This is a genomic window from Brevundimonas sp. 374 (assembly GCF_900102995.1).
GTDB lineage: Bacteria > Pseudomonadota > Alphaproteobacteria > Caulobacterales > Caulobacteraceae > Brevundimonas > Brevundimonas vesicularis_C.
In genome coordinates this window covers 1,455,920-1,512,332 of record NZ_FNKT01000001.1, presented here as the reverse complement: position 1 = coordinate 1,512,332, position 56,413 = coordinate 1,455,920, and the positions used below count along the sequence as shown (strand labels likewise).

At 66.7% G+C, this 56,413-nt stretch carries 53 protein-coding genes and 2 tRNA genes (2 of these 55 cut by a window edge); 37 read left to right on the top strand and 18 right to left on the bottom strand.

Annotated features, from left to right (window positions below; translation table 11 throughout):
• The 5 genes from infC to rplT all read left to right on the top strand — a co-directional run.
• Positions 1-518: the 3' portion of a translation initiation factor IF-3 gene (gene infC, locus BLR19_RS07420; RefSeq protein ID WP_055752751.1), read on the top strand. The gene continues 4 nt to the left of window position 1, outside the view; 518 of the gene's 522 nt are visible here — the last part of the coding sequence; its start codon lies off the left edge, out of view; it ends in the stop codon at positions 516-518.
• A 123-nt stretch (positions 519-641) separates the two neighbouring features.
• A complete protein-coding gene (locus tag BLR19_RS07415) occupies positions 642-2,624 on the top strand; it encodes an alpha/beta hydrolase family protein (protein WP_176758286.1) in 1,983 nt (660 codons plus the stop codon).
• Positions 2,625-2,651: 27 nt separating this feature from the next.
• Positions 2,652-3,938 (top strand): MFS transporter, encoded by a 1,287-nt coding sequence (locus BLR19_RS07410; protein WP_091748941.1) that lies wholly within the window; start codon positions 2,652-2,654, stop codon positions 3,936-3,938.
• A gap of 162 nt (positions 3,939-4,100) precedes the next feature.
• Complete coding sequence (gene rpmI / locus BLR19_RS07405) at positions 4,101-4,298, top strand: 50S ribosomal protein L35 (RefSeq protein WP_003166435.1); 198 nt, start codon at positions 4,101-4,103, stop codon at positions 4,296-4,298.
• Positions 4,299-4,352: 54 nt separating this feature from the next.
• Positions 4,353-4,706, top strand: a complete 354-nt coding sequence (rplT, locus tag BLR19_RS07400; RefSeq protein WP_017506327.1) for a 50S ribosomal protein L20 — start codon at positions 4,353-4,355, stop codon at positions 4,704-4,706.
• Between the two features lie 91 nt (positions 4,707-4,797).
• Here the strand turns inward: rplT and BLR19_RS07395 are convergent, their stop codons facing one another.
• Positions 4,798-6,393, bottom strand: a complete 1,596-nt coding sequence (locus tag BLR19_RS07395) for an ATP-binding protein (protein ID WP_091748939.1) — start codon at positions 6,391-6,393, stop codon at positions 4,798-4,800.
• A 168-nt stretch (positions 6,394-6,561) separates the two neighbouring features.
• On the opposite strand from BLR19_RS07395, the gene BLR19_RS07390 reads away from it, so the two are divergent.
• The 7 genes from BLR19_RS07390 (at position 6,562) to BLR19_RS07360 (ending at position 14,012) form a co-directional block, all read left to right on the top strand.
• Positions 6,562-7,536: a polysaccharide deacetylase family protein gene (locus BLR19_RS07390; protein ID WP_091748936.1), complete on the top strand. Its 975-nt coding sequence runs from the start codon at positions 6,562-6,564 to the stop codon at positions 7,534-7,536.
• 41 nt (positions 7,537-7,577) lie between these two features.
• The gene (pheS, locus tag BLR19_RS07385) at positions 7,578-8,654 is read left to right on the top strand and encodes a phenylalanine--tRNA ligase subunit alpha (RefSeq protein WP_091748933.1); all 1,077 of its coding nucleotides are present in this window, start codon (positions 7,578-7,580) and stop codon (positions 8,652-8,654) included.
• A 12-nt stretch (positions 8,655-8,666) separates the two neighbouring features.
• The gene (locus BLR19_RS07380; protein ID WP_066552620.1) at positions 8,667-9,080 is read left to right on the top strand and encodes a hypothetical protein; all 414 of its coding nucleotides are present in this window, start codon (positions 8,667-8,669) and stop codon (positions 9,078-9,080) included.
• A complete protein-coding gene (locus BLR19_RS07375; RefSeq protein ID WP_091748930.1) occupies positions 9,077-9,472 on the top strand; it encodes a hypothetical protein in 396 nt (131 codons plus the stop codon). Before BLR19_RS07380 ends, BLR19_RS07375 begins: the two co-directional genes overlap by 4 nt.
• Positions 9,469-11,892, top strand: a complete 2,424-nt coding sequence (gene pheT / locus BLR19_RS07370) for a phenylalanine--tRNA ligase subunit beta (protein WP_091748928.1) — start codon at positions 9,469-9,471, stop codon at positions 11,890-11,892. The genes BLR19_RS07375 and pheT overlap by 4 nt, the downstream gene beginning before the upstream one ends.
• A 43-nt stretch (positions 11,893-11,935) precedes the next feature.
• Positions 11,936-13,276 (top strand): APC family permease, encoded by a 1,341-nt coding sequence (locus tag BLR19_RS07365; RefSeq protein ID WP_091748925.1) that lies wholly within the window; start codon positions 11,936-11,938, stop codon positions 13,274-13,276.
• A 124-nt stretch (positions 13,277-13,400) separates the two neighbouring features.
• Positions 13,401-14,012: a DUF1134 domain-containing protein gene (locus BLR19_RS07360; protein WP_017506335.1), complete on the top strand. Its 612-nt coding sequence runs from the start codon at positions 13,401-13,403 to the stop codon at positions 14,010-14,012.
• A gap of 52 nt (positions 14,013-14,064) precedes the next feature.
• On the opposite strand, the gene BLR19_RS07355 is transcribed toward BLR19_RS07360, so the two are convergent.
• Complete coding sequence (locus BLR19_RS07355; protein WP_091748922.1) at positions 14,065-14,958, bottom strand: SDR family oxidoreductase; 894 nt, start codon at positions 14,956-14,958, stop codon at positions 14,065-14,067.
• 8 nt (positions 14,959-14,966) lie between these two features.
• A complete protein-coding gene (locus BLR19_RS07350; protein ID WP_091748919.1) occupies positions 14,967-16,196 on the bottom strand; it encodes an NAD-dependent epimerase/dehydratase family protein in 1,230 nt (409 codons plus the stop codon).
• Positions 16,197-16,549: 353 nt separating this feature from the next.
• Between BLR19_RS07350 and BLR19_RS07345 the strand changes: the two genes are divergently transcribed.
• From BLR19_RS07345 to BLR19_RS07330, 4 genes are all read left to right on the top strand, one after another.
• Positions 16,550-17,581: a DUF4167 domain-containing protein gene (locus BLR19_RS07345; RefSeq protein WP_091748916.1), complete on the top strand. Its 1,032-nt coding sequence runs from the start codon at positions 16,550-16,552 to the stop codon at positions 17,579-17,581.
• 71 nt (positions 17,582-17,652) lie between these two features.
• Positions 17,653-18,951 (top strand): hybrid sensor histidine kinase/response regulator, encoded by a 1,299-nt coding sequence (locus BLR19_RS07340; protein ID WP_176758285.1) that lies wholly within the window; start codon positions 17,653-17,655, stop codon positions 18,949-18,951.
• Positions 18,952-18,990: 39 nt separating this feature from the next.
• Entirely contained in the window at positions 18,991-19,665 is a 675-nt protein-coding gene (locus tag BLR19_RS07335) for a DUF4893 domain-containing protein (RefSeq protein ID WP_091748911.1), read from the top strand.
• Between the two features lie 60 nt (positions 19,666-19,725).
• Positions 19,726-20,469 (top strand): DUF4893 domain-containing protein, encoded by a 744-nt coding sequence (locus BLR19_RS07330; protein ID WP_218119333.1) that lies wholly within the window; start codon positions 19,726-19,728, stop codon positions 20,467-20,469.
• On the opposite strand, the gene BLR19_RS07325 is transcribed toward BLR19_RS07330, so the two are convergent.
• The 3 genes from BLR19_RS07325 to BLR19_RS07315 form a co-directional block, all read right to left on the bottom strand.
• Positions 20,466-20,930 carry a hypothetical protein gene (locus tag BLR19_RS07325; RefSeq protein WP_091748905.1) on the bottom strand — a complete coding sequence of 155 codons (465 nt, stop codon included), beginning with the start codon at positions 20,928-20,930 and terminating at the stop codon, positions 20,466-20,468. The genes BLR19_RS07330 and BLR19_RS07325 overlap by 4 nt on opposite strands.
• 88 nt (positions 20,931-21,018) lie before the next feature.
• Complete coding sequence (locus BLR19_RS07320; protein ID WP_091748902.1) at positions 21,019-22,659, bottom strand: serine hydrolase; 1,641 nt, start codon at positions 22,657-22,659, stop codon at positions 21,019-21,021.
• A gap of 46 nt (positions 22,660-22,705) precedes the next feature.
• Positions 22,706-24,607 (bottom strand): BCCT family transporter, encoded by a 1,902-nt coding sequence (locus BLR19_RS07315; protein WP_091748898.1) that lies wholly within the window; start codon positions 24,605-24,607, stop codon positions 22,706-22,708.
• Positions 24,608-24,767: 160 nt separating this feature from the next.
• Between BLR19_RS07315 and BLR19_RS07310 the strand changes: the two genes are divergently transcribed.
• The gene (locus BLR19_RS07310) at positions 24,768-27,071 is read left to right on the top strand and encodes a TonB-dependent receptor domain-containing protein (RefSeq protein ID WP_218119332.1); all 2,304 of its coding nucleotides are present in this window, start codon (positions 24,768-24,770) and stop codon (positions 27,069-27,071) included.
• Between the two features lie 22 nt (positions 27,072-27,093).
• Here BLR19_RS07310 and BLR19_RS07305 read toward each other — a convergent pair whose 3' ends face one another.
• Positions 27,094-27,735: a LysE family translocator gene (locus BLR19_RS07305; RefSeq protein WP_255366492.1), complete on the bottom strand. Its 642-nt coding sequence runs from the start codon at positions 27,733-27,735 to the stop codon at positions 27,094-27,096.
• A 173-nt stretch (positions 27,736-27,908) separates the two neighbouring features.
• On the opposite strand from BLR19_RS07305, the gene clpB reads away from it, so the two are divergent.
• The 3 genes from clpB to BLR19_RS07290 all read left to right on the top strand — a co-directional run bounded on the left by clpB (position 27,909) and on the right by BLR19_RS07290 (position 31,762).
• Complete coding sequence (gene clpB, locus BLR19_RS07300) at positions 27,909-30,497, top strand: ATP-dependent chaperone ClpB (RefSeq protein ID WP_091748892.1); 2,589 nt, start codon at positions 27,909-27,911, stop codon at positions 30,495-30,497.
• Positions 30,498-30,503: 6 nt separating this feature from the next.
• The gene (locus BLR19_RS07295; RefSeq protein WP_091748889.1) at positions 30,504-31,175 is read left to right on the top strand and encodes a hypothetical protein; all 672 of its coding nucleotides are present in this window, start codon (positions 30,504-30,506) and stop codon (positions 31,173-31,175) included.
• A 248-nt stretch (positions 31,176-31,423) separates the two neighbouring features.
• Entirely contained in the window at positions 31,424-31,762 is a 339-nt protein-coding gene (locus BLR19_RS07290) for a GIY-YIG nuclease family protein (RefSeq protein ID WP_091748886.1), read from the top strand.
• A gap of 395 nt (positions 31,763-32,157) precedes the next feature.
• On the opposite strand, the gene prmC is transcribed toward BLR19_RS07290, so the two are convergent.
• Positions 32,158-33,069: a peptide chain release factor N(5)-glutamine methyltransferase gene (gene prmC / locus BLR19_RS07285; RefSeq protein WP_091748883.1), complete on the bottom strand. Its 912-nt coding sequence runs from the start codon at positions 33,067-33,069 to the stop codon at positions 32,158-32,160.
• Positions 33,070-33,131: 62 nt separating this feature from the next.
• Here prmC and BLR19_RS07280 point away from each other — a divergent pair, with 62 nt between their 5' ends.
• Positions 33,132-34,448: a YihY/virulence factor BrkB family protein gene (locus tag BLR19_RS07280; protein ID WP_255366489.1), complete on the top strand. Its 1,317-nt coding sequence runs from the start codon at positions 33,132-33,134 to the stop codon at positions 34,446-34,448.
• On the opposite strand, the gene hslU is transcribed toward BLR19_RS07280, so the two are convergent.
• Positions 34,438-35,739 (bottom strand): ATP-dependent protease ATPase subunit HslU, encoded by a 1,302-nt coding sequence (gene hslU, locus BLR19_RS07275; RefSeq protein ID WP_091748880.1) that lies wholly within the window; start codon positions 35,737-35,739, stop codon positions 34,438-34,440. The two genes, BLR19_RS07280 and hslU, sit on opposite strands and share 11 nt — an antisense overlap.
• Positions 35,740-35,874: 135 nt before the next feature.
• Here hslU and BLR19_RS07270 point away from each other — a divergent pair, with 135 nt between their 5' ends.
• On the top strand, positions 35,875-36,405 hold the full coding sequence (locus BLR19_RS07270) for a GNAT family N-acetyltransferase (protein ID WP_091748877.1): 531 nt from the start codon (positions 35,875-35,877) through the stop codon (positions 36,403-36,405).
• A gap of 64 nt (positions 36,406-36,469) precedes the next feature.
• Here the strand turns inward: BLR19_RS07270 and ppa are convergent, their stop codons facing one another.
• The gene (ppa, locus tag BLR19_RS07265) at positions 36,470-37,030 is read right to left on the bottom strand and encodes an inorganic diphosphatase (RefSeq protein WP_066552596.1); all 561 of its coding nucleotides are present in this window, start codon (positions 37,028-37,030) and stop codon (positions 36,470-36,472) included.
• A 139-nt stretch (positions 37,031-37,169) separates the two neighbouring features.
• On the opposite strand from ppa, the gene BLR19_RS07260 reads away from it, so the two are divergent.
• Positions 37,170-37,853: a DUF599 domain-containing protein gene (locus BLR19_RS07260; protein WP_055803258.1), complete on the top strand. Its 684-nt coding sequence runs from the start codon at positions 37,170-37,172 to the stop codon at positions 37,851-37,853.
• A gap of 259 nt (positions 37,854-38,112) precedes the next feature.
• On the opposite strand, the gene BLR19_RS07255 is transcribed toward BLR19_RS07260, so the two are convergent.
• The gene (locus tag BLR19_RS07255; RefSeq protein WP_091748874.1) at positions 38,113-38,937 is read right to left on the bottom strand and encodes an N-formylglutamate amidohydrolase; all 825 of its coding nucleotides are present in this window, start codon (positions 38,935-38,937) and stop codon (positions 38,113-38,115) included.
• Between the two features lie 112 nt (positions 38,938-39,049).
• Between BLR19_RS07255 and cpdR the strand changes: the two genes are divergently transcribed.
• Positions 39,050-39,406 (top strand): cell cycle two-component system response regulator CpdR, encoded by a 357-nt coding sequence (gene cpdR, locus BLR19_RS07250; protein WP_017506825.1) that lies wholly within the window; start codon positions 39,050-39,052, stop codon positions 39,404-39,406.
• Between the two features lie 136 nt (positions 39,407-39,542).
• Positions 39,543-39,617 (top strand) — tRNA-Val (locus BLR19_RS07245).
• A gap of 52 nt (positions 39,618-39,669) precedes the next feature.
• On the opposite strand, the gene BLR19_RS07240 is transcribed toward BLR19_RS07245, so the two are convergent.
• Positions 39,670-40,359: a DNA polymerase III subunit epsilon gene (locus BLR19_RS07240; protein ID WP_255366488.1), complete on the bottom strand. Its 690-nt coding sequence runs from the start codon at positions 40,357-40,359 to the stop codon at positions 39,670-39,672.
• Positions 40,360-40,521: 162 nt separating this feature from the next.
• On the bottom strand, positions 40,522-40,665 hold the full coding sequence (locus BLR19_RS14810; protein ID WP_176758284.1) for a hypothetical protein: 144 nt from the start codon (positions 40,663-40,665) through the stop codon (positions 40,522-40,524).
• A 129-nt stretch (positions 40,666-40,794) separates the two neighbouring features.
• Here BLR19_RS14810 and BLR19_RS07230 point away from each other — a divergent pair, with 129 nt between their 5' ends.
• Positions 40,795-41,466, top strand: coding sequence for a DUF1345 domain-containing protein (locus tag BLR19_RS07230; RefSeq protein WP_255366487.1), 672 nt, complete (start codon positions 40,795-40,797; stop codon positions 41,464-41,466).
• Between the two features lie 18 nt (positions 41,467-41,484).
• Here the strand turns inward: BLR19_RS07230 and BLR19_RS07225 are convergent, their stop codons facing one another.
• Entirely contained in the window at positions 41,485-41,736 is a 252-nt protein-coding gene (locus BLR19_RS07225; RefSeq protein ID WP_055805252.1) for a DUF2171 domain-containing protein, read from the bottom strand.
• Positions 41,737-41,913: 177 nt separating this feature from the next.
• On the opposite strand from BLR19_RS07225, the gene rsgA reads away from it, so the two are divergent.
• Entirely contained in the window at positions 41,914-42,990 is a 1,077-nt protein-coding gene (gene rsgA, locus BLR19_RS07220) for a ribosome small subunit-dependent GTPase A (protein WP_091748864.1), read from the top strand.
• A gap of 80 nt (positions 42,991-43,070) precedes the next feature.
• Positions 43,071-43,394: a hypothetical protein gene (locus BLR19_RS07215; RefSeq protein ID WP_055803275.1), complete on the top strand. Its 324-nt coding sequence runs from the start codon at positions 43,071-43,073 to the stop codon at positions 43,392-43,394.
• 166 nt (positions 43,395-43,560) lie between these two features.
• Here the strand turns inward: BLR19_RS07215 and BLR19_RS07210 are convergent.
• Together BLR19_RS07210 and BLR19_RS07205 are read right to left on the bottom strand one after the other, a co-directional pair.
• A tRNA-Ala gene (locus BLR19_RS07210) sits at positions 43,561-43,636 on the bottom strand.
• Between the two features lie 290 nt (positions 43,637-43,926).
• A complete protein-coding gene (locus BLR19_RS07205) occupies positions 43,927-44,388 on the bottom strand; it encodes a TIGR02300 family protein (RefSeq protein ID WP_055752793.1) in 462 nt (153 codons plus the stop codon).
• 122 nt (positions 44,389-44,510) lie between these two features.
• Between BLR19_RS07205 and aroA the strand changes: the two genes are divergently transcribed.
• The 7 genes from aroA (at position 44,511) to mscL (ending at position 50,004) form a co-directional block, all read left to right on the top strand.
• Complete coding sequence (gene aroA / locus BLR19_RS07200) at positions 44,511-45,833, top strand: 3-phosphoshikimate 1-carboxyvinyltransferase (RefSeq protein ID WP_369818845.1); 1,323 nt, start codon at positions 44,511-44,513, stop codon at positions 45,831-45,833.
• Positions 45,830-46,099 carry a hypothetical protein gene (locus tag BLR19_RS07195; protein ID WP_091748861.1) on the top strand — a complete coding sequence of 90 codons (270 nt, stop codon included), beginning with the start codon at positions 45,830-45,832 and terminating at the stop codon, positions 46,097-46,099. The genes aroA and BLR19_RS07195 overlap by 4 nt, the downstream gene beginning before the upstream one ends.
• A complete protein-coding gene (locus BLR19_RS07190; RefSeq protein WP_143007343.1) occupies positions 46,096-46,377 on the top strand; it encodes a hypothetical protein in 282 nt (93 codons plus the stop codon). Before BLR19_RS07195 ends, BLR19_RS07190 begins: the two co-directional genes overlap by 4 nt.
• Positions 46,378-46,477: 100 nt before the next feature.
• Positions 46,478-47,122, top strand: coding sequence for a (d)CMP kinase (cmk, locus tag BLR19_RS07185; protein WP_091748855.1), 645 nt, complete (start codon positions 46,478-46,480; stop codon positions 47,120-47,122).
• A gap of 198 nt (positions 47,123-47,320) precedes the next feature.
• The gene (rpsA, locus tag BLR19_RS07180) at positions 47,321-49,024 is read left to right on the top strand and encodes a 30S ribosomal protein S1 (protein WP_066552585.1); all 1,704 of its coding nucleotides are present in this window, start codon (positions 47,321-47,323) and stop codon (positions 49,022-49,024) included.
• 243 nt (positions 49,025-49,267) lie between these two features.
• Positions 49,268-49,558, top strand: coding sequence for an integration host factor subunit beta (locus tag BLR19_RS07175; RefSeq protein WP_091748853.1), 291 nt, complete (start codon positions 49,268-49,270; stop codon positions 49,556-49,558).
• Between the two features lie 23 nt (positions 49,559-49,581).
• Positions 49,582-50,004 (top strand): large-conductance mechanosensitive channel protein MscL, encoded by a 423-nt coding sequence (gene mscL, locus BLR19_RS07170; protein WP_091748850.1) that lies wholly within the window; start codon positions 49,582-49,584, stop codon positions 50,002-50,004.
• Here mscL and BLR19_RS07165 read toward each other — a convergent pair whose 3' ends face one another.
• On the bottom strand, positions 50,005-51,156 hold the full coding sequence (locus BLR19_RS07165; RefSeq protein ID WP_091748848.1) for a hypothetical protein: 1,152 nt from the start codon (positions 51,154-51,156) through the stop codon (positions 50,005-50,007).
• 281 nt (positions 51,157-51,437) lie between these two features.
• Here BLR19_RS07165 and BLR19_RS07160 point away from each other — a divergent pair, with 281 nt between their 5' ends.
• Positions 51,438-53,372 (top strand): peptide MFS transporter, encoded by a 1,935-nt coding sequence (locus tag BLR19_RS07160; RefSeq protein ID WP_091748844.1) that lies wholly within the window; start codon positions 51,438-51,440, stop codon positions 53,370-53,372.
• Positions 53,373-53,442: 70 nt separating this feature from the next.
• On the opposite strand, the gene BLR19_RS07155 is transcribed toward BLR19_RS07160, so the two are convergent.
• Positions 53,443-55,527, bottom strand: a complete 2,085-nt coding sequence (locus BLR19_RS07155) for a TonB-dependent receptor plug domain-containing protein (RefSeq protein ID WP_091748842.1) — start codon at positions 55,525-55,527, stop codon at positions 53,443-53,445.
• A 169-nt stretch (positions 55,528-55,696) separates the two neighbouring features.
• Here BLR19_RS07155 and BLR19_RS07150 point away from each other — a divergent pair, with 169 nt between their 5' ends.
• On the top strand, positions 55,697-56,413 hold the 5' portion of the coding sequence (locus BLR19_RS07150) for a TraB/GumN family protein (protein ID WP_255366486.1). It continues 213 nt past the right edge of the window; 717 of the gene's 930 nt are visible here — the first part of the coding sequence; it begins with the start codon at positions 55,697-55,699; its stop codon lies off the right edge, out of view.

The following is a 56,413-nucleotide window of genomic DNA, read 5'->3' as shown; positions in this document are numbered from 1 at the left end:
AAGCGCCACCCGTGAAAGACGGGCCGCGTATGAACCAGGATATCCGCGCCCCTCGCGTTCTGCTCATCGACCAGAACGGCGAAAAACAGGGCGTCATGCCCACCTCCGCTGCTCTGGAAGCCGCCGAGGAAGCCGGGATGGACCTGGTCGAGATCGTCTCCACCTCCGAGCCGCCGGTGGCCAAGATCCTCGATTACGGCAAGCACCGTTTCCAGGAACAGAAGAAGAAGGCCGAGCAGCGCAAGCGCCAGAAGGTCGTCGAACTGAAGGAGATCAAACTCCGTCCGAACATCGACACCCACGACTATGAGGTGAAGGCCAAGGCCATGCACCGCTTCTTCGAGGAAGGCGACAAGGTCAAGGTCACCCTGCGCTTCCGCGGTCGTGAAATGGCCCACCCCGAACTGGGCATGAAGCTGCTGAACAAGGTTCAGGCCGACTTCGACGAAGTCGCCAAGGTCGAGTTCTCGCCCAAGATGGAAGGCCGCCAGATGATCATGATCCTGGCCCCGCGCTGATCGCGATCCATCGCTGAATACGAAACGCCCCGGTCCCACGACCGGGGCGTTTTGTTTTTGCGCATCTGCCGCTTGCGTAAATCTGCGTCTTCTGGTTGAGCCTTGCCTTGAGTGGGGGCGTTCATGCTGAAGTCTGGTCTGTCGGGGTTGATCCTGGCCGTGGTGAGTGTCGCCGCCCTGATGGGCGGCTTGGTTTCGGCGGCCCTCGCACAGAACGCACCTCCCCCCATCGATGTGTACGCCGCTTCTCCGGCCGTGGAATTGATGGAGCTTTCGCCCAGCGGAACGCTTATCGCCCGCATCGTCGTGACCGGTGAAGAGCGCGCCATCGCGGTCACAAATATCGACACGGGCGAGCATCTATTCGCCTCGACCATCGGTCAGGCGAAGGTCCGCGATCTGCGCTGGATCGGCGAAGACAAGGTGCTGATCATCAGCTCCCAGACGCGTGCGCTGCATCTTTTAGGCATCCCGCGGTCCGAGCTCTATTTCGGCGTGATACTGGACCTTAAGACCCAGAAGCTGGCGCGTGTTCTGGACCGCACGGACGATGTTCTTCCGGTTCTCTATGGCGGCGCCCAGATCCGCGACACCGCCCAAGGGCCTGCGCTGTTCGCGCGTGCGGTCAATCTTTATAGCGGCCAAGTCGATCTCTTCCGGATCGACCTGACCTCGGGCCGGGGGCGGTCCGTCGCGCCTATGGACTGGGACACCGAAGACTATGTGTTGGACGCCGAGGGCGCCGTTATCGCCATGTCGACCTATGTCGAGCGTAGCGGTCGCTGGACCTTGATGCTGCCGAACGGCCGTCGCTTGCGCGATGCTTGGTCAGTGAACGCTCCACTCGATCCTCCGGCGTTGCTCGGCATGGGGCGAACGCCGCGTACGATTCTTGTCGCTGCGGATCGGCCTGATCTCGCCGCCGCCGATCCGGAGAGCGAAACGGCCAACAATCTGTTCGAGGTCGATGTGGACACGGGTGTCTGGACCGAACTGCCATTCGAGCATCATCCCGACAACCTTTTGCGTCATCCTCAGACCCGCCTCCTGATCGGCGGGTCACGCACCGAAGACGATGGCGTGCGTTACGAGTTCATCGAGCCCGCCTCCGCCAGCCGATGGCGTTCCATCACGCGGGCCTTTGGCGAGAAGGTGCCGCAGTTGGTGTCCTGGAACGCAGATCAAAAGCGGATTTTGGTCTTCACCGACTCAGGCGAATCCGGCCTCTATCAACTCGTTGATTTCGACAGACGAACGGCTGACGCCCTGGCCTTCGCCTATCCAGACATTCCGCCCGAGAAGGTCGGCGCTGTGCGACACATTCGCTATACCGCCGCAGATGGGCTGGACATTCCGGGCTATCTGACCCTGCCGCCTGGCGTCGCAACGCCGGAGAAGCTGCCGTTGATCGTGCTGGCTCATGGCGGCCCCGCGTCGCGCGACGTGATGGGATTTGACTGGTGGGCCCAGGCCCTGGCATCGCGCGGTTATGCGGTGCTGCAGGCCAACTTCCGTGGGTCGGACGGCTATACGCGGGCCTTCATGGAGGCGGGCTATGGCGAATGGGGCCGCAAGATGCAGACGGATCTGTCGGACGGCGTACGTTTCCTGACAGAGCAGGGCATCGTCGATCCCGAACGCGTGTGCATCGTCGGCGCAAGCTACGGCGGCTATGCCGCCATGGCTGGTTTGACCCTGGACAAGGGAGTCTATCGCTGTGGAGTCGCCGTCGCCGGCGTGTCCGACCTGCGCCGCATGGTCAACTGGGAGGCGCGCCAGGAAGGACGGCGCGAAAGTCAGACCGTTCGCTACTGGAACCGGTTCATGGGCGCGGCGCGTCTGAACGACCGGGCGCTGGACGCTCTATCGCCGGCCTATCTGGCCGACACGGTCGATAAACCGTTGCTGCTTATCCATGGCCGCGACGATACGGTGGTGGCGATCGAGCAGAGCCGCGTCATGGCCGAGGCGATGAAGCGGGCAGGCAAGCCGGTCGAACTGATTGAACTGGCTGGCGAGGACCATTGGCTGTCGCGCGCCGACACGCGCCAGCAGATGCTGCGTGAGACGGTGCGGTTTCTTGCGGCCAACAATCCAGTCGATTGAGGCAGGGGGTCGCGCTAAGGCTGCGACATGACCGTGAACCCGACCCCGCCCAAGCTCAAGACGCCGGCGCTAGCCGTGCTGTTTGCGACGGTGTTCATCAATCTGGTCGGGTTTGGGCTGGTGGTGCCGTTGCTGCCGTTCTTCGCCCAGAGCCTGAAGGCCGAGGCGTGGCAGATCACGCTGATGTTCTCGGCCTATTCGCTGGGCCAGTTCTTCGCCGAGCCGTTCTGGGGGCGGCTGTCGGATCGGATCGGGCGAAAGCCCGTGCTGTTGATGACGCTGATCGCCAATGCGCTGGGCTATCTGATGCTGGCCTTCGTGCCCAACATCTGGCTGGCGATCGCGGTCAGGCTGTTCACCGGCCTGGGCGCAGGCAATATCTCGACGGTCCAGGGTTATGTGGCCGATGTGACCCCGCCCGAGCAGCGGGCCGGGCGGATGGGTCTGATCGGCGCCGCGTTCGGCCTGGGCTTCATCGTCGGACCGGGCTTGGGTGGATTGCTGACGCAGCCGCAGCTGGGACGGCTGGGCTATCAGCTGCCGATCTTCCTGGCGGCGGCGTTGGCGGCGGTTGCGGCGGTCGGCGTGGTCGTCTTCCTGCGCGAAAGCCGGGCCAAGGCCGATCCCGCCGCGCCGCGTCCGGCCTTCCTGGCGGGCCTGAAGGATGCGCGCGACAACGCGGTGGTGTCGCGCGTGCTGGTCGTGACCCTGATCTATATGGCCGGGTTTTCGGCGATGGAGAGCGTGTTCGGCCTGTGGTCCGAGAGCCGCTATCAATGGGGCGCGCGCGAAGTGGGGCTCAGCTTCATGATCGTGGGCATCGTCTCCACGCTGAACCAGGGGTTCTTCGCCGGGCGGCTGGCGCGACGGTTCGGCGAATCGCGCGTGCTGGCCACCGGCATGCTGCTGTTTGGAACTTCGCTGGTGTTGCAGGTGCTGGCGCCGGTCGCGTGGTTCCCTGCGACGCGGCTCGAGCTGGGCGCCCTGACGATCCCGGTCGTCCAGGGCTGGATCATTCCGATCGTAATGGCGATCGGCGCGTGCGGCATGTCGCTGGCCATGCCCAACATCTCGGCCATGATCAGCCGCGCCTCGCCGCCTGATCGGCAGGGGGCCATGCTGGGTCTGAACATGGCTTCAAGCTCGGTGGCGCGCATCTTCGGGCCGATGATCGCGGGCGCACTGTTCTCGGGGCTGGGGCATGACTGGCCCTTCGTGATCGGGGCGCTGCTGACCATCCCGGCGGCCCTGATGGCGATCAACGCCGGACGCGTCATTCGCAGCGGAGAGGGCGGCGTCAAAGCCCCGGCCTGACTCGTCTTGCAATGGCGGCGCTCTTCACGTAGAAGCCGCGCCTTCGCGTACCGAACCGCCAGGCGAACAGGCATGCCTGGGCGGTTCTTAAACTCTGAGGAAACACCGCAAGACGGGCTCAAGCAGCTCGAAGAGCGGTCGGCCCTCAAAAAGGAGACTGAAATGCCGAAACTGAAGACGAAGTCGGGCGCCAAGAAGCGCTTCAAATTCACGGCCACTGGCAAGGTTAAGGCCGGCGTTGCGGGCAAGCGTCACCGCTTGATCAGCCACAACTCGAAATACATCCGCCAGAACCGCGGCACCTCGGTCATGGCCGACGCCGACGCCAAGAAGATCAAATCCTACATGCCGTACGCCTGATCGGCGCGCGCTGTACGACTGATCTCCATCCAAAGAATTTGAAGGAATAGCGACATGGCTCGCGTTAAACGTGGCGTAACCTCGCACGCCAAGCACAAGAAGGTTCTGGAGCAGGCCAAGGGCTTCTCCGGTCGCCGCAAGAATACCATCCGTACGGCCAAGGCCGCCGTCGACCGCGCCGGGCAATACGCCTATCGCGACCGTCGCGCCAAGAAGCGCAACTTCCGCGCCCTGTGGATCCAGCGCATCAACGCCGCCGCCCGTCTGGAAGGCTTCACCTACAGCCAGTTCATCAACGGCCTGAACAAGGCCGGCATCGAACTGGACCGCAAGGTTTTGGCCGCGATCGCCGCCGACGCGACCGGCTTCAAGGCTGTCGCCGACAAGGTCCGCGCCGCCCTGGCTTAAGAGCCGTGCTCAAGCCGCGAGCGATCGCGTCGCGAGCGTAGCGCAACAAGAATGACGCCCGCTCCGGTTTCCGGGGCGGGCGTTCTTCGTTTCAGGCCGCCTTGGGGACCTGCGATGCCTGGCTTTGCGCCAGCACCATCCGGATGGCGTTCAGCAGGGCGTCGGGCTGGATCGGCTTTTGCGCCACGCCGTTCATGCCGGCGGCGATATAGTCCAGCTCGTCGCGCTCGTCGGCGTTCGCCGTCAGGGCCAGGATCGGCAGGGCGCCGGCAGGACCGGGCAGGGCGCGGATAGCCCGCGTCGCGGCGACGCCGTCCATCACCGGCATCTTGATGTCCATCAGGGCCAGGTCGAATCGACGGGCCATTACGGCGTCCACCGCCTCGCGCCCGTTCTCGGCCATCTCGCAGGTGCAGCCGAACATCTCCAGCAACTTGCCCGCGACGAAGCGGTTAGTGGCGTTGTCATCCACCACCAGCACATGCAGGGTGTCGTGCGGGGTCGGCTCGGCCATGGCCGGAGCGGGCGCCGCGCTCTCGGTCGCGACGCGCAGCGGCAGGCGTACCTGAAAGCGCGCGCCGCCCTGGGGCGAGGCGCCCAGCGAGATCGCGCCGCCCATCCGTTCGGCGATCTGTCGGCAGATGGCCAGGCCCAGGCCCGCGCCCGCCCCTTCGCGCCCGGCCTTTCCGGTATTGAACGGATCAAAGATGGTCGCGGCCGCCGCCTCGGGCACGCCGGGTCCGCTGTCGTCCACGGTGAAGATCACCTCGCCGTCGGCGTGGCTTTCGATCAGGGCGACGACCTCGCCCGTCAGGGTGAACTTCAGCGCATTGCCGATCAGGTTGTTCAGCAGTTGCTTCAGCCGCATCCCGTCGGCCTGAACGCAGGGAACGGCCAGGTCGGTGCGGATGGTCAGGGCCAGGGCCTTTTCCTCGGCCCGCGCGCGCCACAGGGCGTCGATGTCGAAGGCGACGGCCGACAGGTCGAGCGGCTCCTCCTCCAGCGTCAGCATGCCGGCCGAGGCGCGTGACATGTCCAGCGCGTCGGTCAGCAGCCGCAGCAGGCTCTGGCCCGAATCGATCACGGTGCGGACGTAGGGGCGCAGCTCTTCCTGCTCCAGCTTCTTGTCCATCAGGGCCGCGACGCCCAGCACCCCGTTCAGGGGCGTGCGGATCTCGTGGCTCATCACCGCCAGGAACTCGGACTTGGCCCGGCTGGAGGCGACGGCCTCGGCCTCGGCCAGCGCCAGGTCGCGGGCCAGGGCGCTCATTTCCTCGGCCCGCTGGCGGTGCAGGGCCGCGCCCGCCTGAACCACCTGCAGCGCCGTGCCGACGCCGACGTAGCGGCCGCCTGCCACCACGATGAAGCCCGTCAGCAAGGCGCCCAGCTCAGCCGCGCCATAGGCCTGAAAGAAGGCCTCGGCGCTGGTCGCCGCCTCCGCCACCGGCGCATTGCGGTCCATCAGGCTTTCGGCGGGCCTTCGGGCATACAGGGCGCGTCCGAACTCGGCCGCCATCCTGAGCGTGAAGGCGTTGCGTTCGATGATGCCGAGGGGGCGGCCATCGTCATCGACGACAGCCAGGGCCAGGGTGTTCGGCTCGGTGTGGAACCGTTCGAACACATCGGCGCCCGGCGTGGACGGGGCCACGGGCGCGATCAAGTCGACGAAATCACCGATCAGCGGCATCAAGGTCCTCGCATGTCCGGAGGCCTGATTAGATGCTGATATTTAACGCCAGCTTTGCCGTTCATGAACCTTTCGCGGCGGGTTTTCGACAGTCGATCCGTGGGCGGATGGAAAGTCGCTGTCGCGCGACATATTCCCTCGCGGCCGCGGCTTCGATAGCCTCGCCGCATGATGCGCACCCTGATCTGCGGCCTGGCGGCCGCCCTCGTTCTTGTCACTTCGGCCGCCGCGCAGGACCGACGCGTCGCCGTGACCTTCGACGATCTGCCGTTCCAGACGGATGCGGCGACCCTGTGCGATCCGGCGCGCCTGATGACGATCACCCAGGATTTCGTCGCCATGCTGAAGCCGCTGGATACGCACGGCACAGCCTTCGTCAATGCGGGCAAGGTCTGCGAGGCCGAGCGCGCCACGATCTTGCCGCGCGTGCTGAACGTCTGGCTGGACGCCGGTCTGGACCTGGGCAACCACACCAACACCCATCTGAACATCCACGCGACGACGGTTGAGGCCTATCTGGCCGACGTGGACGCCGGGGCGCCGATCTTGCGCGACGTGCTGGCGGCGCGAGGCCAGTCCTTGCGCTGGTTCCGCCACCCCTATCTGTTCACCGGCGAGACGCAGGAAAAGCACGACGCCATCGCCGCCGGCCTGACCGAGCGCGGCTTTACGATCGCGCCGGTGACCCTCGACAACAACGACTGGATGTTCGCCGACGTCTATCGCAAGGCTGAGCAGATCGGCGATCAGGCGCTGATGCAGCGCATCGGTCAGGCCTATGTGGCGCATATGGCGACGGTGCTGGATTTCTTCGAACCCTACAGCGCCGAGGTGGCGGGCGGGCGTGAACCGGCGCAGGTGCTGTTGCTGCACGCCAACACCCTGAACCAGGCCTGGTATCCGCAGATCCACGCCCTGTATCTGCAGCGCGGTTATCGCTTCGTGCCGCTGGAAGAGGCGCTGGCCGATCCGATCTATCAGCACCCTGACACCTATGTCCGCGCCAACGGAATCTCGTGGTTGCACCGCTGGATGCGGACCGACGGCCGGCCCATCCGCTGGGAGCCGGAACCGCCCGTCTGGATCGTTGCGGCCAACAAGGCGCCGGCGTCGGAACTTCAGGCCATCGCATCGGCCCGTTGAAGGGTGACGAACGCGCGCGAGAACGCTAAGGCACAGCGCAAATGACCGATCTCGCCACACTCGAACTCGACCTGATCAACGCCATCGGCGGCGCGGAAACCGTCGCCGCCCTGGAAGAGGTGCGGGTCGCCGCCCTGGGCAAGTCCGGCTCCGTCTCCGGCCTGCTTAAGGGCATGGGCGCCATGAGCCCCGACGAACGCCGTGAGCAGGGGCCGATGATCAACGGCCTGCGCGACCGCGTCGCCGCCGCCATCGCCGCGAAGAAGACCGCGCTGGAAGCCGCCGAGCTGGATGCGCGTCTGCTGTCGGAACGCATCGACCTGACCCTGCCGGCGCGTCCGCGCAGGAAGGGCGGGGTCCATCCGACCATGCAGGTGATGGACGAGATGATCGCCCTGTTCGCCGAGATGGGCTTCGCCGTGGCCGAAGGTCCCGACATCGAGGACGACTTCCACAACTTCACCGCCCTGAACTTCCCGCCCAAACACCCGGCGCGGGAGATGCACGACACCTTTTTCCTGAAGCCGGACCCCGAGACGGGCGAACGCAAGGTGCTGCGCACGCACACCAGCCCGGTGCAGGTCCGCACCATGATGAGCCAGAAGCCGCCGATCCGCATCGTCGCCCCGGGCCGCACCTTCCGCAAGGATTCGGACGCCACCCACACGCCGATGTTCCACCAGATCGAGGGTCTGGTGATCGACCGCGACATCCACATGGGCCACCTGAAGACCACGCTTCAGACCTTCATTGCCCGCTTCTTCGAACTGGACGCGGTCCAGGCGCGGTTCCGTCCGCACCACTTCCCCTTCACCGAGCCCTCGGCCGAAATGGACATCCGCTGCGACCGTTCGGGCGGGAAACTGGTGTTCAACACCGGCGACGACTGGCTCGAGATCCTAGGCTGCGGGATGGTGCACCCCAATGTGCTCAGGAACTGTGGCATCGACCCGGACGAATATCAGGGCTTCGCCTTCGGCATGGGCGTGGACCGTTTGGCCATGCTGAAATACGGCGTGCCCGACCTGCGCCCCATGTTCGACGCGGATACCCGCTGGCTGTCCCACTACGGCTTCTCGGCCTTCGCCGCCCCCAACCCGGCCTCGGGCCTGAGCTGAACGAGTTTCAAGATGACCGATCAAACTGAAACGCCGATGTCGGCCGAAGAAAAGTTCGGCCGAGAACTGGTGGCCCGCACGACCTTCGAAAAGGAAGCCGTTTGGCTGCCGTCGTTGGCCGTTCATCACATGAACGCCGGCAAGACGTTCATCGAGGACAAGACGTTCACGAACTGTCTGATCGAGGGGCCAGCCGTCATGGCGGTCATGAACGGCACGACGTTCGACAGCTGCAACATGGGCGTGGCGTCCAATCCGCGCACGCTGCTGCTTCAGCCGATGGGCGATATGATCGCGGGCGTCGTGGGCATGTCCAACTGCCGCTTTGTCCGCTGCCGCTTCGTTCAGGTGGGCTTCACCGGCGCCCCGGATCTGCTTGAGCAGATCGAGGCCGACCTCCTCAGCGCACGGGAGAACCAAGCATGAGCCGGCTTCCGATCAACCGTCCCGTCAATCTTGCGCGCGACCTGACCCAGACCACGTTCGAGAACGTCGATCTGAACCTGCACGATCTTTATCAGCACTGCCGTGACAAGGGTGCGGTCGTAGGGCGCACCTTCACCGGTTGCCGGCTGGATGGCCCGGCGATCGTTCTGGTCGGACCCGGCACGACGTTCGATGAGACGAACTTCGGCGATTCGCGCGGGGGCATGAAGAACCTTCTGCTTCAGCCGATGGGGGACAAGGCGCTGGGCACCATCCCGATGCATGACTGCACCTTCGTGGGCTGCGAGTTCTACAATGTCGGCTTCACCGGAGCCGCCGAGATTCTAGAGCAACTGGCGGCTGTTCCGACGGTGGCGGGACCTGCGGCATGAAGTTCACCCTGTCCTGGCTGAAGGACCATCTCGAGACCGAGGCGGATGTTCAGCAGATCGCCGAGGCCATGACCATGGCTGGGCTGGAGGTCGAGGAGGTGCTCGACCCTGCCGCCAAACTGGCGCCCTTCACCGTGGCCAAGATCGTTTCGGCCGAGCGTCATCCCAACGCCGACCGGTTGCAGGTCTGCCAGGTCGAGACGGTCGACGGGATGAAGGAGATCGTCTGCGGCGCACCGAACGCGCGGGCGGGCCTGACCACCATCTACGCCCCCATCGGCGCCTATGTGCCGGGCCTGGGCATGACCCTGGTCGAGAAGCCGGTGCGCGGCGTGGTGTCCAACGGCATGCTGTGCTCGGCCTCCGAGCTCGAGCTGTCGGACGAGAGCGACGGCATTCAGGAACTGCCGCCCGAAATCCCCGTCGGCACGCCGGTCGCCGGCCTGTTCGGCGCCGAGCCGGTCATCGATTTCGAGGTCACGCCGAACCGGCCCGACTGGCTGGGCGTGGCCGGCATCGCGCGGGATCTGGCGGCCGCCAGCGTCGGCAAGCTGAAGCATTTCGACATCGCCGTGGTGCGCGGGGCCTTCCCCTCGCCGATCAGCGTGCGGCTGGAGGCGCCTGAGATGTGCCCGGTCTTCGCCGGTCGCGTCATTCGCGGCGTCAAGAACGGCCCGTCGCCGGCCTGGCTCCAGAAGCGTCTGACGGCCATCGGCCTGCGCTCGATCAACCGTCTGGTCGATGTAACCAACCTGATCGCCTATGACCGCGCCCGGCCGCTGCACGTCTATGACGTCGCCAAGCTGTCGGGGACCGAGATCGTGGTGCGGGCGGGGCAGGTTTTGGCCGCGACCGGCGAGCACGAACATCTGATCGCCCTGGACAGCAAGACCTACGCCGCATCCGCAGCCGACTGCGTCATCGCCGACGCCGGGGGCGAGCGCCCCATCGGCCTGGGCGGCGTCATGGGCGGGGAATCGACCGGCTGCGACGAGACCACCACGGACGTCTTCCTGGAAAGCGCCTGGTTCGACCCGCTGGTCATCGCCCAGACCGGCCGTGCGCTGGGCATCCATTCCGACGCCCAGTACCGGTTCGCGCGCGGCGTCGATCCGGTCTCGGTCACGCCGGGACTGGAACTGGCGACGCGCCTGATCCTGGACCTGTGCGGCGGCGAGCCGTCGGACATCGTCTTCGTCGGCGAACCGCCGGCGAGCCCGGCTCCCTTCGCCTTCGACCCCGCCTATGTGAAGCGCCTCAGCGGCATGGATCTGGACGACGACCGGATCGGGACCATCTTGGGTCAGCTCGGCTTCCTGGTTCAGGCCGCGCCGACCGGTCAGTCCGAGCCCTGGCTCGTCACCCCGCCGTCTTGGCGCCGCGACGTCGAAGGTCCGGCCGATCTGGTGGAGGAGGTCGCGCGGATCGAGGGCTTCGACAGCCTGCCCGACACGCCCCTGCCCGAGGCCACCCGTCCCGCCGGCGGGGTGCTGAGCCCCCGCCAGGCCCGCGTCCGCACCGCGCGCCGGGCCCTGGCCGCCCTGGGATACGCGGAGGCCGTCACCTGGTCCTTCACCAAGCAATCGACGGCGGCCCTGTTCGGCGGCGGCGACGACCGGCTGGTGCTGGAGAATCCCATCGCGGCCGATCTGGACTGCATGCGGTCCTCCGCCCTGCCGAACCTGGTCCAGGCGGCGGCGCGGAACGCCGCGCGCGGTTTCGCCGACGCCGCCCTGTTCGAGATCGGCCCTATCTATCTGGGCGACGGTCCGGCGGATCAGCGCACGGTCATCGCCGGTCTGGTCGCCCCGCACGCCGCCCGTCACTGGGCGGGCGTCGGCGAAGACGCCCTGTTCACGCTCAAGGGCGACCTGACCACCCTGCTGGAAGAGATCGGCGCCCCGGTGGCCTCGCTGCAACTGGTCCAGGGCCAGAACCGCGACTGGTGGCACCCCGGCCGTTCGGCCCGGCTGCAACTCGGCCCCAAGAATGTGATGGTCGAGTTCGGCGAATTGCATCCGCGCGTGCTCAAAAGCCTGGACGCCGACGGCCCCATGCTGGCCTTCGAGATCGTTCTGGATAACGTGCCCGAGCCGCGTGGGAAGTCGGGCAAGGCGCGGGGAACCGCCGATCTGTCGGCCCTCATGCCCCTAACACGCGACTTCGCCTTCGTGGTCGAGGACGCCAAGCCGGTGGGCGATCTGGTCCGGGCCGCGACGGGCGCCGACAAGGCCCTGATCGCCGACGTGCGGGTCTTCGACGTCTATCGCGGCAAGGGCGTGGACGACGGCTTCAAGTCCGTCGCCCTGGAAGTCGTGATCCAACCGCGCGAAGCCACCCTGACCGAAGCCGAGATCGAGGCCCTGACCGCCAAGGTCGTCGGAGCGGTCGAAAAGCAGGGCGGCAGGCTGCGGGCTTGAGGGGCGCAGCGCCGTCTTTCGGGCGGCGCGGGGGACATAGGCGATGACGACGGAACCTCAGGCGGCACAACCGGATCGCGGCCATCTGCTGCGCGTCCTAGGCGTGACGTTTGGCGTCGCCGTCGTGGTCGGCGGCGTCATCGGTCAGGGCATATTGCGCACCCCTGGCGTGGTCGCCGAGGGGGTTCAGAACCCCACGATTATCATCGCCCTGTGGTGCGTCGCCGGTCTGGTCGCCTGGATCGACGCCATGTCGACTGTCGAACTGGCCGCCTCGATCCGCAAGACGGGCGGCCCCTATATCTTCGCCCGTCGCGCCTTCGGGTCTTTGACCGGCCTCGCCGTCGGCGTTTGCGACTGGCTGGGCAATATGGGCGGCATCGCCTTCATCGCCGTGGTCTTCGGCGAATATCTGCATCGCTTGGGCGTCGCGACCAGCGTGCCGATCGGCGTCCTCGCCCTGTTGATCGTGGTCGTGGTGGGCAGCGTGCAATGGCTGGGCACTAAGGTCGGCGGCCGGTCGCAGGAGATCGGCAGCGCTGTCAAGGCGGCCCTGTTCACTGTGCTGATCATCGGCCTGTTCCTGGCGCCGCGCGGCGCGCCCGTCGCGACCGAGATCGCTCCAGCGACGGCGGCGGCCCTGACCTTCGGCGGCATCGTCATGGCCTTGAGGGCTATTTCCGGCACCTACTACGGCTGGAACAGCGCCTCCTATTTCTGCGAAGAGGTCGTCGATCCGGGCCGGACCATCGCGCGGGCGACCTTCTCGGGCATCGCCGTGGTCACGGTGATCTATGTGCTGGCCAACCTGGCCTATCTGAACGTCCTGACGCCGGCCGAGATGGCCGGGTCGAACCTCGTCGCGGCGGATGCGGCCGGTCGGGTGTTCGGCGATGTCGCGGGCCCCATCGTCACGGCCATTTCGCTGGTGTCGCTGGTGACGATCATCAATGCGATGGTCATGGTGTTCCCGCGCGTCCTGTTCGCCATGGCGCGCGAATATCAGATCTCGGCCCTCACCCGTGTCGCCGCCAACGGCACGCCGCGTCTGGCCCTGATCGCGACCGTGCTGGCCGGCGGGCTGCTGGCCACCATCGGGGTCTATGAGACTTTGCTGACCTTCTCGACGTCGCTGCTGGCGCTGATGAGCGTTCTGGTGAATGCGGCCGTCATCGTCCTGAGGGTGCGCGAGCCAAATCTGGAACGTCCTTGGAAAATGCCGCTCTATCCCCTGCCGGCGATCATCGCCCTGACGATCAATACGACCCTGTTCGTGATCTTCGTGGTCGAGGATCCTTTAACGGCTGGAAAGGCCTTCGGAATGCTGGCGGTCCTGATCGGCCTTGCCTGGCTGCTGGTCCGGCGAAAGCGCGCTGCGGGCTGATCGGCGCGCCCGGTAAGACCCCGTTAACCTTGAAGCCGCAAGGCTGCCGCAAAGGTCGGGGACGGTGAGGCCAAGACCGGCGCGCCAGCCGGCCGTCCTCTCGTCGCCTTTCGGAGCGCCCTCCATGCATCGCCGCCAACTGATCCTTTCGGGCCTCGCCACCGCCGCCGGCGCCTCGTCGCTGGGCGCCTGCGCCTCGGCGCCGCCGCGCGATCCCAACTATCCGATCCGCTCGGACCAGACGGCCCAGGCCTACAGCTTCGATGAACTGGTTTCGGCCGGCTCGCGCGAGCTGGGCATCGCGGCTGAGGTCGTGGGCGGCGCGATCGAGCGCGTCTTCGCCGACCAGGGCGACCGCCCGACCGCCTATATTGCGGGCGAGGAAGGCTCCGGCGCCGTCGTCGTGGGCGCCCGTTACGGCCGCGGCGCCCTGCACATGAAGGACCTGTCGGCCTCTCAGGAAGTGTTCTGGCAGGGCGCGTCGGTGGGTTGGGACTGGGGCGGCAACGCCAGCCGCGTCTTCACCCTGGTCTATGGCCTGTACCACCCCGACATGATCTATCGCCGCTATCCCGGCATCGAGGGCTCGGCCTATCTGGTCGCGGGCCTGGGCGTGAACTATCAGCGCGCCGACGGCATCGTCCTGGCCCCCATCCGCACCGGCGTCGGCCTGCGCCTGGGCGCCAACGTCGGCACCATGAGCTATAGCCGCCAGCGCAATCTGCTGCCCTTCTAAGCGCGCTAGGCTCGCGACGCGGTCGCTCGCGGCTAGGGCGCGTGACTGCGCCCTAGCTCACCAATCGCAGCGGCGGCGGCGCGTCCATCAGCGTCGCCAGCCCCTCGCGCCAGCTGGGATAGGCGGGCCGCCAGCCCAGCTCGGCCTTGGCGAGGGCGTTCGAGACGCGCTTGGAATCCAGATAGAAGCGACGCATCGCCTCGCTGACGCTGTCGTCGGTCCAGTCCACCTGGGGCGGGCGGGGCAGGCCCATCCGATCCGCCGCCCATTCCATCACCACATCGGCGGGCGACGGTTCGTCGTCGGTCAGATTGTAGGCGGCGCCCGGTCGCGGGCGGGCCATCGACGCGAACAGGCCCGAGACGATGTCGTCCACATGGATGCGGTTGAAGACCTGGCCGGGCTTTCTGACCAGCTTCGCCGTGCCTTCCTTCAGCCGCTCGACCACGCTGCGCCCCGGCCCGTAGAAACCGGGCAGGCGGAAGATCTGGACCGTCAGTCCCATCCCCTGCGCCCCATCCAGCCAATCGCGTTCGGCCCGGACGCGGCGTGCGCCCTCCAGATTGGCGGCGTTCAGCGGCCCATCCTCGAACACCCATCCGCCGGCCCGGTCGCCATAGACGGAGGTGGAGGAGACATAACCGATCCAGTCGGGCCAGGCGTCGCCCGCCAGAGGCCCCAGGGCCCGCAGACCGGGACAGCCTTGGGCGTCCGGCGCGGCGGTGATCAGCACGGCCGTCGCCGCCTCCAGCGACGTCTTCAGCGCGGTGGTATCCGTTGGATCGATGGTGACGATCCCCTCGGCCGCCATGGCGCGACGCCGCTCGGGGTCGCGCGATGTGGCGGTCGCCCGTCCGCCGCGGCGTATGGCCTCCAGCGCCGCCGCCCGCCCCAGATAGCCGCCGCCGAAGACCAGCAGATCGAGGGGAGGGGAGGCGATAGGCATTACGAAACTCAGGCCGTCAGAACTTGGGAAGGCGCGTCGGCTACCGGCCGCGCCTCATTTTCCAGCGCCTCCGCCCGGCGTTGGTTCCAGGCGGAGACGCACGGCACCCGACCCAGATCGGCCCGGTCGGCATAGCGGCGGGCGATGTCCGTAACCTCGTCCATCAGACCCTGCGCCAGGGTGATCGGCTTCAACCCTAGATCCCGGAACTGGTCGTTGGCGACGACCAGGTCGTTCTCGTCGGCCTCCTGACGCGGATTGGCGACGTTATGGATCTCGGCGCCGGTCTTGTCGGCGATCATGGCCGCCAGGTCGCGCACGCGCCGGCTCTCGGTCATCTGGTTCAGGATCTTGACCCGGTCGCCGCGTTTGGGCGGGTTCTTCAGCGCCAGTTCGACGCAGCGCACCGTGTCCTGAATATGGATGAAGGCCCGCGTCTGGCCGCCCGATCCATGCACGGTCAGCGGATAGCCGACCGCCGCCTGCATCAAAAACCGGTTCAGCACCGTGCCGTAATCGCCATCATAGTCGAAGCGGTTGATCAGTCGTTCGTCCTGTTTGGTCTGCTCGGTCTGGGTGCCCCAGACGATGCCCTGGTGCAGGTCGGTGATGCGCAGGTTGTCGTTGCGGGCATAGAACTGGAACAGCAGGGCGTCCTGCGTCTTGGTCATGTGATAGATGCTGCCCGGATTGGGCGGGAACAGGATTTCCTGCTCGGCGGGGCCGTTGTCGGTATCCACCGTCACCTTCAGATAGCCCTCGGGAATGCGCAGGCCCGCGGTGCCGTAGCCATAGACCCCCATCGTCCCCAGGTGCGCCAGGTGGACGTCCAGGCCGCTTTCGACGATGGCGGCCAGCAGATGGTTGGTGGCGTTGATGTTGTTGTCGACGGTGTACAGCTTGTGCCGCGCCGACTTCATCGAATAGGGGGCCGCCCGCTGCTCGGCGAAATGCACCACGCTGTCGGGGGCCAGGTCGCGGATCAGGGCGACCAGACGGTCGAATTCCTTGCCAACCGTCATGTTGGCGAAGCCGATGTCGCGGCCGGACACGTCTTTCCACGCCTTGATCCGCTCGCCCATCGTGCGGATCGGCGTCAGGGACTGGACCTCCAGCTCGTTGTCGATATTCCGGCGGCTCAGGTTATCGACGATGGTCACGTCCCACCCTTCAGCCGACAGATGCAGGGCCGTGGGCCAGCCGCAAAAACCGTCGCCGCCCAGAACCAGCACGCGCATGGGATAGCCTCGTCGTCGTCTCAAAGGTCATGCCTAGCCCAGCCGGCGGGCTTGGCAAAGCGGCGCTGTGCAGGGTTCGGTGCGACGCATTGACGAATATCGCTTGGAAAGGCGGCCCACTCGGGTTAAGTCTCTGCCGTCTCCCACTCAATCGCAGCTTTACGGGCGCATACCCGGCTGTTCGCGGCTTGAGCCGGCCATGACGGTCGGTCCCGAAAGGACCGGCGCACCATGCGGGCGACAAGGCATTCCGACAGTTCGACAATCGGGGATCGGCCCCGAGCGAGACGGAACCACGAAACGGACGGAACCGGCCTTCAGGCTTTGGTCCGCCCCTGCACACGGTAGCGCGAATGAGAGATTTCAAGGGCATGAAGCGTCAGCGCGGACGCAATCGGAACAAGGCGGGCGCCAATAACGCCAACAACGCCAATCCGAATCGTTCGTGGGATTCGCAAGGCCCCGAGAACATCAAGGTCCGGGGCAACGCCCAGACGGTGTATGAGCGCTATCAGCAGCTGGCCCGCGATGCGGCCTCCAGCGGCGACCGGGTGCTGGCCGAAAACTATCAGCAGCACGCCGAACACTATTACCGCGTCTTGCGCGCGCTCCAGCCGCAGCGGTCCTTCTCGGACATCGCCGCGCGTGAACAGTCCAACCAGGGCTTCGACATCGACTTCGAGGACGAATCCGGCGCCCAGGCTGCGGCCTTCGTCGCCGCCCAGCAGGCCGCCGACCGCCAGGCCGCTGAGGCCGCCGAGCGCGCCGAGCAGAACCAGAACCGTGATCAGAACCGCGACCGCGACTACAATCGCGACCGGGACCGAGACCGTGACAACCGCGACCGCGACCGCGATCGCGATCAGAGCCGTGATCGTGACCGTGACCAGAACCGCGACAGCCAGCAGCCGCGCGAACCCCGCGAGCCGCGCGAGGGCGACGAGGTCCGCGCCGAGGGCGAGGGCGGCGGTCGTCGCGAAAGCCGCCGCGAACGCTGGGAGCGTCGCCGCGAGGAACGCAATCGCCGCTTCGACAATCAGGACGGCGCCCAAGAGGGCGCTGAGGGCGCCGCCCCTGCCTACGCCGAGGCCGACCGCGCCCAAGCCGTCAGCGAAGCGCCCGTCGCCGAGACGCCCGTCAATGCGCCTGTCGGTGAAGCCCCGAGCGTCGAGGCGCCGGCTGCCGACGAACGTCCTGCACGCCGTCCGCGCCGCACCGCCGCCGCTGTTGCGGCTGACGAGGGCGACGCCCCCACCGCCCTGCCGGGCTTCTTGACCCGTGCGCCGGTGTCGTCGGCCCCGGCCGAGCAAGCCGAAGGCGAGGCGGCCCCGCGTCGCCGTGCGCCGCGTCGCAAGCCCGAAGCCGCCACCGCAAGCGAAGACTGACAACAACCCAAGCGGGTACGTTTACCTGAATGCAACTCTGACGCGTCAACATGGCGCGTCGGAGGGGCGTCATGGATTTCGTCTTGCTTGTCTTGTCCCTGGCGCTGGCAGGAACCTGCGCGGGGATCTGGCTCTGGCTTCAAGCGCTCGGGGTCACCGAGGGCTTGCGTCGAGAGAACGCCCGGCTCGAAGCCCGCATCGCCCAGCAGACCCAAGGCCTGCGCCGCGCCCTGACGACGGCCGAGGGCGAGGTCGACCGCCTGACCGCCGAGCTTCGGACGCGGGGCGAGATCATGCAGGCCCTCGGGCGCGAACTGCGTAGTCCCCTGACCACGATCATGGGCTTCGCCCAGTTGCTGCGCGCCGACGACCCGGCCAATCCCCTGACCGCGCGCCAAGCACAGTCCTTACGTCAGATCGAGGCCGCGGCCGGCGTCCTGCTGGCCCTGATCGAGGAAACCGAAGCCTTCATGACCGGCGGTGACGGCGGCGGTTCGCCTTCGCTGCACCGCGTCGATCTGCGTCTGGCGCTGCGCCAGGTCTGCGATGGGCTGGAGGCGCAGGCGCGAGAGGCGGGGGTGACGCTGGCCTGTCCGCCGCCCGCCCACGGCCTGTGCGTCATGGCCGATCCGGGCCAGATCCGCCGAATCCTGCGCCGATTGGTCGAGAACGCCCTGCGCCATTCACCCGGCGGAGGCACGGTGCGCATGGAGATGTCGCGCGCCGAGGACCGGATCGTCATCGCCATCCATGACGCCGGCATGATCCCCGTCGGTGCGGGCGACGACCGACCGTTCCGCCCGTTGGATGGTCACGACGCGAGAGGCGGCACCGCCCTCGGCGTCGCCTCGGTCCAGCGATTGACCGAGCGGATGGGCGGCGCCCTGACCATGGCGCGCGGCCCCGGCGCGGGCGCCATCTTCTCACTCAGCCTGCCGGCAGCCCCCGCGTCGGGTCTGGCGTCATCGCGTCAGGCGGTGGTGCTCTATATCGAGGACAATCCCGCCAACATCGCCCTGATGCGGCAGGCGGCGAGCGGGCTGGGCCTTACCCTGCACGCCGCGACGACGGGACCGGAGGGGCTGGGTCTGGCGCGTGCGCTCAGACCCGACGTCATCCTGCTCGACATCGGCCTGCCGGACATGGACGGCTATGAGGTCAAGGCGCGGCTGGACGTCGAGCCCCTGACCCGCCATGTGCCGGTGCTGGCGCTGACGGCGGCCGTATCGGCGCAGGACCGGGCGCGCGGCCGCGCCGCCGGCTTCGACGCCTGGCTGGCCAAGCCGCTGGATCTGGCGGCCCTGGCGGCGGCGCTGAATACGGCGCTGGGCTGCCCGGAGGTTGACGCCGACGGTCGCGACAGGGCCTAAGAGGCTTAAAGTTCGCCTGATCGCCCCAAGGGAGCGTCGATGTCCCGTTTCGTACCGTTCCGCTCGCTCGCGCGTCGTCTGGCGCCGCTGGCCGTCCTGTGCGCCGTCGCCGCCTGCGCCTCGACCCCGCCGCCGCCACCCCCGCCGCCGTCCGGTGCATCGGGCGCGCTGATGGACTGGCGCGGCGTCATCACCGCCGGCGACCGGGACCGTTACCGCCGCGTCGACGCCGCCTGGACCCTGGCCCTGCAACAGGCCAAGCGTCAGCGCGGCTCCGGCGACTTGAACAGCCTGGGCGATCTGATCGACCCCAAGGCCGACCGGCCCGGCGTCGCGCCCCTGCCCGGCGACTATCGCTGCCGCACCGTCAAACTGGGCACCCAGGGGGGCGAGGACGGGCTGGGCTATGTCGTCTATGGCTGGTTCGCCTGCCGCATCGAACAGACGCCGAAAGGCCTGAAGTTCTCCAAGCTTACCGGCTCGCAGCGCCCCTCCGGCCTGCTCTTTCCCGAAGACGACCGCCATATGGTTATGCTCGGCTCGCTGGCCCTGGCGCAGGAGCCCGCCGCCAACACCTATGGCCGCAACCCCGACCGCGATCTGGTGGCCATCTTGCAACGCATCGGCGAGGCGCGGTGGCGGCTGGTCCTGCCGTGGCCCAACACCGAATCCAATCTGGACCTGATCGAACTGGTCCCGGCGCCGCGTGGCTAAGGTTCGGCTGAACCTCGGGCGCCCTGTCACGTTCGGTCAGGGCAACCGATGGAGACCCTGATGCGCCGCACCCCTCTGGCCGTTCTGGCCCTGATGACCACGACAGCCCTGGCGGCCTGTGGCGACAACAGTCCCGCCGCGCCGACCGAGGCCTCGCCCGCCGTCACCACCCCCGCGCCAGGCGTGCCGGCCCAGGCCGCACCTGAGGCGACGGCGACGCCGCAGTCCGCAGCCGCTCCCGACGAGGGGATGCAGGGCGGAACCGACTCCTGGCGTCAGGTCGCCAAGGCCGCCGACGCCAGCTTGCTTGGCCGGCTGGATCAGGCTTGGCGCATGGCCCGCGCCGAGGCGGAGGACGGCGGCTTCTCGCGTCAGGTCGAGGCCCTGGGGCCGCTCGCCGATCCCAACGCCGCCCAGACGGGCCGCATCCAACCCGGCCCCGGAACCTATCGCTGCCGCACCATCAAGATGGGCCGCCGCGTCGAGGGTCAGGGACTGGCCTATGTCGAATATCCCTGGTTTGCCTGTTCGGTCGAGCTGACGCCCGGTGGCGATCTGGTCCTGACCAAGACGACGGGATCGCAGCGTACGCGCGGCCTGATCTATCCCGACACCGACCGCCGCGGCGTCTATGTCGGCGCCCAGGCCTGGGGGGCCGACGAAAAGACCTTCCCCGCCTATGGCGACAAGGCCGAACGGGATCAGGTCGGCGTCATCGAGCGCATCGGCCAGAACCGCTGGCGCCTTGTCCTGCCGTGGCCCAAGCAGGAAGCCAAGCTGGAGCTGCTGGAGATCACCGGCTAGCGTGCGCCGGTCGAGCGGGCGATCGCGGCGCGCATGCCCTCGGCGTGAAGCGCGCCTGACGGGGCGATCTTGGTGTTCGGCGTTTCGCTGGGTCCCAGATCGGCGGTACGATCGTCCGGCCCGGTCCAGGTCGAGCTTTCGGCCTTGCGACGAACGGCATCGCGCAGATTATCGGTCGCCGTCGTAGCCTTCCGACCCGATTTGCGACCGTCCATCTCATCGGCGACGCGAGCGATGGCGTCCGTCAGCAGCGCTTTTTTCTCGCGCGCGCCCGTATCCGGGCCGCTCTCTCCCGCACGAACGCGTCCTCGGATCTGACGCTGCACCCGGTCACGCCGCCCGCGCAGCCGCCCGATCAGGTCGCGCAGCTCCGCCGGCGAACGCTCGGCCAACGCCTTTGTCTGTTCGACCATATCCGCCTCGTCGCGATCCAGCGCGCGCGGGTTTGGGGTCTTGGACATGACGGTCTCCCTTTCGATTGATGGGAAGACAGCGTCAGGACGCCAAGGCCGTTCCGGTTTGCGACCGTGGGTCACAGGTCGACCGAGGTCACACGCGCGTCAGTCTCAGGTCCTGATAGTCGTAGCTGAAGTCGATGTCGGGGCTGACCCCCTTCACCGTCGCGGTCGCCGGTTTGGCCGTCAGGATCGAGAAGGTGACGAAGGCGTCCTCCTCGCGCTTGTCCGGGAAACGGGTGCGGAAGGTCTCGCTGTCATACGGCTCCAGCCAGCCTTGCAGGGCGGGCGTATGGGTGAAGCTCAGCCAAAGGCCGCTCTTCCTGTTTCGTCCGCGTCCCTCGGTCTTGGGCGCAATGACGATGTCGCCGTACCACGGATCGCGCCAAGTCCCGGCGTAGGATTCCAGCGGCATGGACGGGGGCGCGCCGGCCGCCTGTTTGGCGTCGATTTCGGCGGCGGCGGCGATGGATTTCGCATTGCCCTCCGCCTCCAGCTTCTTGGAGTCTGCGATCCAGTCGACGTCGACCTTGCCCATGCAGATGTCGGTTATGCCGGACCGCAAGGCGCGAAGCAGGAAGCTTTCCTCGGCGTTGGAGAAGACGCTGAAGCCGGTCTTTCGGCCGGGGATCAGCACCGTGGCGGAAATCCCGCCGGGCGAGCCGCCGCCATGGCTGGCGATCCGCTCGCCGCGATAGTCCTGAACCTGCAGCCCCATCGCATAGGTCGAGGCGATGGATCGGTTGGGCAGTTCCGCCGTCGGGCCGGCCGACGAACCGACGATGATGTTGGGGCGATACATCTCGCGCGCCGCATCTTCGGAATACAGCCGCGTCCCGTCGGGCAGCTTGCCGTCGTTCAGCCGCACGGCGATCCATTTGGCCCAGTCGGTTGGGGTGGTGCAGATGCCCCCCGCCGCCGCCGCCGAATCCCAGTTCCACACCTCGACGATGGACTTGGCGATCGGCGTCATCGCCCCCTGATAGCGCAGCGGCGGGCCGACCCGGCCGTGGGGCAGGGCGGACTTGGACGCATCGGCCAGACGCGCCAGCGGCACGGTTTCGGTCATCCCCACCCTGTCCAAGATGCGGGTCTGGATGAAGGCCTCCCAGCTCATCCCAGACACGGCCTCCAGCACCGCGCCCGCGACCACGAACATCAGGTTGCAGTAGTGATAGCGCGCCCGGAAGCCGTCCTCGATCGGCACGAAGGCGGCCTGGGCCAGCACCTCGGCGCGGGTGCGGTCGCTGTTGGGCCAGAACAGAAGGTCGCCGGCGCCCAGGCCGAACCCGGCCCGATGGCTCAGCGTATCGCGCACCGTGATGTGTTCGCCGATATAGGGATCGGACAGAGTGAAGCCGGGCAGATAGGTCCGAACCGGCTCGTCCCACTTCACCTTGCCCTCGTCGACCAGGATGGCCAGGGCGGCGGCGGTGACGTTCTTGGTGTTGGAGGCGATGGCGAACAGGGTGTGCTCATCGGCCCGCGCCGGCTTGCCCTGAACCTTGACGCCGTATCCCCGCGCCACAACGGTCGCCCCGTCCTTGACCACCGCGACGCCCAACGCCGGCTGATCCGGCCAGGCCGCCATACACTTGGCCACATAGGCGTCCACCGCCGCCGCCAGCGACGCATCATCGTTCGCCGGCGCTTTCTGGGCGAACACCGGCCCCGCCGCCAGCGCCGCCGCGCCTCCGGAAGCAAACAGGGTGCGGCGCGACAGACGAAGGGACATGGCGAACTCCAGCAAAGACCGCCGGACGCTAGCGCCCCTTCGTCGTCTAGGCCAGTCGCCAGCGTTGAAGCTTTTCCAGCACGTCGGCGACGATCTGGTCGCGGGTGAAGCCGGTGATGTCGTGGGGGCGTTCGCCTTGGCCGATCTGGGCGGTCAGTCGCCATTCCAGAAGGCGACGGCCCTCGGGCGTCTCGCGCTGGGTCACGGCGGGACGCGGACGCGAGCGGGCGCCCAGGCGATAGATGAAGGTGCGCTCGCCCTGTTTGACCGTCAGCCAGGCGACGCCGTCGTCGCGCCCGATCTCGGACTCCGCCGCCTCGGCCTCCATGGCGGCGTGAACCGTTTCCAGCGCAGGCAGGCCGTGGCGCTCGATCTCATCGTTGATGTCGCTGCGGCTGGCCGGAGCCAGGATGCGTTTCAGCTGCTGCGCCAGGGGCGGGCCCTCGGTCTCGAGGCTGCGGCCTGCGACGTCGGCGTTCATTTGGCGCACCAGGCCGATCGACAGCAGGATCATGATCAGGACGAAGGGCAGGGCGGCGGCCAGGGTGGCGGCCTGCAGCGCGCCCAGCCCGCCCGCCAGCAGCAGGGTGGCGGCGATCAGGCCCAGCAACAGGCACCAATAGACCCGCTGCCAGCGCGGCGTGTCGTCGGCGCCGCCGGAGGCGATGGTGTCGATCACCAGGGCGCCGGAATCGGCCGAGGTGACGAAGAAGACCGCCACCAGCAGGATCGCCAGACCCGAGGTGAAGGCCGCGCCCGGCAGTTGCTCCAGGAAGTAGAACAGGGCGGTCGACAGGTCGGCCGAAACGGCGTTGGAAATCGCGCCCGCCGCCTGGCCCATGTCCAGGCTGATCGCCGTATTGCCGAAGACGGTCATCCACAGGAAGGTGAAGCCGGCCGGCACCAGCAGCACGTTCAGCAGGAACTCCCGCACCGTTCGACCGCGCGAAATCCGCGCGATGAACATCCCCACGAAGGGCGACCAAGCGATCCACCAGGCCCAGTAGAACAGGGTCCAGTCCGCCATCCAGGCGCGCGGCTCATAGGCGTAGAGGGTAAAGGTCCGCTCGACGAAATGGCTGAGATAGAAGCCGAAGTTCTGGACCAGGGCCTTGAACAAGAAGCCGGTCGGCCCGACCACCAGCACGAACAGCATCAGCAGCACCGCTAGAACCAGGTTCAGCTCCGACAGACGGCGCACCCCCTTGCCGACCCCGCTCATGACAGAGGCGGTCGCCGCCGCCATGACCACGACGATCAGCCCCACCTGAACCCAGGCCGTGTTGGGAATGCCCAGCAGATAGGTCAGGCCGCTGTTCATCTGCGACACGCCAAAACCCAGAGACGTGGCGATGCCGAAGGCCGTGCCCCAGATGGCGAAGATGTCGACCGCATCGCCGATGGGCCCGTTGACGCGCTTGCCCAGCAAGGGCGACAGGCCCGACCTCAGCGTCAGCGGCAGACCCTTGCGGTGCGCGAAGAAGGCCAGGCTGAGGCCCACCAGCGCATAGATCGACCAGGCGTGGGCCCCATAGTGGAAGAAGGTGATGCCCATGGCCTGACGCGCGGCGTCGAAGGTGCGGCCGGCGCCCTCGGGCGGATTGATATAGTGCTGGATCGGCTCGGCGACGCCGAAATACATCAGGCCGATCCCCATGCCGGCGGCGAACAGCATGGCCAGCCAGGACAGATAGGGAAAGTCTGGCTCGGCGTCGTCCGGCCCCAGCTTCAGCGCGCCCGTGGGGCCGATCGCCAGCACCAGCACCAGCCCCACGAAAGCGGCAACCGAGGCGATATAGAGCCAGCCGAAGGTGTCGATCACCCAGGCCTGAACGCTCTGGAACAGGCGGTCGGATTCTCCCGGCGCGACGACGGCGACAAGCAGCAACAGCGCGATGATGGCGCTCGCGCCCCAGAACACGCGGGGGTTCATCTTCGTAGTCAGCATCGGGTCAAAGCGTATGGCGAAGCTGACAGTTCCCAGCTTGGCCACAACCGCGCCGTCTCGATGAAGAAGATGTAACTTTGCGATTCAAAGTAACGTCGATAGTCAGGCTTATCGACGGGCGCAAACAGACGCCCGCGCACTCTTTCAGGATCGCCGGGGCATGACCTCTTCCAAACTCGTTCTCATGCTGGGTGCGGCCGCCGTCGCCCTGCCCGGCGCCGCTCTGGCTCAATCCCAGAATTCGTCCCAGACCGTCTCGCAGACCCCGCCGCCGGCGACGACGAGCCAGCCGGCCGCTCAGACCCCGGCGACGACGGCGCAGACGCCCGCGCCGCGCACTCAGACGACCGAACCGGCCCAGCAACAGCAGCCCGCCAGCGTCGGCGACGTGGTCGTCAACGCCCGCGCCAATGACGTGCGCACCTCGATCGACTCGGTCAGCTACAGCCTGGCCAACGATCTTCAGGCGACGACGGGCAGCCTGGCCGACGCGCTCCGCAACGTGCCGTCGGTGGACGTGGACCCTGAGGGCAATGTGTCGCTTCGCGGCGACGCCAATGTCACCATCCTGGTCGACGGCCGCCCGTCCGGCATCCTGACCGGCCCCGGTCGCGGCCAGGCCCTGATCCAGCTGCCGGCCAGCCAGTACGCCCGCATCGAGGTCATGACCAATCCGTCCGCCGCCTACAGCCCCGAGGGTTCGGGCGGGGTCATCAACCTGATCACCAAGCCCACGGCGCCCAAGCCGGGGACCCAGACGACCGGCTCGTTGCGCGTCAACGTCGGCGACAACGGCCGCTGGAACGCGGGCCTCAGCGGCTCGTACCAAAAGGATCGCCTGACCCTGTCCGGCGACGCCAGCTATCGCTCCGATCCGACCGAGCTGACCTTCAACCGCGTCCGTGAACAGCTGGACCCGGTCACCGGCGCGGTGGTGTCGACCACGACCGTCGAACAGCCGGTCGAGTCCGAGCAGAATGGCGCCTTCGCCCGCTTCACGGCCGAATACAAGCTGGACGACAAGACCCAGCTGACCGGCGAACTGCGTGGCGTGGCCTTCGACGGCACGGGGTCGGGCGACGGCCTGTATGAAACCCGCAACGCCGCCGGCGCGGTGACCAGCGCCTATCGCCGGGTCGGCGATTCCGACTTCACCTTCAACAACTGGGGCGCCACGGCGCGCGTGCTGCGCCGCTTCGACGGCGACGGCCATGAGTGGTCCAACGAACTGCGCTACGATTCCAACGCCAACGACACCACCAGCCAGACCCTGACCACCTTTCTGACCCCGGCGGCCGCGGCTTTGTATGAGCGGACCAGGACCGCGGTCGATCAGGTGACCTGGGGCTTCACCAGCGCCTACACCCGCCCGATGTCCGACGGCGGCAAGCTGCGTCTGGGCTATGAGCTGAACGCCCAGCGTCCCGAGCAGGACGCCGAGTTCCTGCGCGGTCCCTCGCAGGCGGCTCTGGCGCCGGTCCCGGCCCTGAACAACCGCTTCGAAGCCACCCAGACGGTGCATGCCCTCTACACCACCTATGAGCGGCCGCTGGGCGAGAAGCTGTCGGCCCAACTGGGTCTGCGGCTTGAGCAGGCGGACATCGAGATCAAGGATCTGACCGGCGGCGCCTCGGCGTCTCAGGACTATTTCCGCGCCTATCCAACCGCCCACGTCCAGTATCAGCTGACGCCCGAACAGACCCTGCGCGCCAGCTATTCGCGTCGCATCCAGCGGCCCCAGCCCAGCCAGCTGAATCCGTTCGTCGTCTATCAGGACCCGCTGAACGTCCGTTCGGGCAATCCGGATCTGGAGCCGCAGGAGACCGACAGCTTCGAGGCCATGTGGCAGATGCGAAAGGGCCAGAGCTTCTATCAGGCCACTGCCTATCTGCGGAACACCGACAAGGCGTTCACAGACGTGGCGTCCGACATCGGCGGCGGCGTCTTCCTGACCCGTCCGGAAAACCTGGGCTCGCGTCGCGATCTGGGCGTGGAGGCGACGGCGAACGGGCGTCTGCATCCGACCCTGCGCTACAGCGCCAGCGTCAACGTCTTCCGTCAGGAGATCGACTCGGGCGCTGTCGTCGGCGGCGGCGACCGCGAGGCTGCGCTGGCCAGCGGGCGTCTCAGCCTGAACTGGCAGCCGACCGCCAAGGACTTCGTCCAGGTCTCCAGCTTCTGGCAGGGCGACAGCCTGTTGGCCCAGGGAAGGCGCGAGGCCGGCGGCATGGTCAATCTGGGCTATCGCAGGAAGCTGAACGAGCAGCTGTCGTTCAACTTCACCGCGCGGGATATTTTCAACACGTTCAACACCACGACCATCTACGAGACGCCGCAGTTCCGCGAACGCTCGGAGCAGGACATCAAGCTGCGGGCCTTCTACATCGGCCTGACCTGGAACTTCGGCGGTCCGCGCCGCCAGCCGGAACAGTTCGACTTCTCGACCGGCCCGACCGGGGGCTGACGACCTGACGGGGGACGCGGGCTCAGGTCCGCGTCTCCCAGGCCAGCCAGGCGGCGACCACGACCAGGCCGCCGGCCATCACCGCGCGCAGGGCGCGACCCTGCATCCGGGGTGCCAGCCGCGCCGCGCCCGCGCCAGCGATCACGATCAGGCTGTGCACCAGGACGGCGACCGCCAGATGCAGGCTCCCCAGCGTCAGGGCCTGGCTCAGCGGCGCGCCGTGGTCCGGCCGCATGAAGGTCGGCAGCAGGGCGACATAGAAGACGGCGGCCTTGGGGTTCAGCAGATTGCCCATCAGACCGCGCACGAACAGGCCGCGCAGCGAGCGCGCGTCCGGCGTCGGCGCCGCCTCAATCGTCGGCGCGCGCCAGGCCTCCCACGCCAGCCACAGCAGAAACACCACGCCCGCCCAGCGCAGGCCTAGATACAGCGGCGGCCAGACGGAAAAGACCTCCGTCAGCCCATAGGCGGCCGCCAGCATCCACACCGCCAGCCCCAGGGTCACCCCCGCCACAGCCGCGAAACCGGCCAGCCGTCCCCGCGCCAGGGCGACCAGCGCCAGCCAGCCCATGTTCGGCCCCGGCGTCAGCTCGATCAGCGCCACGGCGATCAGAAAGGGGCCGACGACGGCCGGATCGACGGGCCAGGCGGAATGGGCGATCACGAGGCGCTCCTGTTCGCCAGAGCCTAGGCGCGCGGCGGCGAAACGGACAGCCCCGAAAGCCGCCCTGCCGACCCCTTGTGTGACCCGATCGTCACACCCACCTCGATCTCAACGGCGCGCTGCTCCGCAGAGGGCGCGCTGAAATCCATCCGCCTCCCGAGGGGACTGAAACCATGAATCTCGAACTCTATTCCGACCGCGCCAAACAGGCCGTCCAGTCGGCCCAGTCGCTGGCCCTGGCCCGCCGACACCAGCAGTTCGCGCCCGAGCATCTGCTCAAGGTGCTGCTGGAGGAACGCGACGGCCTGGCCCGCAATCTGATCACAGCCGCCGGCGGCGACGCCCGCCGCGCCGAGGCCGATGTCGAAACCGCGCTGAAGAAGCGCGCTCAGGTCACCGGCGGCTCGGGCCAGCTCTATCTGGACGGCGACACCGCACGCGTCTTCGCCGCCGCCGAAGAGGCCTCCAAGACCGCAGGCGATGCCTTCATCACCACCGAACGCCTGCTGGCGGCGCTCGCCAAGGAGGGCGGGGTCGCCGCCGAGGTGCTGAAGGCTTCGGGCGTCACGGCCGACAAGCTGGAGGCCGCCATCGCCGAGGTGCGCAAGGGCAAGACCGCCGATTCCGCCGGCGCCGAGGACGGCTATGACGCCCTGAAACGCTACGCCCGCGATCTGACCCTGGCCGCCCGCGACGGCAAGATCGACCCGGTCATCGGCCGCGACGAAGAGATCCGCCGCACCATCCAGGTCCTGGCCCGCCGCACCAAGAACAACCCCGTCCTGATCGGCGAACCCGGCGTCGGCAAGACCGCCATCGTCGAGGGCCTGGCCCTGCGCATCGTCAACGGCGACGTGCCTGAATCCCTGCGCGACAAGACCGTCATGGCGCTGGACATGGGCAGCCTGATCGCCGGCGCCAAATACCGCGGCGAGTTCGAGGAACGGCTGAAATCCGTCCTGTCCGAGGTCTCGGCGGCCGAGGGCGGCATCATCCTGTTCATCGACGAGATGCACACCCTGGTCGGCGCAGGAAAGGGCGACGGCGCCATGGACGCCTCCAACCTGCTGAAGCCTGCGCTGGCGCGCGGCGAGCTGCACTGCGTCGGCGCCACGACCCTGGATGAATACCGCAAACACGTCGAAAAGGACGCCGCGCTGGCCCGCCGCTTCCAGCCGGTCTTCGTCGCCGAACCGACGGTGGAGGACACCGTCTCCATCCTGCGCGGCCTGAAGGAGAAGTACGAGGTCCACCACGGCGTGCGCATTTCCGACAGCGCCATCGTCGCCGCCGCCACCCTGTCGAACCGCTACATCACCGACCGCTTCCTGCCGGACAAGGCCATCGACCTGATCGACGAGGCCGCCAGCCGCGTGCGCATGGCCGTGGATTCCAAGCCCGAGGCCTTGGACGAAATCGACCGCCGCCTGGTCCAGCTGAAGATCGAACGCGAGGCCCTGAAGAAGGAAACCGACCAGGCCTCCCAGCATCGTCTGGAAAAGCTGGAGGACGAGATCGCCGATCTGGAAGGCCAGTCCGACGACCTGACCACCCAGTGGAAGGCCGAAAAGGACAAGGTCGGCCAGGGCGCCCAACTGCGTGAAACCCTGGACCGCCTGCGCCTGGAACTCGCCAACGCCCAGCGCGCCGGCGACCTGGGCCGGGCGTCAGAGATCGCCTACGGCCAGATCCCCCAGATCGAAAAGCAGCTCGAGGAAGCCGAGGCCAATGAGACCTCCGGCAAGGGCCCCCTGACCCCCGAGGTCGTCGACGCCGAACAGATCGCCGCCGTCGTCAGCCGCTGGACCGGCGTGCCCGTCGACAAGATGCTGGAGGGCGAACGCGAGAAACTGCTCCAGATGGAGACCGCGCTCGGCGGTCGTGTGGTGGGTCAGGATGAGGCCCTGGCCGCCGTCTCCGACGCCGTGCGCCGCGCCCGCGCCGGCCTCAACGACCCCAACCGTCCGCTGGGCAGCTTCCTGTTCCTGGGCCCGACCGGCGTGGGCAAGACCGAACTGACCAAGGCGCTGGCCGACTTCCTGTTCGATGACGAGGCGGCCATCACCCGCCTGGATATGTCAGAATATATGGAGAAACACAGCGTCAGCCGCCTGATCGGTGCCCCTCCCGGCTATGTCGGCTATGACGAAGGCGGCGCCCTGACCGAGGCCGTGCGCCGTCGCCCCTATCAGGTCGTCCTGTTCGACGAGGTCGAAAAGGCCCACCCCGACGTCTTCAACGTGCTGCTGCAAGTGCTCGACGACGGCCGCCTGACCGACGGCCAGGGCCGCACCATCGATTTCAGGAACACCCTGATCATCATGACCTCCAACCTGGGCAGCCAGTATCTGGCCGATCAGGGCGAGGGTGATGACGTCGAGTCCGTGCGCCCCTTCGTCATGGACGCCGTGCGCGCCCACTTCCGGCCCGAGTTCCTGAACCGGATCGACGAGATCATCCTGTTCCACCGCCTGGGCCGCGACCAGATGGGCGGCATCGTCCGCATCCAGCTGTCACGCTTCGAGAAGTTGCTCGCCGACCGCCGCCTGACCCTGGACCTGGACGACAGCGCCCTGGCCTGGCTCGCCGACCGCGGCTACGACCCCGCCTATGGCGCACGACCCCTGAAACGCGTCATCCAGAAAGACCTGGTCGATCCGATCGCCCGCAAACTCCTGGCCGGCGAGATCGAGGACGGCGGGGTGATCGCGGTCACCGCCGGCGAGGGCGGTTTGGAGATCGGGAAGGTGCGGGTGCATTGAAGACTAATGATCCCAAAAATTCGCCAGTTTCGACAGTGGGCTTTGCCGACACGCTGGAGCGTCGTGGCCAGCTTGGCGACTGTAGTCGGTGCCATGCTGGCGGCGCTAGCCTTGTGGGTGGCAGTCACAGGTCCCAGCCACGAAAGAGCTCTTGAAAAGTCTGAGGAAAGACAAATCCTCATTTTTCGAGCAGCGCAGGAACTGCGAAGCAACTCAGATTTACTGACCCAACTCGTGGCCATGAAAGGCAACGAGACGGTCCGCTTGGGACTTTCACCTTATTCTGTCGAGTCGCTCAGAATATTGACGTCGGGACATTTCGATGAGGTAACGAAGAATTCTTACGGCGAAGAGAAATATATCTACCAAGAAGTTCTTAGGTTGGATCGTTGGCTGGATGCTATTTCGATCTTAGATTCAGCAGAGTCGGTTTCAAAATGGAATCTAGAGAGCGAATTTACGATTTATGATGCTCTGTTTCTCAATGACTTCCTTTGGTGGTATCTCTATCCAATCATCGACGAGCAACTCACGGCTGAGCAAAAGCAGGGACTGGGTTGGGAGCCATACCCACGAAGCAGCTTTCGGATACCTGCCGATCAGGCTGGTCTGAAACAGTTTGTCCTTGATGGACAGCCCATCTCTGATTTTTCGGACCATCTCGGATACATCGATTGAAGCGGTGTCCCGACGCGTGCTTTCGTCATCCTGCGGCAAGCCGCGTCTTCGCGGCGCAGACCGGGGGACCCAGCGGCGCCGTCAGGCGAAATTTCAACGCCACACGATGTCAAACATCGCGTCCGCGACAGGATCACGCTCTCGCGCGCCGCTGGGTCCCCCGGTTCCGCTGCGCGGCCCGGAGGATGACGAAAGCAGGGAACGGCGTGCTGGATGACGAAAGAAGATGTATGGCCTAGGTTGTGTCCATGCCGACGCATCGGACGTTCATCGCGACCTACATCATGGCCAGCGGGCGCAACGGCACGCTCTATACCGGCATGACGGCGAACCTGAAGGCGCGGGTCTGGAAGCATCGCAGCGGCGTGTTCGACGGCTTCTCAGCGGCGCATGGATGCACGCGGCTGGTCTGGTTCGAGCGGCACGCCTGGGTGGTCGAGGCCATCGCGCGCGAGAAGCGGATCAAGAAGTGGCTGCGGGACTGGAAGTTGAAGCTGATCGAGGCGGAGAACCCGGACTGGCGGGATCTGGCCGAGGACTGGTATCCGGTGAACGATCCGAACTGGCGGCCGCCGGTTGAAGATTAGCTTTCGTCATCCTCCGGCGACCCTTGCGCAAGCGAGGGGAGACCGGGGGACCCAGCGGCGCGCGTGAGCGCGAACCTGTCGCGGACACGGTGTTTGAGATAGTGCGGCGTTGAGATTTCGCCTGACGGCGCCGCTGGGTCCCCCGGTCTGCGCCGCGAAGTGCGGCTTGCCGGAGGATGACGAAAGGGTGGGTTAGCCGTCCTATTTCGATAAGGTCAGCCCAACGATTTTAACACCCTGCCGCCCGCCAGCGTCATCCTCCTGCCCACGGCCCCAAACCGTGCGATCCTGTCTCGGTTCGTCCGCAGGGGACGCATCGCACGGTCGGGGAGGGGCAATTCAGACGAATTAGACGAATTAGACGGTGTTTTTGTCCGCCGACCGTCTGAAGTCAGTCAGTCCTTCGGGATCGGATTGGTGCGCGGGTCCGGGCCGTTGGTGACGACGCGGTCGCGCTCGCCCAGGTCCTTGATGATCTTGACGTCGGTGAAGCCGGCGGCCTCGAACAGCGCCTTGACCTGCGGGCCCTGATCAAAGCCGATCTCGACGGCGAAGACGCCCAGCGGCTTCAGGATGCGTTTCACCTCGGGCGCCAGGTCGCGGTAGGCCTGCAAGCCATCCGGCCCGCCGTCCAGGGCCAGGTGCGGGTCGTGGTCGCGGACCTCCGGGTCCAGGGTCGCGATATGGTCGGTCGGGATATAGGGCGGGTTGGACAGCACCAGGTCGAAGCTGGCGTCGCCGAAACCCGCGGCCCACTCGGTGCGCAGGAAGGTCGCGCGGTCGTTCAGGTCCAGGTTGGCGGCGTTCTCCTTGGCCACCGCCAGGGCTTCGGACGAGATGTCGGTGCCGACCCCGCGCGCGGCCGGCCGCTCGGCCAGAAGCGCCAGCAGGATCGCGCCCGAGCCGGTGCCGAGGTCGATGGCGTCGAAGGCTTCGGTCTTGCCGAAGGCCAGCATGGAAACGTCCATCAGGGTCTCGGTGTCGGGGCGGGGGCTGAGGACGTCGGGGGTGACGTTCAGCATGATCTTCCAGAAGCCCTTCTTGCCGACGATGCGCGAGACGGGCTCGCGCTTCAGCCGGCGCTCGACCATGGCCTCATAGGCGCTCAGCTGGTCGGCGGTGATGGGCCGATAGGGGTCGGTCAGGATGTCCATGCGGCTGGCGCCGGCGGCGGCCTCCAGCAGCAGGCGGGCGTCGATGGCGGGGCTGTCGATGCGGCCGGTCTTCAGCCGGGCCTGCGCCGCCTTCCAGGCGGTCAGCAGGGTCGGGGCGTCGGTGTCGGACTTGGGCGTGATGGGGTCGGTCATGGGCGTTGATTGGCCCGGCCCGGCGCCGATTTCAAGCGCGACGGGAGGAACGCGAGGCCAGCTTGACCGTTCGCGTCGGGATGACTGCGCGCCGCCCCTCCCGCCTCGCCCCGCTTCGCAACCTGTTCGCCCGGGCGGCCGCCCGGTCGCCAGCGCAGGCCGAGCGCGGCCGGGTGTGGAAGTTCCTGGCCGCCGCCGCCGGGGGTCTGGCCGCCGGCGCCGGCGCCGCCCACCTGCTCTACAGCCAGGGGCACAAGGTCGGGGTGGAGCTGCGCGCCCCCCGCCCCGAACCCCTGCCGCCCAAGGTCCCCACGCCCGAGGACTATGAGGCCCAGGAGCCCGGTCGCGGCCGCATGGCCAAACGGCCCGAGCACATTCCTCACAGGGGCTGGTCCGACATCGTCTGGCGCACCGGCGGTTCCTATTTCGGCGACCGGGTCGGCTTCGTCGCCGGCGGCGTGACCTTCTTCACCCTGCTGTCGTTGTTCCCGCTCTTGGGGACGTTCGTGACCCTCTACGGCCTGTTCGCCGATCCGGCCGACGCCTGGGGCCGGCTGCAGTTCCTCTACGCCCTGCTGCCCGACAGCATCGCCGAGTTCCTGGGCGGGGAGATGCAGCGGCTGGCCGAGAACTCCAACAGCCAGCTGACCTTCACCCTGGCCTGGACCCTGGCCCTGTCGCTATGGACCGCCAACGGGGCGGTCAAGGTGCTGTTCTACGGCCTGAATGTCGCCTACCACGAGGTCGAACGCCGCAACATCGTGCGCTACAATTTGATCTGCATGGCCTTCACCGTCGGGGCCATCATCGCCGTTCTGCTGACCTCGGTCCTGGTCGTCGGCGTGCCGGTGGTGGTGCGGCTGTTCGGGCTGGAGGAGGAGTGGGGGCTGATCGCGCCGCTGCGCTGGCCGCTGCTGCTGGCGGGCTATATCGCGGCCCTCACCGTCATCTACCGCTATGGCCCCTGCCGTCAGCGCGCGCGCTGGCGCTGGGTCACGCCGGGCGCGATCTTCGCGGCGGTGCTCAGCCTGACCGTGTCCTTCCTGTTCAGCTGGTATCTGTCCAACTTCGTGCGGACCGACAGCTACGGCCCGCTGGCGGCCATGATGGGTTTCCTGCTGTGGACCTGGCTGTCGGTGCAGGTGATCCTGATGGGCGCCGAGTTGAACGCCGAGATCGAGCACCAGACCGCCGTGGACACCACGACCGGCAAGCCCCTGCCGATCGGCGAGCGGGGCGCCAAGGTCGCCGACAGCATCGGCGCCCGGCGCGGCAATCCCGCGGCCCTGGCCTTCACCCAGCGCCAGGCCGAGCGGGTGGCGGACCGCCTGCGCGGCCGCCAGAACCGCAAGGCCGCCGAGCGCGTCGCTACAGAATGAAGCGGCTCAGATCGACGTCCTTGGTCAGGGCGTCCATCTTCTCGCGCACCGCGTCGCCGTCGAAGGTCACGGTCTGGCCCGACAGGTCCGAGGCCTTGAAGCTGGTTTCCTCCAGCACCCGCTCCATCACGGTCTGAAGCCGGCGCGCGCCGATGTTCTCGACCGCGCTGTTGGCCGCCACCGCCGCATCGGCCATCGCCTCGACCGCATCGTCGGTGAAGGTCAGGGTCACGTCCTCGGTCGCCAGCAGGGCCTGGTTCTGACGGATCAGATTGGCTTCCGGCTCGGTCAGGATGCGCTTGAAGTCGTCGCGCGTCAGGGCCTTCAGCTCGACCCGGATCGGCAACCGCCCCTGAAGCTCGGGCAGCAGGTCGCTGGGCTTGGCGACGTGGAAGGCGCCCGAGGCGATAAACAGCACATGGTCGGTCTTCACCGGCCCGTATTTCGTCGAGACCGTGGTGCCCTCGATCAGGGGCAGCAAGTCGCGCTGCACCCCCTCACGCGACACGTCGGCGCCGGATGCGCCTTGCCGCGCAGCGACCTTGTCGATCTCGTCCAGGAAGACGATGCCCTCGTTCTCGGCCAGTTTCAGCGCCTCCTGCGTCAGGCTGTCCTGATCCAGCAGCTTGTCGCCCTCTTCGGCGATCAGGGGCGTCGTCGCATCGCGCACGGCCAGCTTGACGGTCTTGGTGCGCCCGCCGCCCATCTTCCCCAGCATCTCCGACAGGTTCAGCAGGCCGACGTTGCCGCCGCCCGGAATGTCCAGGCCCTGGATCGGCGAGGCGGTGTCCGCCAGCGCGATCTCGATCTCCTTGTCGTCCAGCTCTCCGGCGCGCAGCTTCTTTCTGAAACTGTCGCGCGTCGCCGGCCCCGCGCCCGGTCCGATCAGGGCGTCCAGGATCCGGTCCTCGGCGGCGGCCTCGGCCTTGGCCCGCACGTCGCCGCGCCGGCGCTCGCGCACCATGATCAGGGCGCTCTCGACCAGGTCGCGCACGATCTGATCCACGTCGCGGCCGACATAACCCACCTCGGTGAACTTGGTCGCCTCGACCTTCAGGAAGGGCGAGCCCGCCAGCCGCGCCAGCCGACGCGCGATCTCTGTCTTGCCGACGCCGGTCGGGCCGATCATCAGGATGTTCTTGGGCGTCACCTCGTCGCGCAGGTCCGCCGGCACGCGCTTCCTGCGCCAACGGTTCCTCAGGGCGACGGCGACGGCGCGCTTGGCGTCGTTCTGGCCGACGATATAGCGATCCAGTTCGGAGACGATCTCGCGGGGGGTCAGTTCGGTCATGCGACGCAGATAGGAGAGGCCGAACCGTTGCGGGAGAGGGGCGGGGCGTCGCAGCGCGCACAAAATCCTATCGTCATCGGCGAAAGGGCGTCATGCCGATCGTCAGGATCGCGCACGCTGCACCACAGGCCAACGATGACACCCCTGCAAACGGATCGTCTGACCCTTCGACGCTTTCAGGCCGGCGACGCCGCAGACCTGTTCGCCTACCTTCATCAGCCGCGCGCCGCCTGTTTCGCCGCGACGACTCTTCAGGACATGGTGGCGGCCGAAAAGGAAGTCCTCAAGCGCGGAGCCGAGGGCGAATATATCGCCGTCCAGTCCAAGGCCGACGGCCATGTCATCGGTGATGTCTTCGCAACGTTCGAGGCGCCGGACACCTGGTCCATCGGCTGGAACTTCAACAGCGCCTATGGGGGCGCCGGCTATGCGTCCGAAGCGGCACGCGCCCTGGTCGACCATCTGTTCAAGGACAAGGCGGCCCGTCGCCTGTACGCCTATGTCGAGGACGACAATCTGGCGTCACAGAGGCTTTGCGAACGGCTGGGCATGCGGCGCGAAGGGCTGTTCCGCGAGTTCATCTCGTTCGTGAACGACGCCGCGGGCCAGCCGATCTACGTCAACACGTGTCAGTACGCCCTTCTGCGACACGAATGGCGAGCCTGACGGTCAGCAAAAAGGCGTCCCCGGTCGGAGGACGCCTTAAGGCTTCAAGCGCCTGTCGCCCAGATCAGGCGGCGTTGGCGGCCTTGTTCTTGGCCAGCTTGTCCTGGTGGGCCTGCATGCCCTTGGCGATCAGGTCGGCGGCTTCGCCGGCGTCGCCCCAGCCCTCGACCTTGACCGACTTGCCCTTCTCCAGGTCCTTGTAGCGGGTGAAGAAGTGCTCGATCTGCTCGATCAGGATGGCCGGCAGCTGACGATAGCTGGCGATCTCGGTGTAGTAGGGGTTCAGCTTGTCGACCGGCACGGCCAGGATCTTTTCGTCGCCGCCGGCCTCGTCTGTCATCTTCAGCACGCCGATAGGACGCGAACGGATGACGCAGCCCGGAACGACAGGGGTCGGGTTCAGCACGATCACGTCGCAGGGGTCGCCGTCGTCCGACAGGGTGTGCGGCACGAAGCCGTAGTTGCCCGGATAGTACATGGCGGTGTGCAGGAAGCGGTCGACGAACAGGGCGCCCGAGGCCTTGTCCATCTCGTATTTCACCGGCAGGCCGCCCTGTGGAATTTCGATGATGACGTTGATGTCCCAGGGAGCGTTCGGGCCGACGGGAATGGCGTCGAGGTTCATGGCGGGTCTTTGCTGCGACTGCGAAACTTTGAAAGGCGAAGGGTGATAGGCTCCCCGGCCCGTCACGGCAAGGGCGACATGTGGCGAACACGGGCCCGGCGGACTTGCGTCGCGGCGCATCATCGCGGACATCTGGATCATGACCTGGACCGATTGGGCGGCGCTGGCCCTCTTCTTCATCTGCTGGCTGGGATACAGCCCCATCTTGGCTTTCATCAGCCGACGGGGCGGCTCGCTGAACCAGGACATGGAGCATGTCCGCGCGGCCTGGATGCAATCCATGACCCATCGCGAGATGAAGCTGATCGACAGCCAGCTGATGGGCCATTCGATCAACTCCGCCTCCTTCTTCGCCTCGACCAACCTGCTGCTGATCGCGGCAGTCGCAGGCATCCTGTTCGGCGGCGAGAGCGCGCTTCAGGGGTTCGCCGCCGTCGGCGCCGAAAACGTGCCGATGAAGATTCTGGAGGCCAAGCTGGCGCTGGTGCTGATCTGCCTGGCGCGCGGCTTTCTGGATTTCATCTGGGCGCTGCGTCAGATGAACTACGCCCTGGCGCTGATCGGCGCGGCGCCGGAGATCCACACCAAGACCGACCGCAAGGCCTTCAGCGAGGCGGCGGGCCAGCTTTTGAACCCGGCGCTCAGTTCCTTCAGTCAGGGTGTGCGCGGCTATTACTTCGCCCTGGCGGCGGCGGCCTGGCTGTTTGGACCGCTGTGGCTGGCCTTGGGCGTGGCGTCCTCGTTCGGCCTGTTGATCTATCGTCAGGAAGCGTCGCCCGCCGCTCGCGCCATTCGCAATGCGCGGCGGCTGTTGGACAACTAAACCGATCCTTTCGCAGTTGCGAGATTGAGCACCCGTCCGACTTTCGTCGAAAGAGCGCCGTCTTGTCAGGCGACCCGCCCTATTTGCGTAACAAGGCGTGACCGTGCAGGCGCGCACTGCTCTTGACCTATTGTGCATCGCAACCTAAGTTGACCTCTGACGCCTCCGGGCGTCTTGCCCTTCCTGGGCGTTTCCTCCCTATAGACTTTTAATGCCGCACCCTCGGGTGCGGCTTTTTTTTGATCTGATCAGCGATCAGTCAGGCCGACCACGCGTCTGAGCACAGGGTGGCGATCACGCGCGACAGGGCCTTGTGCGTCTTGGCGTAGGCCGCGTTGGGGGCCAGCGTCGTCTCGTCCAGATAGAGTTTGCGGCTCAGCTCGATCTGGATGGCCTCATAGCCCTCGTCCGGCCGTCCCCAGCGCTGGGTGGACCAACCGCCGGCGTAGGGATGGTTCTGCGCCACGCGCCAGCCCAAGCCCTCGAACAACTCGCGCAGCCGCCGGCTGAGCCGTGCACTGCAGGCCGAGCCGTAACGATCGCCCAGCACGACCTCGGCCCCGACGGCGCGCGCCGGCATCGAATGCCAGTCGATCAGCACGGCTCGTCCGTGCGTCGCGCGCGTCGTCTGCATCCGTTCGCCCAAGGCTTGGTGATAGGGGGCGTGGACCCTGGCGATGCGGTGCGTGGCCTCCGCCAGCGTCAGCCGGCGCGCATAGAGCGGCGTGCCGTCGCCGGCCAATCGGGGAATCACGCCATAACCGGCGGCCGTCTTGGCCCCCACCGGCCCCTCCAGATCCTCGATCAAGGCCGGGTCAAGCTCAGAGGGATCACGGTTCAGATCGACATAGGCCCGGCCGATCCGCCCTTCGATCAGCGCGGCCCCTCTGCGTGGTCCCTCTGCGACCAAGCGCCCGACCAGGGCGTCTTCGGCGCTTTTCAGGCTGGCGCGCGACAGGTCCGGCGCGGCGCCCATGTCGTCAGGATAGACGTCGCCGGAGTGGGGCGAGGCGAAGACCAGCGCCGTCGCGGGCGCGTCCGCCGCCGGGGCGGTGATCGAAAAGCTGTCGCCGCCGTCGGTCATGCTCCCGCTTAGCGCGTTTCGCTGTGGAAGGAAGTCGGCTGATCGGCGAATTTCATCGGCGGTTTACCGTTCGGGCTCTAGGTTTGCGATCTGTTTCAAGGGTGTTTCTCGAATGGCGCGTATTCTCCTGGCCGAAGATGACGGTTCGTTGCGCGGATTTCTGACGCGCGCGCTGGAGCGGGCAGGCCACCAGGTCATCGACTGCGAGAACGGCGACGACGCGATCGACGCCTTGGAACACGGTCCCTACGACCTGCTGCTGACCGACATCGTCATGCCGGGCGCCGACGGGATCGAAGTCGCTCGCGTCGCCGCCGCCCGCCAGCCCGGCCTGCGCATCATGTTCATCACCGGCTTCGCCGCCGTGGCCCTGACCGCCGCCCAGGCCACGCCGGACGCCAAAGTGTTGTCCAAGCCCGTCCACCTGCGCGATCTGGTCAATGAAGTCGAGCGGATGGTCGCCGCCTGACACTTCGCTGCGACTGGTCCGAGCGGCGTTCGGCGAGAAATCGCATTCTTGCCGCTAAATCGGCTTGATGCCGACCGGCCTCGCCGCTATACGACCGCTCTTCCCGCTCCGAAGACGTTTTTCGGAGCCCTACGGCGGATGCGTAGCTCAGCGGGAGAGCACCTCGTTGACATCGAGGGGGTCACAGGTTCAATCCCTGTCGCGTCCACCATTTTCCCTACTTTTCAGATCAGTCGCCATCAGCCCTGGCTGGCGTCTGCGCGCTAGAGCAGCCGGCCCTGATCGGACGTCCGGACGGCCGTGTCCGTCATCAGGCCCCGGCGGCGAAGCTCGGTCGCGGCGGTGAAGGCGATGTCGATGTCGCGTCCTGACGCCAAGATATGAAGCCGGTCGGCATCCACCGCGCTCCACGCCTTGCCGCGCTCGGGGCCGGCGAGCACGCGGGGCAGCAGTCCCGGTTCGCGACTCCAGGCCAGAAGCTGGTCGACGGTCGTCTGGTTCAGCATGTCGCGCAGATGATGCGCGGTGACATAGGCGTCGGGCAGGGCGCGATGCGCCGGCAGGCCCAACTCATGCACCAATCCTTCGGGCCGACGCAGATAGCGCAGCATCTGGTTGGAGAAGCGCGGCAGGTCGGGCCACAGCCGCAGGGCGCATTTCCAGGTGCAGATCCACCTTGCGCCGCCTGACAGGGCAGGGGTGCAATACCGCTGCTCGAAGCTGGCCCGGTGAGCCGCCAGGGCGATCACGCCCGTCTCCGGGCGAAGGATGGGCGGCGCGACGGCCTTCCAATAGCCGGCGTCCTGAACCCACTCGTCCAGAATGTGGTGAACCGCCATGGTGTCGGGCGAGATCGGCCGACCGGGATTTACAAAACGGGCGCCGCGCGTCGCATCCAGACGCCATGGGCCGACCCCGTCGCGCACCACGTCCTGCCAGCCGATCTCGCACACGTCCTGAGGGCCGGATCCGGCCGTCTCCAGGTCGATGACGCGGACGCGTTGGGGGGATGGCGTAAAGTCGGTCAGGGCGTCCTCGGCGTCGGGTTCACACCTGACAACGCCCGGGGCGACGGATTCGGTCCGGCGCCTGAAAAGACCGCTGACAGCTTCTCGTCAGTTCGGCAGACGGATCGACCCGTGCGGCATGACCGCCATTACGGCCCAGAGGCCGACCAGCACCACGGGCGAGGCGATCAGCGCCCGCCGACAGCGATGCGCCAGATAAAGAGCCTCGCCGATCACGATCGACACCAGCATTTGCGTTTCCCCCGAAACGATAACCGACACTTCTATGACGTCGCCGACAGACATGTCCCTCAATGAGACGAAATCCATTTTGTCGTGGGAGCTCCGCAGGCCGGGCGGTCGCTGGACGTGCGACCAGGAATGCGCAATCTCGCGGGCATGGGATCTGTCGCGCGCCTGTTCCGTCTGCATTTGTCGCTGTGGCTCGGGCTGCTGGTGCTGGCGACCGTCGCGGCGCTGGCGCCGGCCGGCCTCGGCTGGCCGATGCGACTGGCGGCCGGCTGGGATGCTGGCGTGGCGACCTTCCTCATTGCGACCTTTGCGCGGATCTTCAGGGCGCGTTCGCAAGAGGCGATGCGACGCCGCGCGGCGGAACTGGATCAGGCGGGCGTTCTCGTCCTGCCGCTCAGCATGGCTGCGGCCGTGGCCAGCGTCGTGGTCCTGGTCCTCGCCATGGTGGCCAGCGACGGCAAGCCGACCGTTGGGCAGGCGGTCTTTTCAGTGTGCACCGTCGGCCTGTCGTGGCTGTACGTGCACATCATCTTCGCTCTGCATTACGCCCACGGCTTCTACGCCCCGCGTGACGACGGCAAGGGCGATCAGGGCGGGCTGGTCTTTCCGGGTGAGGAGGACGCGGACTACTGGGACTTTCTACACTTCGCCCTGATCATCGGCGTGGCGAACCAGACGGCCGATGTGCAAATTTCCAGCCGCAAGCTGCGCGGCTTGGCGACGTTTCACAGCCTGATCGCCTGGTTCTTCAACGCCGTTATCCTGGCGCTGACGGTCAACCTGGCCGCCACGCTGCTTTAGGCACGCGCAGCCGTTCGGTCAGAGATCGACCGGGCGGCCGGACTCTTCTTCCTCTAGGGTGACGGCGACATCGGCGTTGGCCGACAGGCGCACCTTGTCGCCCTCGACGCCGGCGACGAAGCCGTTCTCGATATAGTGGTGGTGATCGGCGTGGGCGCCGGTGTTCTCGCGCCGCGTCAGCTTGATTCGGTCGCTCTCGACCCGATCCACGACGCCGACGTGCACGCCGTCGGCTCCGATGACTTCCATGCCTTCCTTGATCTCGCTCATCGCTGTTTTTCCTCGCTGAACATCGTCTCGATAGCGGAGCGCCGCCGACCGACATTTCGTTCCCGAGGCGCTGGGACGGCGAGCATGCTTGTTCGCGGCCCCGCCGACTGGCAAGGCTTTGGGACAGTGTTCAGCACAAGCCGGCTGAGGAGCGCGAGCGACAGGGATGCCGTTGACTTGATCGAACAGTATGGATGGTCCGAAGTCTGGGCGATGGCGTTTGCGCCGCATGCCCATGCCGGGCACACGCCGGGCCGCGTGATCCTCCAGCATCGCAACGGCTATCTGGTCGTCACGGATGCGGGCGAGCTTCAGGCCAAGGCGTCCGGCCGACTGAGGCACGAAGCCCAGGAGACTGGGCCCCCTGCAGTGGGCGACTGGGTGGCGCTGTCGCCGAACCCTCAGGACGGCGCCGCCACCATCCATGCCGTCCTGCCTCGCCATACGGCCTTCGTGCGGCGGGCGGCGGACAGCGCGCGTCGAACCCAAATCCTGGCGGCCAATATCGACGTGGCCTTCGTCGTCACCTCGCTGAATGCGGATCTGAATCCGCGCCGGATACAGCGTTTCCTGGCTGCGGCGATGGACAGCGGAGCGCGGCCTGTTCTCGTTCTGACGAAGTCGGATCTCAGCGCGGACCCCCAAGCCGAGGCCGCTCAGGTGGCGGCGCTGGAAACGCAGACCCTGGTCCTGACCGTCTCGGCGCGCGAAGGCGTCGGCCTGGAGGCGCTGCGTCTTCAGGTGAAGCCGGGCGAGACCTGTGTCCTGATCGGCTCGTCGGGTGTCGGCAAGTCCACCTTGGTCAACGCTTTCCTGAACGAGGATCGGATGGCGACCCAGGCAATCCGCGCATCCGACGACCAGGGACGACATACCACCAGCCACCGCCAGCTGCTCCCGCTGCCCGGCGGCGGTCTCATCATCGACACGCCCGGCATCCGCGAAGTGGGCCTGATCGACGCCGAAGAAGGTGTGGAAGCGGTCTTCGACGATATCGAACACCTGATGCAGGAGTGCCGCTTCACCAACTGCGGCCATGTTACCGAGCCGGGATGCGCTGTCCAAGCGGCCCTGGCGGACGGCGCGCTGGAGGGATCGCGCTGGGCGCATTTCCAGAAGCTGAAGTCGGAACTGGCGGCGGCGGGGGATAAGGCGGAACGGATCGCCAAGGCTGCGGAACGTCGGCGGCTGGGCGGCCTGCAGAAGGTCTATCGCGCGACGAAGCGCAACGACCGGGGCGGGGCCGATCGATAGCGTCGATGGCGCAACCGAATTTCGACGTGTTGCGGGGCCAAACGGGCTAGGTGAGGTCCTTAGACTCAAGAAAGATCACCATGTCCGCATTCACCATCGTCACCACCAGCGCCGTTCAGGGCAGCGAGGCCGCAGAGGTCAACACGCTGACCGACGACTTTTCCGACGCCAGCGAGGCGGTGGGCTATGCACGGCGCATGGCCGACGAGATGATCGACATGGCCGATCAGCTGCTGCTGGATTTCGATTACAGCAACGTCGGCGTCTATGAGGGCGACCTGCTGGACGAAGACGTCACCCCGGATCACCCCGCCCTGATCGGCGTCTGGGTGCTGGATGAAGAAGGCTCGGCCTTCGTGCCGGCCGAAGAGTTCCGCCAAGGATCGACCGAAGTCGAGAACTGATCGGCGGCTATCGCGGCGGGAGGTTCGGATCGAGCCGCCTGCCGCTTCGGTCATCGGACGAGAGACGGGGCCTAGTCGCGCGCCGACTGGCGACTTCTGCGGATCGAAAATGTGAGGGGGAGGATGGCCGTCCCTCCGAACACCTTGCGGTGCTCGGAGGTGACGATGGTGGAGCTTAGCGGAGTCGAACCGCTGACCTCTTGCATGCCATGCAAGCGCTCTACCAACTGAGCTAAAGCCCCGGACCTGTCGGTCTGGATCGCCCGGTTCATCTTGCGATGGCCCCCGGCGAGGCGGCGGAAACTAGGTCAGGCTTTTTCTGCGATCAAGCCCGTTTCGAGATTTATTTTCACCGCGTTCCCAAGGGTGAAAATACGCAGATTTTTCAAACCGAAAGGTGTGAAAGGCCTGCTGTCCCGCCGCGTCTCCCTAACGGGAAATGCGGCGGGTGCAACAAGAATCTGAGCCAGATCGCGAGAAGCCCACAGCAAGTCGGGCTTCAAGTCGCGCGATGCGCGATGGGCTCAAGAATTTAGTCGTCGTCGCGCGATGGCTTGGCGATCTCGTCGTCGATCGAGTCGTCGTCTTCGTCTTCGATGAACGGCACGGAGTCGTCATCGTCGTCGGCCAGCAGATCGTCGTCGCCGTCGGTCGAGCCCATGCCGGCTTCTTCCGAGGCGTCGGCCGGGGAGTCCTCGTCCTCGTCGTCCGGCGTCAGGATCGGCTCGTGGCCTTCCTCGTCGATTTCCGGCGTCTTGACGTCGTCTTCCTCGTCCTCGTCGCCGTCGACCTTCTTGTCCTTGACCTGATCTTCCGTGTCCTCATCGTCGGACGGATAGCCGGGACGGGCGCGGCGGCTGCGCAGCTTCATCGCCTCTTCGGGATCGAAGTCGGTTCCGCATTTGGGGCAGTGGGCGGGGCGACGGTTCAGGTCGTAAAACTTCGCCTGGCAGTTGGGGCAGACCTGTTTGGCGCCCAGTTCGGGATTGGCCACGTTTGGATGCTTTCAACGGGTTGAATTCGGGGCGGTCCCTTGCCACCCCTTTGACCCGCTGTCAAAAGCTGTCTTTCGCGCCGCCCGCGCGGCCCTTCGCACAATACAGCCTGAAGCGGGTGATCATGCCGTCCCAACTGACTTCGCGCCGCGCATCCGCCCTGACCGGAAAGGTCCGCGCGCCAGGCGACAAGTCGATGTCGCACCGGTCGATGATCCTGGGCGGAATGGCGTCGGGCGTGACCGAGGTCGAAGGTCTCCTGGAAGGCGACGACGTCCTGGCCACCGCCCGCGCGGTCGAAGCCTTCGGCGCCAAGGTCGAGCGGACCGGCGACGGCAGATGGCGGATCGAGGGGGCGGGCGGCTTTAAGACGCCCTCGTCGGTGATCGACTGCGGCAACGCCGGAACCGGGGTGCGCCTGCTGATGGGGGCGGCGGCCGGCTATCCGCTGACCGCGACCTTCGATGGCGACGGCTCGCTGAGAAAGCGGCCGATGAAGCGGGTCACGGGACCCCTGGCCGACATGGGGGCGGCGTTCGATTGGCAGGCGGCCGAGGATCGGCTTCCTGTGGCCCTGACCGGCGGCGCGCTGAAGGCCATCGACTATGTGCAGACGGTGGCCTCGGCCCAGGTGAAGTCGGCCATCCTACTGGCGGGGCTGAATGCCGAGGGCGTCACATCGGTGGTCGAGCCCGAAAAGAGCCGCGACCACACCGAGCGGATGCTGCGGGCCTTTGGCGCCGAGGTGAGCGTCGAGGAGAGGGGCGAGGGCTGGAAGGTGACGCTGAAGGGCGGTCAGGCCCTGACCGGGACTTTCGTCGCCGTGCCGGGCGATCCGTCCTCGGCGGCGTTTCCCCTTGCGGCGGGGCTGATCGTGCCGGGGTCGGAGGTCACGGTCGAGGGCGTGATGCTGAACCCGCTTCGCACCGGCCTGTTCGACACCTGGATCGAGATGGGCGCCGACCTGACCATCACCAACCAGCGTGAGGCCGGGGGCGAAGAGGTCGGCGACATCACCGCCCGTCACTCGTCCCTGAAGGGCGTGGTCGTGCCCGAGGATCGCGCCGCCTCGATGATCGACGAATATCCGATCCTGGCGGCGACGGCGGCCTTTGCGGACGGCGTCACCATTATGCGCGGCGTGGGCGAGATGCGGGTCAAGGAAAGCGACCGGATCTCGCTGATGGTCGAGGGGTTGCGCGCCTGCGGCGTTCAGGTCGAGGAGGAGCCGGAAGGCTTCATCGTCACCGGCGCCGGCCAGGGCGGGTCCGTGCGTGGCGGCGGCCTGGTCCACACCGCCCACGACCACCGCATCGCCATGAGCCATCTGGTTCTGGGCCTGGCCGCCGAACTGCCGGTCTCGGTCGACGAGCCCGGCATGATCGCCACCAGCTTCCCCGGCTTCGTCGAGATGATGAACGGGCTGGGCGGGCGGATCGCGTGAAGTCGGCGCGCGACGTCTTCGGTAGAGGCATCGCGGTCCTCGGTCTTCTGACCTGTCTGGGCGGAGCCGGCTGGACGGCTTTGATCGTCTGGCAAGGGGTGACGACAGGCCGGGTCTCGGGCAAGCATGGCGCCGTGCATCTCAGGGCCGAGGGCGACGCCTTCTTCTATTCGACCGTGGCGCTGAGCGGCGTCGCCTGTCTGGTTTGGCTGGGTTTGGCGGCCTTCGCGGTCGTGGTTCTGGCGCGTTGGAAGGCATGGTCGTGAACCGGCCGGGGCCGTCGGGCTGGATCAAGCCGATCCTGACGCTGGCGATCGCGATCCTGATCGGCTGGTTCTGCGTGATCGGAGCCCGAGAAATCGTCCAAAGCCTGGATGCCGGGGTGCTGAACAACCGAAAGGGGCCGGACGTTCTGTTGGCGGACCGACCCCTGCTGTTCTGGGGCGTCCTGGGCTTCTATGTGGCGTCGGTCGTGACGGGTGTGGGACTGGCGATTTTGCTGGCTGGCATTGCAATTCGTGATTTGGTTGGACGCCGGCGCTGAGGGCTTCGGCTGGATTGGTCGGGCGATCCTCGCTATCAGGTTCCGCCTCCCGTGCGTTTGGGATCGAGATTGAAATGCGCCACGCGCTGCGGAGACCTGCTTGACCCTGATCATCGCCGTCGACGGACCGGCCGCATCCGGCAAGGGGACCATCGCCGCGCGCCTGGCCCAGACCTATGGCCTGCCGCATCTGGATACGGGGCTGTTGTATCGGGCCGTGGGCGCAAAGGTGCTGGCGGACGGCGGATCGCTGGATGACGAGGCCGCAGCGACGCAGGCAGCGCGCGGACTGGATGCGGCGGGCCTGTCGGACGATCCGCGCCTGACGACGGGCGAGGCGGGCGAGGCCGCCAGCCGGGTCGCCAGCTTCGCCGGCGTGCGGGCGGCTCTGCTGGAACTGCAGCAGGCGTTCGCGGCCCAGGCGAGCGGCGCCGTTCTCGACGGACGCGACATCGGCACGGTGATTGCGCCGAACGCTCAGGCCAAACTGTTCGTGACCGCGACGCCAGAGGTGCGGGCCACGCGCCGCTGGAAGCAGCTGACCGCGCGCGGATCGGACATCGCCTTCGACGCCATGCTGGCCGACATCCAGCGCCGCGACGAGCGCGACGCCGGGCGCGGGGCGGCCCCGATGGTCCAGGCCGACGACGCGGTCTTGCTGGATACGACCGATCTGGGTATAGAGGCCGCCTTCGATGCGGCCCGCCGTATCGTCGAGGCGGCGCGCGCGAAACACGGTCTCTGACCCATTTCGCAAATCCAACGCTCCCACCCTCGGCCTCCGCGGGCGTTTTGATCGTTCTGAACGGCCTCGCATCCCGACGACCTGATTCCATCTTTTCCCATCGCCCCGCGCGCCGCCTTTCGCTGCGTCAGGGGTCCACCTCGCGCGGGATCGTGCTTCGGTCACGCGCCATAGCCCCACTGGAAACACCAGAGCTTCATGTCTGATACTCTCAACCCCACGCGCGACGATTTCTCGGCGCTGCTCGATGAACAACTGTCGGGTCGCGACTTCGGCGAAGGCCAGGTCGTCCACGGCCGCGTCGTCGGCATCGAAAAAGACATCGTCATCATCGACGTTGGTCTGAAGACCGAAGGCCGTATCGCCATGCGCGAATTCGGCCAAGGCGACGACGGCGCCCTGCCCAAGGTCGGCGACAACGTCGAGGTTTACCTGGAGCGCGTCGAGAACGCCCTGGGCGAAGCCGTCATCAGCCGCGACAAGGCCCGTCGCGAAGAAGCCTGGACCCGTCTGGAAGTCGTGTTCGCCGAAGGCCAGCCGGTCAACGGCGCCATCGTCGGCCGCGTCAAGGGCGGCTTCACCGTCGACCTGGGCGGCGCCTCGGCCTTCCTGCCCGGTTCGCAAGTCGACATCCGTCCGGTCCGCGACGTCGGCCCGCTGATGGGCAAGGAACAGCCTTTCGCCATCCTGAAGATGGACCGTCCGCGCGGCAACATCGTTGTGTCGCGTCGCGCCATCCTGGAAGAAGCCCGCGCCGAACAGCGCACGGAACTGGTCGGTCAGCTGGCCGAGGGTGAAGTCCGCGAAGGCGTCGTCAAGAACATCACCGACTACGGCGCGTTCGTCGACCTGGGCGGCATCGACGGTCTGCTGCACGTCACCGACATGTCGTGGAAGCGCGTCTCGCACCCCAGCCAGGTTCTGGCCGTCGGCGACACCGTCAAGGTCCAGATCGTCAAGATCAACCCGGATACCCAGCGTATCTCGCTGGGCATGAAGCAACTGCAGTCGGACCCTTGGGACGGCGTGGAAGCCAAGTATCCGGTCGGCGCCAAGTACACGGGCCGCATCACCAACATCACCGACTACGGCGCCTTCGTGGAGCTGGAAGCCGGTGTCGAGGGCCTGGTGCACGTCTCGGAAATGTCCTGGACCAAGAAGAACGTCCACCCCGGCAAGATCGTCTCGACCTCGCAGGAAGTCGACGTCGTGGTTCTGGATGTCGACGCCTCCAAGCGCCGCATCTCGCTGGGCCTGAAGCAGGCTCAGGACAATCCGTGGGACGCCTTCGTCGCCAACAACCCGATCGGTTCGACCGTCGAGGGCGAAGTCAAGAACGCCACCGAGTTCGGCCTGTTCATCGGCCTGGACAACGACATCGACGGCATGGTGCACCTGTCCGACCTCGACTGGTCGGTGTCGGGTGAAGAAGCCATCCAGCGCTACCGCAAGGGCGAGATGGTCAAGGCCAAGGTCCTGGACGTCGACGTCGAGAAGGAACGCGTCTCGCTGGGCATCAAGCAACTGGGCGGCGATCCGATCGGCGAGGGCGACACCTATCGTCGTGGCCAGCAGATCACCGTCACCGTGACGGCGATCGAGTCGGGCGGCATCGAGGTGAAGTTCGGTGAAGACGACGCGCCGGTTACGGCCTTCGTTCGCAAGTCGGACCTGTCGCGCGACCGCAACGAGCAACGTCCGGAACGCTTCGCCGTCGGCGACCGCGTCGACGCCATGATCACCGCCGTGGACAAGGCCTCGCGTCGCGTCTCGGTGTCGATCAAGGCGCTGGAAATGAAGGACGAGCAGGAAGCCATCGAACAGTTCGGATCGTCCGATTCGGGCGCTTCGCTGGGCGACATCCTGGGCGCCGCGCTGAAGAACGCCGGCACCAAGGAGTAAGGCTCAAGCCGCAGAGCGCCGCGCGCTCTGCGATAGTGACGAAGAATGAGGGCGGCGGGAGCAATCCCGTCGCCCTTTTCTCTGTCTGGCACGCCGCTGTGTGCGCCTCCGGACATTTTTCTTGCGAATGGCGCGCATCATTGTCGGATAAGGGCTTTTTACAAAGCCTGTCGAAGGTTAGGGTGCGGCTCTGGATCGACGGCGGGCGAGACGGCCTGTCTAAACGAGCTGGCGGGGGCGCAGATGATCAAGTCCGAACTGATCGAGAAGCTTGCAGCGGAAAACACCCACCTGACTCACGCCGAGGTCGAGCGGCTGGTCAATGTGATCCTCGACACCATGACCTCGGCCCTGTCCGAAGGCGGCCGGGTCGAGCTGCGCGGTTTCGGCGCCCTGTCGGTGCGGTCGCGCCCGGCGCGCGCGGGCCGTAATCCGCGCACCGGCGAAACCGTCGAAGTGCCCGCCAAGGCCGTCCCGTTCTTCAAGAGCGGCAAGGAGCTGCGCGAGCGGCTGAACGCCTCGGGCGACGCCTGAGCCAACTTTCTCAAGGAAATCTCATGAGCCTGCTGTCGGAGTTTCGCGAGTTCGCGGTCAAGGGCAATGTCGTGGACCTGGCGGTCGGCGTGATCATCGGCGCGGCCTTCAACGGCATTGTCAAAAGCCTGGTCGATCAGGTGGTGATGCCGCCCATCGGCCTGCTGACCGGCGGCATCGACTTCTCGAAGCTGGAATGGGTGCTGCGCGCCGAAAACCCGGCGACCGAGGCCGTCGAGAAGGTGTCGATCCAATACGGCGCCTTCCTGAACACCGTGATCCAGTTCCTGATCGTCGCCTGGGTCGTCTTCCTTGTGGTCAAGGGCATCAACGCCCTGCGTCGTCAGGAAGCCGCCAAGCCCGATCCGGCGCCGGCCGCGCCGACGGCGACCGAAGCCCTGCTGGCCGAGATCCGCGACGAGCTGAGGGCCCGCCCCAACGCCTGATCAGGCCTTGGACACGCGCCCGCCCAAGGTCGGGCGCGTAATCGCGGCGGCAGCCCATGTCTTGGGCGTCGGCGGCGTGCGTGAACAGATGCCGTAGTCGCCGTCGAACGGGGTCGGCGCCCAGGCGGCCGCCAGCGCAGGATCGTCAATGATGGCGTGGCAATGTCCCCAGCCGCCCTCGCGCCGCGCCGTCTTCGCCAGATCGCCCAACTGCGCCAACAGACGCGGCATCACCATTTGCAGGCGCACCTTGGCGGCCCCCAGCGCACGCGCGTTGTCGATCAGAGCCTGGGTCAGAAGCGGGATCGCCTCGGGCGCCGTCTCCAGTGCGATCAGATCAAGGATGTCCAGATAGGGCGGCTCGATCAGGCTGGTCTTGGTCATCTGCGCCATCGCCATCCCGACGATGCGGCTGTCCCTGACGCAGGCCAACATGACCGGCGGCAGGGTCAGGTCAGGGTCCGCCAACCGCCAGCGCAGGATGTCCGGACTGCGATCCGCCAGCAGGCGATCTTCTTGCGACAGCCGGCGCCAGAAGTCCGCATAGGGCGAGGCGTCCGACAAATCGCGCAGCACCGTCACCCCAGCAGCCAGCACCATCGGCGTCTGGCGGAATACGCGCCTGTTCATCAGCCGCTCGCCCAGACGCGCGGCGGTCTCGGCGGAGGTGCGGCCCAGCAACAGGCGCAGACCGCGACCCTGAGCGCAGGCCAGACGGTCGGTGATCCACGAAAGCTTCAGTCCGTGAGTCTGGGCCGGCCAGGGCTTCATGTCGAACAGGCCGTAAAGCGGCGCCGAGCGCGCATTGGCGTTGAAGGTGTAGCGGGCGAACAGGCCCGGCTGTTTCAAAAAGGTGCGGATCAGAGGCCGGCTGGCGCCCTTCTGGCTGGGCGGCACGATGATCGAAAACCCGGTGGCGCCGAAGTGGTCCCGGACGCCGTATCGAAACCGCTGGATGAAGTTGCCCAGCATGGCTACGGCGTTGTCGTCTTCGTCGGCGACCACCCATCCCGCGGGCGCGCCTAGCGCCAACCGCGCCGGATTGGCCTCGAGCCAGCGCCATCCGGCCGGCGACCGTTCGGGCCAACCGACCTGACGATGCAGCCTGTTCAGCGCCTCATGGTCTGGAGCGGCGATCGGTCTGACAGACATCTGGCGCGCCTTCCCATTATGAAACCGCGAGCGTTTCTGACGACCGACCTAGCAGGATGTGCGCCATTGGGCGTCACCCAGGGTTGTTTTTCGCTTTCCTCGCGCGTCGCCTGCCCACCCCCGCGACAGCCTTAACACTTGTTCGAATTCCCCCGCTGTGCTGGGTATGCGCCTTTCGCGCGCCCGATAAGCGGCGCGGCAGTTGGGAGTGAGCCGTTGAGGACGGATTTGGGGAAGGCGCGACTTACACGGCGCGTGAAGACGATTAGGGGGACGCGCGCATGAACATCGTCGTCGCCCTTGGACTGATCATCACCTTCGCCACGGGCGTGCCGGTGCTGATGCAGATCCTCAAGAACCACCCGCGCGGACTGATCATCCTATTCTTCGCCGAGATGTGGGAGCGTTTCTCCTACTACGGCATGCGCGGCATCCTGATCTTCTTCCTGACGCAACACTTCCTGTTCGACGACGCCATGGCGGGGTCGACCTACGGCTCCTACACCTCGCTGGTCTATCTGCTGCCCCTGCTGGGCGGCATCATGGCCGACCGCTTCATCGGCACCCGCAAGGCCGTCGCCTTCGGCGCCCTGCTGCTGGTCGCCGGTCACGGCATGATGGCCTTCGAGGGCCGTCCCGCGACCGAAACCCTGACCTACGCCGGTCAGACCTATCAGATCGACGCCGAAGGCCGCGGTGCGGCGCGTGAAGTGTCGATCGTCGTCAACGGCCAGAAATACGCCTTCGAGGCGGCCGAGAACGGCCTGGCGATCGAGGGCCTGCCCGCCGCGTCGCCGCTGCCGGCCGTGCTGCCCACCGGCGAATACAAGATCGACGCGACCCGCGACATGGCGGGCGTGAACGTCTTCTATCTGGCGGTGTCCTTCATCATCATGGGCGTCGGCTTCCTGAAGCCCAACATCTCGACGATCGTGGGCCAACTGTATCCGCAGGGCGATCCGCGGCGGGACTCCGGCTTCACCCTCTACTACTACGGCATCAACCTCGGCGCCTTCTGGGCGGCGGTGCTGTGCGGCCTTTTGGGTCAGACCGTCGGCTGGTGGGCAGGCTTTGGTCTGGCCGGCGTCGGCATGGCGCTGGGCTGGGTGGTCTTCGTGCTGGGCAAACCCCTGCTGCAAGGCAAGGGCGAGCCTCCGGCCGAAGCCAATCTGAGCAAACCCATGCTGGGTCCGATCAACCGCGAATGGTCGATCTATCTGCTCAGCATCCTGGGCGTCGGCGTCGTCTGGTTCATGGTTCAGCGCAACGCCCTGGTGGGTTGGGTCCTGGGCGCCGCCACCGTCGCGTCGCTGCTGTTCATCCTCTACGTCATCGTCAAGGTTTGCGAGAACAAGGCGCAGCGTGAGCGGATGATGCTGGCCCTGGTGCTGATCTTCGGGTCGGTCGTCTTCTTCACCCTGTTCGAACAGGCCGGCACATCGCTGAACCTGTTCGCCGACCGTAACGTCGATCTCAGCATCACCCCGCAGGCGTTCCAGCTTCTGGGTGTCACCGTCGGCACCCCGGCCCAGATCGCCGCCGCCGGTCTCAGCACGTCGGGTCCCTGGATCGACGCTACCATCACGGCGGCCCAGACCCAGTCGTTCAATGCGGGCTTCATCCTGATCTTCGCACCGATCATGGCCGCGCTCTGGTCCTTCCTGGGCAAGCGCAACCTGGACCCCAACCCTACGCTGAAGTTCGGCCTGGGCCTGCTTCAGGTCGGATTGGGCTTCATGATCGTGGTGTGGGGCGCCGGCATGGCCAACTCGGCCTTCCAGATGCCGCTGCTCCTGCTGGGTCTGCTCTATCTGTTCCATACGACCGGCGAGCTGTTCCTGTCGCCGGTGGGCCTGTCGGAAATCACCAAACTGTCCGTCGCCAAGGTGGTCAGCTTCATGATGGCCGTCTGGTTCCTGGCCAGCTCCATCGCCCAATATGTCGGCGGCTGGATCGCCGGCCTGGCGGGGACGGAGACTGTGGGCGGCCAGGTGCTGAACCCGGGCCTTGCGCTGCAGACGTCGCTTGAAGTGTTCAAGCTGCTGGGCCTGTGGGGGATGGGCATCGGCGTGGCCTTCATTGTCATCAGCCACTTCATCAAGGGCTGGTCGCATGGCGCCAATGACGGGGACAACCACCCTGGCCCTGCGCTGAACGATCGCGGTCAGGAAGACGGCAACGTCGCCCGTCCTGCGGCCTCGACGCCTAGCCACTGATCGACGCCTGATCATGGAAAAGCCCCGGCGGAGCGATCCGCCGGGGCTTTTTGCTGCGCGGACCTAGGCCTCAGAAGGTCTTGCGGACCCGCAACGAGACGAAGGTGCGCGGGTCGATGGAGCGCTCCTCGACGAAGGCGACCGTGCGCGGATTGCGCGTGGCGTAGACCGTACGCTGCTGGGTGAAGTCGTCCCACAGGTTCAGCTGGGCGCGCAGCGACAGGGTCGGGCTGGGCTTGTATTCGACGAAGGCCTCCAGATAGTCCGCACCGCGCCAGGCGAAGGTCTGGTCCGGATCGTAGGTCGCCTGTCCCAGACGCGGCAGCCAGTTGATCCCCCACTGGGTCTTCCACGAGGTGATGTCCTGCTGGAAGCCGACATTGGCCTGGCTGGGACGCACTCCCGAGATGCGGCGGTCCTCGCCCGTGGTCGGGTCGGTGACGCTGGTCTTGTTCCAATCGTTCCTGAAGGTGAACCGGGCGCCCGAAATTCCGACCTTGTCCAGCGGCACGACCACGTTCAGCGACAGCTGATCCAGCGTTCCGTCGCCGATGTTGCCCGTCGCCGACAGGCCGCCGGGCAGCGGCAGTCGGTCGATCACGTCGATGATGCGGTCGTGGCGATAGCCGATCGAGACCACGCCCTCGCCCCAGAAGCGGCGCTCATAGGACAGCTCGGAAATCCAGCGCTGTTCCGGCTCCAGATCGACGTTGCCGCCGAACACCGTGCCATCGCTCAGCTCAGCCGAGGCGGCGAAGTCGCCGAAGTCCAGCTGACCCAGTTCGCGCTCGAAGCGGAAACGCAGCTGGTTGTCGGCCATCGGCGTCCAGGTCGCCAGCAGCCGCGGCTTGGCGAAGAAGAAGCTCTTTTCCTGATCCGCATCGCCCGATTGGCTGATGGTGGAGGCCTCGAGGCGCACGCCGCCCTCCAGCGTCAGCTTCGGATTGATCCGCCAGGTCGCCTTGCTGAAGGCCTCGCCGCGCGTCTCCTCGACCTTGACCGAGGCGCTGGGTAGGGGCACGCCGACGCCGCCGATGGTGAAGGCCTGGTTCACGTCCAGCATATTGTAGGCGATCTCGGCGCCGGCCTCGATTGTCAGGGCGGGCGAGCGTTCGTGACGCACCAGAGCGCGCAGGATGGATTCCGACGAGTCGCCGTTGGATTTGAACTGCTGCTCTGGCGCCGCCGTCCCGTTCAGGGTCTCATTGCTGCCCGAGACGCTGTCAAAGCTGGAGAACTCGTGGATCAGACGCGTCTCCAGGGTCCAGCGCGGGTTCAGGGTGCGGGTCCAGGTCAGGCCCAACTCACCGGAATCGCCGTCTTCGGCGTAGTCGCTGCGGCGCAAGGAGGTTGGCGACGAAAGCTCGGTCCAGTTCTGATAGTCGTTCAGACCATAGCGGGCGGTGCCTTCCAGCTTTCCGCCGAACAACGGGCCGGTGTAGTTGCCGCGAATACCTTGGCCGCCGCCCCAGCCGTCGTTCTCGTACCGCTCGTCGCGGATGACATCGCCAGCGGCGTTGCGACGGACCGAACGGCCGACGCCGTTGGAATCGCTGGATCCCATGCCGTCCGACAGGGTCACGCCCCAGCTGCGGTCGCCCTTGTTCTGAGTGAACTGATAGGAGCCGCCATAGATGTCATGGCCGCCTTCGAACAGCATGGCGTTCCAGGTCAGGATCGACTGGCGGCTGTCGGTCGTCTTCAGGATGACGTTCACGACGACGGAATAGCCCTGCATGTCGATGCCCGGCGCACCGCCCCGGATCAGTTCGATGCGCTCGACCTGATTGGCCAGGGTCCGGCCCAGGACGTTCGAACCCGAATCGTTCTTTGAGGCGGGGCGGTTGTTGTTGATCAGCACATTGCCGACCGCCCCTTCAAAGCCACGCGCGCCCGATCCGTTGTCGATGGAGAAGCCGGGGACGCGGTTGACCATGTCGAGCGCCGTATTCGGGCGCTGGGCGGCGAAGAAGTCCGGCGTGAAGACCAGTACGCCGCGCTGGCTGGCGTCGGCCAGGGGCGCCTGGTTGGTCGGGCCGGTCGGCACCGGGGCCTCGGCGACTTGTGGCCGATCTGTGGTGGAAGCGTCGCCGGCGAATGCGGCGCCGGCGGTGAAAAGCAGGGCGGTGCTGGCCAGCAGCAGGGTCTTTGTCATTGGTCTTCCCCTCGGGTGTTGGCGAGAGGTGTGCCGATCCGCCGCGTTCATCTCCAGTTACAAGGCCGCAAGGTGGATTAAATCGACGACATCATTACAGCGATTTCATTACGCCAGCGACAGTAATGAAGTTTACAGCAATGTAATGATCAGACGCTCATCTTCTTTATTGCTTTTACTTGCCGCGACGGCGCTGACGACCGCGCCTGCCGTCGCGCAGGATGCGCAATCGGACGCCGTCGAGGATATCGTCGTCACCGCCCGCCGGATCGAGGCGCCGATGTGGGAGGTGCGGCGCGGCGACAGCGTCCTGATCCTGGTCGGATCGATCGACGGTTTGCCCAGAAAGATGGAGTGGCGCACCGACGCTCTCATCTCGGCGGTTGATCGTGCCGACCGCGTCCTGTTTCCCGTCGAGGGGCGGGCCTCGCTGGCCGATGTGGGCCGACTGATCTGGCGATTTAGGACGCTGACTCGTTTGCCGAACGGGCGCACCAGCGCCGACTATCTGTCACCGGACCTTGAGGCCCGGGTCGAAAACCTGACAGGCGAAGGCCCGACCCGCGACAGCATGCTGATCCTGTCGGGCGATCTGATGGAACTGGGCGGTTACAGTAGCGGAGGGCGTCCGGTGTCCGGCCTGGTTCGTCAGGCGACGCGCGCCAATCGCACGCCCGCTGAACCCGTCGGCATCTTCAGGGGTGACGAGCTGATCGAAAAGGTTCTGACGACGCCGCCGGAACGCTACCTCGACTGCATCGACGCTGCGGCGACGGCGGCGGAGGCCGGGGTCGAGGCGGGCGCGCAACGTGCGGAGAACTGGCGTCTGCGCCGGATTCCGGCGGTATTAGACTCGCCCCTGGAAAAGGCGGCGACGGCCTGTTCC

Coding starts and splice junctions, on each gene's coding strand:
- BLR19_RS07415 (WP_176758286.1), top strand. CDS start 642: ATGCTGAAGTCTGGTCTGTCGGGGTTGATCCTGGCCGTGGTGAGTGTC.
- BLR19_RS07410 (WP_091748941.1), top strand. CDS start 2,652: ATGACCGTGAACCCGACCCCGCCCAAGCTCAAGACGCCGGCGCTAGCC.
- rpmI (WP_003166435.1), top strand. CDS start 4,101: ATGCCGAAACTGAAGACGAAGTCGGGCGCCAAGAAGCGCTTCAAATTC.
- rplT (WP_017506327.1), top strand. CDS start 4,353: ATGGCTCGCGTTAAACGTGGCGTAACCTCGCACGCCAAGCACAAGAAG.
- BLR19_RS07395 (WP_091748939.1), bottom strand. CDS start 6,393: ATGCCGCTGATCGGTGATTTCGTCGACTTGATCGCGCCCGTGGCCCCG.
- BLR19_RS07390 (WP_091748936.1), top strand. CDS start 6,562: ATGATGCGCACCCTGATCTGCGGCCTGGCGGCCGCCCTCGTTCTTGTC.
- pheS (WP_091748933.1), top strand. CDS start 7,578: ATGACCGATCTCGCCACACTCGAACTCGACCTGATCAACGCCATCGGC.
- BLR19_RS07380 (WP_066552620.1), top strand. CDS start 8,667: ATGACCGATCAAACTGAAACGCCGATGTCGGCCGAAGAAAAGTTCGGC.
- BLR19_RS07375 (WP_091748930.1), top strand. CDS start 9,077: ATGAGCCGGCTTCCGATCAACCGTCCCGTCAATCTTGCGCGCGACCTG.
- pheT (WP_091748928.1), top strand. CDS start 9,469: ATGAAGTTCACCCTGTCCTGGCTGAAGGACCATCTCGAGACCGAGGCG.
- BLR19_RS07365 (WP_091748925.1), top strand. CDS start 11,936: ATGACGACGGAACCTCAGGCGGCACAACCGGATCGCGGCCATCTGCTG.
- BLR19_RS07360 (WP_017506335.1), top strand. CDS start 13,401: ATGCATCGCCGCCAACTGATCCTTTCGGGCCTCGCCACCGCCGCCGGC.
- BLR19_RS07355 (WP_091748922.1), bottom strand. CDS start 14,958: ATGCCTATCGCCTCCCCTCCCCTCGATCTGCTGGTCTTCGGCGGCGGC.
- BLR19_RS07350 (WP_091748919.1), bottom strand. CDS start 16,196: ATGCGCGTGCTGGTTCTGGGCGGCGACGGTTTTTGCGGCTGGCCCACG.
- BLR19_RS07345 (WP_091748916.1), top strand. CDS start 16,550: ATGAGAGATTTCAAGGGCATGAAGCGTCAGCGCGGACGCAATCGGAAC.
- BLR19_RS07340 (WP_176758285.1), top strand. CDS start 17,653: ATGGATTTCGTCTTGCTTGTCTTGTCCCTGGCGCTGGCAGGAACCTGC.
- BLR19_RS07335 (WP_091748911.1), top strand. CDS start 18,991: ATGTCCCGTTTCGTACCGTTCCGCTCGCTCGCGCGTCGTCTGGCGCCG.
- BLR19_RS07330 (WP_218119333.1), top strand. CDS start 19,726: ATGCGCCGCACCCCTCTGGCCGTTCTGGCCCTGATGACCACGACAGCC.
- BLR19_RS07325 (WP_091748905.1), bottom strand. CDS start 20,930: ATGTCCAAGACCCCAAACCCGCGCGCGCTGGATCGCGACGAGGCGGAT.
- BLR19_RS07320 (WP_091748902.1), bottom strand. CDS start 22,659: ATGTCCCTTCGTCTGTCGCGCCGCACCCTGTTTGCTTCCGGAGGCGCG.
- BLR19_RS07315 (WP_091748898.1), bottom strand. CDS start 24,607: ATGCTGACTACGAAGATGAACCCCCGCGTGTTCTGGGGCGCGAGCGCC.
- BLR19_RS07310 (WP_218119332.1), top strand. CDS start 24,768: ATGACCTCTTCCAAACTCGTTCTCATGCTGGGTGCGGCCGCCGTCGCC.
- clpB (WP_091748892.1), top strand. CDS start 27,909: ATGAATCTCGAACTCTATTCCGACCGCGCCAAACAGGCCGTCCAGTCG.
- BLR19_RS07295 (WP_091748889.1), top strand. CDS start 30,504: ATGATCCCAAAAATTCGCCAGTTTCGACAGTGGGCTTTGCCGACACGC.
- BLR19_RS07290 (WP_091748886.1), top strand. CDS start 31,424: ATGCCGACGCATCGGACGTTCATCGCGACCTACATCATGGCCAGCGGG.
- prmC (WP_091748883.1), bottom strand. CDS start 33,069: ATGACCGACCCCATCACGCCCAAGTCCGACACCGACGCCCCGACCCTG.
- hslU (WP_091748880.1), bottom strand. CDS start 35,739: ATGACCGAACTGACCCCCCGCGAGATCGTCTCCGAACTGGATCGCTAT.
- BLR19_RS07270 (WP_091748877.1), top strand. CDS start 35,875: ATGACACCCCTGCAAACGGATCGTCTGACCCTTCGACGCTTTCAGGCC.
- ppa (WP_066552596.1), bottom strand. CDS start 37,030: ATGAACCTCGACGCCATTCCCGTCGGCCCGAACGCTCCCTGGGACATC.
- BLR19_RS07260 (WP_055803258.1), top strand. CDS start 37,170: ATGACCTGGACCGATTGGGCGGCGCTGGCCCTCTTCTTCATCTGCTGG.
- BLR19_RS07255 (WP_091748874.1), bottom strand. CDS start 38,937: ATGACCGACGGCGGCGACAGCTTTTCGATCACCGCCCCGGCGGCGGAC.
- cpdR (WP_017506825.1), top strand. CDS start 39,050: ATGGCGCGTATTCTCCTGGCCGAAGATGACGGTTCGTTGCGCGGATTT.
- BLR19_RS14810 (WP_176758284.1), bottom strand. CDS start 40,665: ATGCTGGTGTCGATCGTGATCGGCGAGGCTCTTTATCTGGCGCATCGC.
- BLR19_RS07230 (WP_255366487.1), top strand. CDS start 40,795: ATGCGCAATCTCGCGGGCATGGGATCTGTCGCGCGCCTGTTCCGTCTG.
- BLR19_RS07225 (WP_055805252.1), bottom strand. CDS start 41,736: ATGAGCGAGATCAAGGAAGGCATGGAAGTCATCGGAGCCGACGGCGTG.
- BLR19_RS07215 (WP_055803275.1), top strand. CDS start 43,071: ATGTCCGCATTCACCATCGTCACCACCAGCGCCGTTCAGGGCAGCGAG.
- rpsA (WP_066552585.1), top strand. CDS start 47,321: ATGTCTGATACTCTCAACCCCACGCGCGACGATTTCTCGGCGCTGCTC.
- BLR19_RS07175 (WP_091748853.1), top strand. CDS start 49,268: ATGATCAAGTCCGAACTGATCGAGAAGCTTGCAGCGGAAAACACCCAC.
- mscL (WP_091748850.1), top strand. CDS start 49,582: ATGAGCCTGCTGTCGGAGTTTCGCGAGTTCGCGGTCAAGGGCAATGTC.
- BLR19_RS07165 (WP_091748848.1), bottom strand. CDS start 51,156: ATGTCTGTCAGACCGATCGCCGCTCCAGACCATGAGGCGCTGAACAGG.
- BLR19_RS07160 (WP_091748844.1), top strand. CDS start 51,438: ATGAACATCGTCGTCGCCCTTGGACTGATCATCACCTTCGCCACGGGC.
- BLR19_RS07155 (WP_091748842.1), bottom strand. CDS start 55,527: ATGACAAAGACCCTGCTGCTGGCCAGCACCGCCCTGCTTTTCACCGCC.